48 protein-coding genes and 3 pseudogenes (1 of these 51 cut by a window edge) are annotated in these 56,614 nt (G+C 61.6%); 27 read left to right on the top strand and 24 right to left on the bottom strand.

The genetic code is table 11. The features are described 5' to 3' along the window. From ACEWE8_RS22350 to gcvP, 6 genes are all read left to right on the top strand, one after another. Positions 1 to 833: the 3' portion of a 2-octaprenyl-3-methyl-6-methoxy-1,4-benzoquinol hydroxylase gene (locus tag ACEWE8_RS22350; protein WP_174142001.1), read on the top strand. 385 nt of this gene lie to the left of the window's left edge; only the last 833 of its 1,218 coding nucleotides appear in the window; its start codon lies beyond the left edge, outside the window; it ends in the stop codon at positions 831 to 833. Between the two features lie 155 nt (positions 834 to 988). Then, a complete protein-coding gene (locus tag ACEWE8_RS22345) occupies positions 989 to 1,990 on the top strand; it encodes an extracellular solute-binding protein (protein ID WP_012316776.1) in 1,002 nt (333 codons plus the stop codon). A gap of 90 nt (positions 1,991 to 2,080) precedes the next feature. Next, positions 2,081 to 3,703: an iron ABC transporter permease gene (locus ACEWE8_RS22340; protein WP_046788201.1), complete on the top strand. Its 1,623-nt coding sequence runs from the start codon at positions 2,081 to 2,083 to the stop codon at positions 3,701 to 3,703. Between the two features lie 123 nt (positions 3,704 to 3,826). Continuing rightward, positions 3,827 to 4,909: a glycine cleavage system aminomethyltransferase GcvT gene (gene gcvT / locus ACEWE8_RS22335; RefSeq protein ID WP_046788202.1), complete on the top strand. Its 1,083-nt coding sequence runs from the start codon at positions 3,827 to 3,829 to the stop codon at positions 4,907 to 4,909. A gap of 47 nt (positions 4,910 to 4,956) precedes the next feature. After that, a complete protein-coding gene (gene gcvH, locus ACEWE8_RS22330; RefSeq protein WP_046788203.1) occupies positions 4,957 to 5,340 on the top strand; it encodes a glycine cleavage system protein GcvH in 384 nt (127 codons plus the stop codon). 131 nt (positions 5,341 to 5,471) lie between these two features. Next, entirely contained in the window at positions 5,472 to 8,345 is a 2,874-nt protein-coding gene (gene gcvP, locus ACEWE8_RS22325; protein WP_046788204.1) for an aminomethyl-transferring glycine dehydrogenase, read from the top strand. Positions 8,346 to 8,380: 35 nt separating this feature from the next. Here the strand turns inward: gcvP and ACEWE8_RS22320 are convergent, their stop codons facing one another. Beyond that, the gene (locus tag ACEWE8_RS22320; RefSeq protein ID WP_046788205.1) at positions 8,381 to 8,695 is read right to left on the bottom strand and encodes a DUF2388 domain-containing protein; all 315 of its coding nucleotides are present in this window, start codon (positions 8,693 to 8,695) and stop codon (positions 8,381 to 8,383) included. 89 nt (positions 8,696 to 8,784) lie between these two features. After that, positions 8,785 to 10,470: a GspE/PulE family protein gene (locus ACEWE8_RS22315; RefSeq protein WP_046788206.1), complete on the bottom strand. Its 1,686-nt coding sequence runs from the start codon at positions 10,468 to 10,470 to the stop codon at positions 8,785 to 8,787. Between the two features lie 340 nt (positions 10,471 to 10,810). Between ACEWE8_RS22315 and gabD the strand changes: the two genes are divergently transcribed. The 3 genes from gabD to ACEWE8_RS22300 all read left to right on the top strand — a co-directional run bounded on the left by gabD (position 10,811) and on the right by ACEWE8_RS22300 (position 15,109). Further along, positions 10,811 to 12,253, top strand: a complete 1,443-nt coding sequence (gene gabD, locus ACEWE8_RS22310) for an NADP-dependent succinate-semialdehyde dehydrogenase (RefSeq protein ID WP_046788207.1) — start codon at positions 10,811 to 10,813, stop codon at positions 12,251 to 12,253. A gap of 178 nt (positions 12,254 to 12,431) precedes the next feature. Then, complete coding sequence (gene gabT / locus ACEWE8_RS22305) at positions 12,432 to 13,709, top strand: 4-aminobutyrate--2-oxoglutarate transaminase (protein WP_012316754.1); 1,278 nt, start codon at positions 12,432 to 12,434, stop codon at positions 13,707 to 13,709. Between the two features lie 137 nt (positions 13,710 to 13,846). After that, positions 13,847 to 15,109 (top strand): response regulator, encoded by a 1,263-nt coding sequence (locus ACEWE8_RS22300; protein ID WP_046788208.1) that lies wholly within the window; start codon positions 13,847 to 13,849, stop codon positions 15,107 to 15,109. Positions 15,110 to 15,139: 30 nt separating this feature from the next. On the opposite strand, the gene ACEWE8_RS22295 is transcribed toward ACEWE8_RS22300, so the two are convergent. Continuing rightward, on the bottom strand, positions 15,140 to 16,126 hold the full coding sequence (locus tag ACEWE8_RS22295; protein ID WP_046788209.1) for a sensor domain-containing diguanylate cyclase: 987 nt from the start codon (positions 16,124 to 16,126) through the stop codon (positions 15,140 to 15,142). Between the two features lie 141 nt (positions 16,127 to 16,267). Next, positions 16,268 to 17,452, bottom strand: coding sequence for a delta-9 fatty acid desaturase DesA (gene desA / locus ACEWE8_RS22290; protein ID WP_046788210.1), 1,185 nt, complete (start codon positions 17,450 to 17,452; stop codon positions 16,268 to 16,270). A 147-nt stretch (positions 17,453 to 17,599) separates the two neighbouring features. Between desA and dibA the strand changes: the two genes are divergently transcribed. After that, positions 17,600 to 19,495 (top strand): phosphodiesterase DibA, encoded by a 1,896-nt coding sequence (dibA, locus tag ACEWE8_RS22285; protein WP_046788211.1) that lies wholly within the window; start codon positions 17,600 to 17,602, stop codon positions 19,493 to 19,495. Between the two features lie 62 nt (positions 19,496 to 19,557). Here the strand turns inward: dibA and tcyN are convergent, their stop codons facing one another. Genes tcyN through tcyJ form a run of 3 tightly spaced genes read right to left on the bottom strand, consistent with a single transcriptional unit; the run spans position 19,558 to position 21,778 of the window. Then, positions 19,558 to 20,316, bottom strand: coding sequence for an L-cystine ABC transporter ATP-binding protein TcyN (tcyN, locus tag ACEWE8_RS22280; protein WP_046788212.1), 759 nt, complete (start codon positions 20,314 to 20,316; stop codon positions 19,558 to 19,560). A gap of 2 nt (positions 20,317 to 20,318) precedes the next feature. Next, positions 20,319 to 20,987: a cystine ABC transporter permease gene (gene tcyL, locus ACEWE8_RS22275; protein WP_039603142.1), complete on the bottom strand. Its 669-nt coding sequence runs from the start codon at positions 20,985 to 20,987 to the stop codon at positions 20,319 to 20,321. Then, the gene (tcyJ, locus tag ACEWE8_RS22270; RefSeq protein WP_012316741.1) at positions 20,984 to 21,778 is read right to left on the bottom strand and encodes a cystine ABC transporter substrate-binding protein; all 795 of its coding nucleotides are present in this window, start codon (positions 21,776 to 21,778) and stop codon (positions 20,984 to 20,986) included. The genes tcyL and tcyJ overlap by 4 nt, the downstream gene beginning before the upstream one ends. A gap of 269 nt (positions 21,779 to 22,047) precedes the next feature. Between tcyJ and epsC the strand changes: the two genes are divergently transcribed. Both epsC and betT read left to right on the top strand, forming a co-directional pair. After that, complete coding sequence (gene epsC / locus ACEWE8_RS22265) at positions 22,048 to 22,980, top strand: serine O-acetyltransferase EpsC (protein ID WP_046788213.1); 933 nt, start codon at positions 22,048 to 22,050, stop codon at positions 22,978 to 22,980. A gap of 245 nt (positions 22,981 to 23,225) precedes the next feature. Then, positions 23,226 to 25,187, top strand: a complete 1,962-nt coding sequence (gene betT / locus ACEWE8_RS22260; RefSeq protein WP_217433396.1) for a choline BCCT transporter BetT — start codon at positions 23,226 to 23,228, stop codon at positions 25,185 to 25,187. A gap of 107 nt (positions 25,188 to 25,294) precedes the next feature. On the opposite strand, the gene tauD is transcribed toward betT, so the two are convergent. From tauD to tauA, 4 genes are read right to left on the bottom strand one after another with little or no spacing between them, the layout of a single operon-like run. Further along, positions 25,295 to 26,128, bottom strand: a complete 834-nt coding sequence (gene tauD, locus ACEWE8_RS22255; protein WP_367904077.1) for a taurine dioxygenase — start codon at positions 26,126 to 26,128, stop codon at positions 25,295 to 25,297. Positions 26,129 to 26,180: 52 nt separating this feature from the next. Continuing rightward, the gene (tauC, locus tag ACEWE8_RS22250; protein WP_046788215.1) at positions 26,181 to 27,020 is read right to left on the bottom strand and encodes a taurine ABC transporter permease TauC; all 840 of its coding nucleotides are present in this window, start codon (positions 27,018 to 27,020) and stop codon (positions 26,181 to 26,183) included. Next, entirely contained in the window at positions 27,017 to 27,805 is a 789-nt protein-coding gene (gene tauB, locus ACEWE8_RS22245; protein ID WP_012316736.1) for a taurine ABC transporter ATP-binding subunit, read from the bottom strand. The genes tauC and tauB overlap by 4 nt, the downstream gene beginning before the upstream one ends. 13 nt (positions 27,806 to 27,818) lie before the next feature. Beyond that, complete coding sequence (gene tauA / locus ACEWE8_RS22240) at positions 27,819 to 28,790, bottom strand: taurine ABC transporter substrate-binding protein (RefSeq protein ID WP_046788216.1); 972 nt, start codon at positions 28,788 to 28,790, stop codon at positions 27,819 to 27,821. Between the two features lie 500 nt (positions 28,791 to 29,290). On the opposite strand from tauA, the gene ACEWE8_RS22235 reads away from it, so the two are divergent. From ACEWE8_RS22235 to ACEWE8_RS22205, 7 genes are all read left to right on the top strand, one after another. Next, complete coding sequence (locus ACEWE8_RS22235; RefSeq protein WP_046788217.1) at positions 29,291 to 30,622, top strand: OprD family porin; 1,332 nt, start codon at positions 29,291 to 29,293, stop codon at positions 30,620 to 30,622. 165 nt (positions 30,623 to 30,787) lie between these two features. Then, positions 30,788 to 31,426: a peroxiredoxin gene (locus ACEWE8_RS22230; RefSeq protein WP_012316733.1), complete on the top strand. Its 639-nt coding sequence runs from the start codon at positions 30,788 to 30,790 to the stop codon at positions 31,424 to 31,426. A gap of 395 nt (positions 31,427 to 31,821) precedes the next feature. Continuing rightward, positions 31,822 to 32,787, top strand: a complete 966-nt coding sequence (locus ACEWE8_RS22225) for a sulfonate ABC transporter substrate-binding protein (RefSeq protein ID WP_046788218.1) — start codon at positions 31,822 to 31,824, stop codon at positions 32,785 to 32,787. 60 nt (positions 32,788 to 32,847) lie between these two features. Continuing rightward, the gene (gene ssuD / locus ACEWE8_RS22220) at positions 32,848 to 33,996 is read left to right on the top strand and encodes an FMNH2-dependent alkanesulfonate monooxygenase (protein WP_046788219.1); all 1,149 of its coding nucleotides are present in this window, start codon (positions 32,848 to 32,850) and stop codon (positions 33,994 to 33,996) included. Between the two features lie 10 nt (positions 33,997 to 34,006). Next, positions 34,007 to 34,804 (top strand): aliphatic sulfonate ABC transporter permease SsuC, encoded by a 798-nt coding sequence (gene ssuC, locus ACEWE8_RS22215; RefSeq protein WP_046788220.1) that lies wholly within the window; start codon positions 34,007 to 34,009, stop codon positions 34,802 to 34,804. Continuing rightward, positions 34,801 to 35,613 carry an aliphatic sulfonates ABC transporter ATP-binding protein gene (ssuB, locus tag ACEWE8_RS22210; RefSeq protein ID WP_046788221.1) on the top strand — a complete coding sequence of 271 codons (813 nt, stop codon included), beginning with the start codon at positions 34,801 to 34,803 and terminating at the stop codon, positions 35,611 to 35,613. Before ssuC ends, ssuB begins: the two co-directional genes overlap by 4 nt. 44 nt (positions 35,614 to 35,657) lie before the next feature. After that, on the top strand, positions 35,658 to 35,873 hold the full coding sequence (locus ACEWE8_RS22205) for a molybdopterin-binding protein (protein ID WP_008095172.1): 216 nt from the start codon (positions 35,658 to 35,660) through the stop codon (positions 35,871 to 35,873). 93 nt (positions 35,874 to 35,966) lie between these two features. On the opposite strand, the gene ACEWE8_RS22200 is transcribed toward ACEWE8_RS22205, so the two are convergent. From ACEWE8_RS22200 to ACEWE8_RS22185, 4 genes are all read right to left on the bottom strand, one after another. After that, positions 35,967 to 36,593 (bottom strand): TetR/AcrR family transcriptional regulator, encoded by a 627-nt coding sequence (locus ACEWE8_RS22200; protein WP_046788222.1) that lies wholly within the window; start codon positions 36,591 to 36,593, stop codon positions 35,967 to 35,969. Continuing rightward, complete coding sequence (gshA, locus tag ACEWE8_RS22195) at positions 36,593 to 38,170, bottom strand: glutamate--cysteine ligase (protein ID WP_189339984.1); 1,578 nt, start codon at positions 38,168 to 38,170, stop codon at positions 36,593 to 36,595. The genes ACEWE8_RS22200 and gshA overlap by 1 nt, the downstream gene beginning before the upstream one ends. Before the next feature lie 154 nt (positions 38,171 to 38,324). Further along, entirely contained in the window at positions 38,325 to 38,708 is a 384-nt protein-coding gene (locus ACEWE8_RS22190) for a PaaI family thioesterase (RefSeq protein WP_012316725.1), read from the bottom strand. Continuing rightward, entirely contained in the window at positions 38,708 to 41,032 is a 2,325-nt protein-coding gene (locus tag ACEWE8_RS22185) for a Tex family protein (RefSeq protein ID WP_012316724.1), read from the bottom strand. The genes ACEWE8_RS22190 and ACEWE8_RS22185 overlap by 1 nt, the downstream gene beginning before the upstream one ends. Before the next feature lie 227 nt (positions 41,033 to 41,259). Here ACEWE8_RS22185 and ompR point away from each other — a divergent pair, with 227 nt between their 5' ends. Further along, entirely contained in the window at positions 41,260 to 42,000 is a 741-nt protein-coding gene (gene ompR / locus ACEWE8_RS22180; protein ID WP_046788224.1) for a two-component system response regulator OmpR, read from the top strand. A 13-nt stretch (positions 42,001 to 42,013) separates the two neighbouring features. Further along, the gene (locus ACEWE8_RS22175) at positions 42,014 to 43,327 is read left to right on the top strand and encodes an ATP-binding protein (RefSeq protein WP_046788225.1); all 1,314 of its coding nucleotides are present in this window, start codon (positions 42,014 to 42,016) and stop codon (positions 43,325 to 43,327) included. A gap of 65 nt (positions 43,328 to 43,392) precedes the next feature. On the opposite strand, the gene rimK is transcribed toward ACEWE8_RS22175, so the two are convergent. Further along, positions 43,393 to 44,298 (bottom strand): 30S ribosomal protein S6--L-glutamate ligase, encoded by a 906-nt coding sequence (gene rimK, locus ACEWE8_RS22170; RefSeq protein ID WP_012316721.1) that lies wholly within the window; start codon positions 44,296 to 44,298, stop codon positions 43,393 to 43,395. Further along, positions 44,295 to 44,777, bottom strand: coding sequence for an ATP-dependent zinc protease (locus ACEWE8_RS22165; protein ID WP_039603122.1), 483 nt, complete (start codon positions 44,775 to 44,777; stop codon positions 44,295 to 44,297). Before ACEWE8_RS22165 ends, rimK begins: the two co-directional genes overlap by 4 nt. 109 nt (positions 44,778 to 44,886) lie before the next feature. Here ACEWE8_RS22165 and ACEWE8_RS22160 point away from each other — a divergent pair, with 109 nt between their 5' ends. Next, on the top strand, positions 44,887 to 45,288 hold the full coding sequence (locus ACEWE8_RS22160; protein WP_012316719.1) for an RNA-binding S4 domain-containing protein: 402 nt from the start codon (positions 44,887 to 44,889) through the stop codon (positions 45,286 to 45,288). Between the two features lie 26 nt (positions 45,289 to 45,314). On the opposite strand, the gene ACEWE8_RS22155 is transcribed toward ACEWE8_RS22160, so the two are convergent. Further along, complete coding sequence (locus ACEWE8_RS22155; protein ID WP_046788226.1) at positions 45,315 to 46,109, bottom strand: phosphatase PAP2 family protein; 795 nt, start codon at positions 46,107 to 46,109, stop codon at positions 45,315 to 45,317. Positions 46,110 to 46,228: 119 nt separating this feature from the next. On the opposite strand from ACEWE8_RS22155, the gene hslO reads away from it, so the two are divergent. After that, positions 46,229 to 47,128, top strand: coding sequence for an Hsp33 family molecular chaperone HslO (gene hslO / locus ACEWE8_RS22150; protein ID WP_046788227.1), 900 nt, complete (start codon positions 46,229 to 46,231; stop codon positions 47,126 to 47,128). Between the two features lie 179 nt (positions 47,129 to 47,307). Beyond that, positions 47,308 to 48,849: a phosphoenolpyruvate carboxykinase gene (locus tag ACEWE8_RS22145; protein WP_012316716.1), complete on the top strand. Its 1,542-nt coding sequence runs from the start codon at positions 47,308 to 47,310 to the stop codon at positions 48,847 to 48,849. Positions 48,850 to 48,900: 51 nt separating this feature from the next. On the opposite strand, the gene ACEWE8_RS22140 is transcribed toward ACEWE8_RS22145, so the two are convergent. Further along, a complete protein-coding gene (locus ACEWE8_RS22140; protein ID WP_012316715.1) occupies positions 48,901 to 49,173 on the bottom strand; it encodes a type II toxin-antitoxin system mRNA interferase toxin, RelE/StbE family in 273 nt (90 codons plus the stop codon). Beyond that, complete coding sequence (locus ACEWE8_RS22135) at positions 49,173 to 49,637, bottom strand: hypothetical protein (protein ID WP_223255173.1); 465 nt, start codon at positions 49,635 to 49,637, stop codon at positions 49,173 to 49,175. Before ACEWE8_RS22135 ends, ACEWE8_RS22140 begins: the two co-directional genes overlap by 1 nt. Before the next feature lie 101 nt (positions 49,638 to 49,738). Between ACEWE8_RS22135 and ACEWE8_RS22130 the strand changes: the two are divergent. Continuing rightward, positions 49,739 to 49,984, top strand: a pseudogene (locus tag ACEWE8_RS22130) (acyl-CoA thioesterase); the annotation flags it as partial. Positions 49,985 to 50,011: 27 nt separating this feature from the next. Here the strand turns inward: ACEWE8_RS22130 and ACEWE8_RS22125 are convergent. The 3 genes and pseudogenes from ACEWE8_RS22125 to ACEWE8_RS22115 all read right to left on the bottom strand — a co-directional run. Continuing rightward, positions 50,012 to 50,270 (bottom strand): annotated as a pseudogene (locus tag ACEWE8_RS22125) (Tn3 family transposase); the annotation flags it as partial. Between the two features lie 20 nt (positions 50,271 to 50,290). Next, positions 50,291 to 50,749 carry a methyl-accepting chemotaxis protein gene (locus tag ACEWE8_RS22120; protein ID WP_255260238.1) on the bottom strand — a complete coding sequence of 153 codons (459 nt, stop codon included), beginning with the start codon at positions 50,747 to 50,749 and terminating at the stop codon, positions 50,291 to 50,293. A gap of 87 nt (positions 50,750 to 50,836) precedes the next feature. Continuing rightward, positions 50,837 to 51,595: pseudogene (locus ACEWE8_RS22115) on the bottom strand (PAS domain-containing protein); the annotation flags it as partial. Between the two features lie 316 nt (positions 51,596 to 51,911). Between ACEWE8_RS22115 and ACEWE8_RS22110 the strand changes: the two are divergent. Both ACEWE8_RS22110 and ACEWE8_RS22105 read left to right on the top strand, forming a co-directional pair. Beyond that, complete coding sequence (locus ACEWE8_RS22110; RefSeq protein ID WP_003117272.1) at positions 51,912 to 52,472, top strand: recombinase family protein; 561 nt, start codon at positions 51,912 to 51,914, stop codon at positions 52,470 to 52,472. A 3-nt stretch (positions 52,473 to 52,475) separates the two neighbouring features. Further along, positions 52,476 to 55,442 (top strand): Tn3-like element ISPa40 family transposase, encoded by a 2,967-nt coding sequence (locus tag ACEWE8_RS22105; protein WP_016486919.1) that lies wholly within the window; start codon positions 52,476 to 52,478, stop codon positions 55,440 to 55,442. A gap of 619 nt (positions 55,443 to 56,061) precedes the next feature. Here the strand turns inward: ACEWE8_RS22105 and sdhC are convergent. Continuing rightward, the gene (gene sdhC / locus ACEWE8_RS22100; RefSeq protein WP_005005993.1) at positions 56,062 to 56,436 is read right to left on the bottom strand and encodes a succinate dehydrogenase, cytochrome b556 subunit; all 375 of its coding nucleotides are present in this window, start codon (positions 56,434 to 56,436) and stop codon (positions 56,062 to 56,064) included. Between the last annotated feature and the right edge of the window lie 178 nt (positions 56,437 to 56,614).

Genomic DNA, 56,614 nt, shown 5'->3' with positions numbered 1-56,614 from the left:
TGCTGCCCAACGCCCGCCTGGAGCAGATGCGCCGCTCTGGCGATGAGTGGCTGCTGACCCTGGCCGATGGCCGCCGCCTGCGGGCACCGCTGGTGGTGGCTGCCGACGGTGCCAATTCGGCGGTGCGGCGCCTGGCCGGCTGCCAGACCCGTGAGTGGGATTACCTGCACCACGCTATCGTCACCAGTGTACGCTGCAGTGCTGCACACCAGGCTACCGCCTGGCAGCGCTTCACCGACGAAGGGCCGCTGGCCTTCCTGCCCTTGTCGCGAGACGGCCAGCAGGGCTGGTGCTCGATCGTGTGGTCGACCACGCCGGAGCAGGCCGAGCAGCTCATGGCGCTGGATGATCAAGCTTTCCTCAAGGCCCTGGAGCGTGGATTCGAGGGGCGACTGGGCCAAGTGCTGCATGCCGACCCTCGGGTCTGCGTACCGTTGCGCCAGCGCCACGCCAAGCGGTACGTGGACGAGGGGCTGGCATTGATCGGCGATGCCGCGCACACCATTCATCCGTTGGCGGGGCAGGGCGTGAACCTGGGCTTTCTCGATGCAGCGGTGCTGGCTGAGGTGTTGGTGAACGCCTGCGAGCGGGGTGAACGGCTGGCGGATGTGAAAGTGCTCAGCCGCTATGAGCGCCGACGCATGCCGCACAACCTGGCATTGATGGCGGCGATGGAGGGCTTCGAGCGGCTGTTCCAGGCCAACCCGCTGCCGTTGCGCTGGTTGCGTAACAGCGGTCTGAAGCTGGTGCAGCAGATGCCGGAGGCCAAGGCGCTGTTCGTGCGCCAGGCGTTGGGGCTTTCCGGGGACTTGCCGGAATTGGCCAGACCTTGAGATTGTTGGGCCGCTTTGCGGCCCTTTCGCGACACGAGGCCGCTCCTGCAGGCGTTCGCGTGCTCTTGCAACATCTGGTAACGGCTGGGTAGGTGAGCCGGAAAATGGGATTCACTACCATTTGCGCCTCTCATACGATTCGAGGAGTGCATCCCATGTTGCCACGCAAGCCCCTACTGGCCGCCCTGGCCCTGACGCTGTTCGGTGGCACCGCCCAGGCGGCGGACGAAGTAGTGGTGTACTCCTCGCGCATCGACGAGCTGATCAAGCCGGTGTTCGACGCCTACACCGCCGAGACCGGCGTCAAGATCAAGTTCATCACCGACAAGGAAGCCCCGCTGATGCAGCGCATCAAGGCCGAGGGCGAGAACGGGGTGGCCGACCTGCTGCTGACCGTCGATGCCGGTAACCTGTGGCAGGCCGAGCAGATGGGCATCCTGCAGCCTATCAAGTCGGCCATCATCGACCAGAACATCCCTGCTCAATACCGCGCCTCGTCCCATGACTGGACTGGCCTGAGCCTGCGCGCGCGGACCATCATCTACTCCACCGAGCGGGTCAAACCCGCAGAGCTGAGCACCTACGAGGCACTGGCCGACAAGCAGTGGGAAGGGCGTCTGTGCCTGCGCACGGCAAAGAAGGTCTACAACCAGTCGCTGACCGCCACGCTGATCGAGAACCATGGCGAGGCCAAGACCGAACAGATCGTCAAAGGCTGGGTCAACAACCTGTCTACCGACGTGTTCTCCGATGACAACTCGGTAATCCAGGCCATCGAGGCCGGCCAGTGCGATGTGGGGGTGGTGAACACTTACTACTACGGCCGCCTGCACAAGCAGAACCCGAACTTGCCGGTGAAGATCTTCTGGCCTAACCAGGGCGACCGAGGCGTGCACGTCAACCTGTCCGGCATCGGCCTGACCAAGCACGCACCGCATCCGGAGGCGGCCAAGAAGCTGGTGGAGTGGATGACCGGTGAGCAGGCGCAGAAGCTGTTCGCCGACATCAACCAGGAGTTCCCGGCCAACCCGAAGGTCAAGCCATCGGACGAGGTCGCGGCATGGGGCAGCTTCAAGGCTGACAGCATCCCGGTCGAGGTGGCAGGCAAACGCCAGGCCGAGGCCATTCGCTTGATGGATCGGGCTGGCTGGAACTAAGCACCAGGCTTTATCCTGCAGGGGCCCACAAGGGCCCCTTCGCGTGGCAAGCCCGCTCAGCGGTTGCCATCTGCCACAGAGACAGTTGCCTTGCCCCACGCTCCCCAACGCCGCTGGTACCTCCCGGTCATCCTGACCGCCGCCCTCGTGCTCTTGCCCTTGAGCGTCCTGCTGCTGTCCTGGCAGTCGATCGACGTGCAGATCTGGTCGCACTTGCTCGACACCCAGATGAGCCGCCTGCTCGGCAACACATTCACCTTGGTGGCGGGTGTAGGCGTAGGCGTCACCGTGCTCGGCGTGAGCCTGGCCTGGCTCACCAGCCTTTGCGAGTTCCCCGGCAGGCGCTGGCTGGACTGGGCACTGATGCTGCCGTTTGCCATCCCCGCCTATGTCCTGGCGTTCGTCTTCGTCGGCCTGCTGGATTTCGCCGGCCCGGTGCAAAGCGCCTTGCGTGAAGTGTTCGGGCCCATGCGCCTGCCGCGGGTGCGCTCCACCGGCGGGGTGATTGTGGTGCTGGTGCTGGTGTTCTACCCCTATGTGTACCTGCTCGCGCGCACGGCATTCCTGGCCCAGGGCAAGGGGCTGATGGAAGCGGCGCGGGTGTTGGGCCTTTCGCCGCTGCAAGCTTTCTGGCGGGTTGCCCTGCCCATGGCGCGGCCGGCCATCGGCGCAGGCATAGCGCTGGCCCTGATGGAGACCTTGGCAGATTTCGGTGCGGTGGCTGTGTTCAATTTCGACACGTTCACCACCGCCATTTACAAGACCTGGTACGGCTTCTTCAGCCTGTCCAGCGCGGCTCAGCTGGCCAGCCTGCTATTGCTGGCGGTAATGCTGGTGCTTTATGGCGAGCGCCGCGCCCGTGGCGCCTCGCGCAGCTCAAACGAACGCCCGCGGGGTCAGGCCCTCTATCACCTGCGCGGTCTGAAAGCACTGCTGGCCAGTGGCTGGTGCCTGCTGGTATTCGCCTGTGCCTTCGTCATCCCGCTGCTGCAGTTGCTGGTATGGTTCTGGCAGCGTGGGCGGCATGACCTGGACGAGCGCTATGTTGGCCTGGTGCTGCACACCTTGTACCTGGGTGCCATGGCAGCCTTGATCACGGTGAGCGTCGCACTGCTGCTGGCATTTGCCCGGCGTCAGGCGCCGACCGGCGGCATCCGTGCCGGGGTCGGCCTGGCCAACCTGGGCTACGCCTTGCCCGGCTCGGTGCTGGCGGTGTCGATCATGCTGGCCTTCAGTTACCTGGACAACCACCTGGTGATCCCTCTGTCGAGCTGGCTGGGTGGGGCAGGCAAGCCATTGCTGCTGGGCAGCCTGGCGGCATTGCTGGTGGCCTATCTGGTACGTTTCATCGCCGTGGCCTATGGGCCACTGGAAGGCAGCCTGGAGCGCATCCGCCCGTCGTTGCCCGAGGTTTCACGGAGCCTGGGTGTCGGAGGGGCGAGATTGTTTTTCAAAGTGTATATGCCGCTGCTGGTCCCCGGTGCCCTCAGCGCCGCACTGCTGGTCTTCGTCGATGTGCTCAAGGAAATGCCCGCGACCTTGCTGATGCGGCCCTTCGGCTGGGATACCCTCGCCGTACGGGTGTTCGAGATGACCAGTGAAGGCGAGTGGGCGCGTGCCTCACTGCCCGCCTTGACCTTGGTGCTGGTTGGCCTGCTGCCGGTCATCGGCCTGATTCGTCGTTCAGCCAGGCGCCCCGGTCACAGTCACTGAGGGTGCCAGCCCGCGCCCTTGCGGCTACAATGCGCGGCATTCGCGCGACGGGTCCTACAAGAAGAGCTGACAACCAAACGTCATCGACCGCCGCCGCTTCGCCACGCCCGGAAGGAGAAACCCATGGGACAGCGCACGCTTTTGTACGACTTGCACCTGGCGCTAGGCGCCAAGACAGTCGATTTCGGTGGCTGGGACATGCCGCTGCACTACGGCTCGCAAGTTGAAGAGCACCATCAGGTGCGCAGTGACTGTGGGGTGTTCGATGTTTCCCACATGACCGTGATCGACATCGATGGCACCGATGCCACCGTCTGGCTGCAGCGCTTGCTGGCCAACGACGTTGCCCGCCTTGGGGGTGTCGGCAAGGCGCTGTACAGCCCGTTGCTCAACGAACAGGGCGCAATTATCGATGACCTGATCGTCTACCGCACGGAAAATGGCTACCGGCTGATCACCAATGCCGCTACCCGCGCCAATGTACTGGCGTGGCTGGAGGCCCACAGTACCGGCTTCTCGGTCGGTTTCAAGGTGCGCCCCGACCTGGCCATTCTCGCCATCCAGGGCCCCCAGGCCCGCGAGAAAGTCGCAGCCTTGCTCAGCGCTTCGCGCGCTGCGCTTATCCGTGAGCTGCGCCCGTTCGAAGGGCTTGGCGAGGGCGACTGGTTCATTGCCCGCACCGGTTACACCGGTGAGGACGGGTTGGAAATCATCCTGCCGGGCCATGAGGCCGTGGCCTTTTTCAACGACCTGGTCGGCGCTGGCATCGCCCCCAGTGGCCTTGGCGCCCGCGACACCTTGCGCCTGGAGGCCGGCATGAACCTGTACGGCCAGGATATCGACGAAGACCACACCCCGCTTACCTCCAACCTGGGCTGGAGCATTGCCTGGGAGCCGGCCGAGCGTGATTTCATCGGCCGCGCTGGCCTGCTGGCGGAAATCGAGCGCGGCGTGCAGGACAAGCTGGTCGGCCTGGTGCTGGAGGAACGCGGTGTTTTGCGCGCCCATCAGGTGGTTCGCGTTGCCGGCATTGGCGAAGGGGAGATCACCAGTGGTAGTTTCTCTCCTACGCTGAGCAAATCCATTGCCCTGGCGCGCGTGCCCATGGCCACCGGCGATCGTGCCGAGGTCGAAATTCGCGGCAAGTGGTACCCGGTGCGGGTGGTCAAACCGACCTTCGTGCGTCACGGCAAGATTCTGATCTGAACAATCAACGGCGGGCCGACCGCTGACCCAATCGAGGAATACAAGACATGAGCAATATCCCCGCCGATCTGCGTTTTGCCGAAAGCCACGAGTGGGCGCGCCTGGAAGCCGACGGTACTGTGACCGTGGGCATCAGCGACCACGCTCAAGAGGCCCTGGGTGATGTGGTGTTCGTGGAACTGGCAGAGGTTGGCAAAGTATTCGCTGCTGGCGATGCTGCTGGCGTGGTCGAGTCGGTCAAGGCCGCTTCGGATATCTATGCCCCGGTGGGTGGCGAAGTGATCGCGGTCAACGAAGACCTGGCCGACAGCCCGGAGCTGCTCAACGAAGAGCCTTACGGCGCCTGGATCTTCAAGCTCAAGCCAAGCGACAAGGCCGAACTGGACAAGCTGCTGGACGCTGCCGGTTACAAAGCCGCTATCGGCGAGTGAGCCTTCTGGCCTCATCGCCGGCTTGCCGGCGATGAGGCCGGTACTGGCGAAGCAAGTTTTCCCGCAGTATCGGCAATCCTTCCTAGACTTATAAGTCTCCACGAGGCCTGGTCTAGGAAGAGAGCGTCGTCATGTCCCAGTCGCCATCCCTGCATCAACTGCAAGAGCTCAACCCATTCCTGCGTCGCCACCTGGGGCCAGATGCCTCCGAGCAGCAGGCCATGCTCAACGCCCTGGGCTTGAGTAGCCGCAGCGAGCTGATCGAACAGACCGTCCCGCCGGATATCCGCTTCAACCGCGCCCTCGACCTGCCCCCCGCCCTGGATGAACAGGCTGCCTTGGCCAAGCTCGCCGGTTATGCCGAGCAGAACCAGGTGTGGACCAGCCTGATCGGCATGGGGTACCACGGCACCGTCACGCCAACCGTCATCCTGCGCAACGTGCTGGAGAACCCCGGCTGGTACACCGCCTATACGCCTTACCAGCCAGAAATCGCCCAAGGCCGGCTGGAAGCGCTGCTCAACTTTCAGCAAATGGTCATCGACCTGAGCGGCCTGGCCCTGGCCAATGCCTCACTGCTCGATGAAGCCACCGCCGCAGCCGAAGCCATGGCCTTGGCCAAACGCGTGGCGCGCAACAAGAGCAATGCCTTCTTTGCCGATGAACACTGTCACCCGCAGACACTGTCCGTGTTGCGAACCCGGGCTGAAGGTTTTGGTTTCGAACTGATCGTCGACGCTGTGGATAACCTTGCCCAGCACCAGGTATTCGGCGCTTTGCTGCAGTACCCGGATACTCATGGGGAAGTGCGTGACCTGCGCCCGCTGATTGACCAGTTGCACGGCCAGCATGCCTTGGCATGCGTGGCGGCAGACCTGTTGAGCCTGGTGCTACTCACGCCGCCGGGCGAGCTTGGCGCAGACGTGGTGCTTGGCTCGACCCAGCGCTTTGGCGTGCCGATGGGCTATGGCGGCCCGCATGCGGCCTATTTCGCCTGCCGCGAAGACTACAAGCGGGCGATGCCGGGGCGCATCATCGGTGTGTCGCGTGATGCCCGTGGCAATACCGCACTGCGAATGGCCCTGCAGACCCGCGAGCAACACATCCGCCGCGAAAAAGCCAACTCCAACATCTGCACCGCCCAGGTACTGCTGGCCAACATCGCCGGCTTCTATGCGGTGTACCACGGCCCTGAAGGCTTGCAGCGCATTGCACAGCGCGTGCACCGGCTGACCGTCGTGCTCGCCGCGGGCCTTGAGGCCAAGGGCATCAAACGCCTTAACCCGCATTTCTTCGACACACTTACCCTGGATGTCGGCGGTGCCCAGGCGGCCATCATCGAAAGTGCGCAAGCGGCGTGCATCAACTTGCGCATTCTGGGCCGCGGCCATCTGGGTGTGAGCCTGGACGAAACGTGCAGCGAAGAAACCGTGCTTCGGCTGTTCGACATTTTTCTTGGCGTGGATCATGGCCTTGAGGTCACCGCGCTTGACCAGCAGGTTCTGACAGGGGGTATTCCGGCCGCCCTGGAACGGCGCACGCCGTTCCTCTCCCACCCGGTGTTCAACCTGCATCACAGCGAAACGCAGATGCTGCGCTACCTCAAGCAGCTGGAAAACAAGGACCTGGCGCTGAACCAATCGATGATCCCGCTGGGTTCCTGCACCATGAAGCTCAACGCCACCAGCGAAATGATCCCCATTACCTGGCCCGGATTCGCTCTGCTTCATCCCTTTGCGCCCGATGCTCAGGTTGCGGGCTACACAGCGATGATCGACGAGCTGGAGCGCTGGCTGTGCGCTATTACCGGTTTTGATGCGATCTGCATGCAACCCAACTCGGGTGCCCAGGGCGAATACGCCGGGCTGATGGCAATCACCCGTTACCACCGCAGCCGTCATCAGCCCCAGCGCACGCTGTGCCTGATCCCTTCGTCGGCCCACGGCACCAACCCTGCTTCGGCGCAGATGGCTGGTATGGAAGTGGTGATCGTCGACTGCGATGACGACGGCAACGTTGACCTCGACGACCTCAAGGCCAAGGCCAAGGCTGCAGGCGAGCGGCTGTCCTGCCTGATGGTTACCTACCCGTCGACACATGGTGTGTATGAGGAGGGCATCCGGGAAATATGTGAGGTGGTGCACCAGCACGGCGGCCAGGTCTACATGGACGGCGCCAACCTCAACGCCCAGGTCGGTCTCACGCGGCCGGCTGACATTGGCGCCGATGTCTCGCACATGAACCTGCACAAGACCTTCTGCATCCCGCACGGTGGCGGCGGCCCTGGCATGGGGCCGATTGGCATCCGTGCACACCTCAAGCCGTTCGTCGCCAGTCATCCGGTGGTGCCGGTGCCGGGCCTGGACCCGAACAACAGCGCGGTCAGCGCCGCGCCTTGGGGCAGTGCGAGCATCCTGCCGATCAGCTGGATGTACATCGCCATGATGGGGCCGCAACTGGCCGATGCGAGCGAAGTGGCCATCCTGTCGGCCAACTACCTGGCCAGCCAGCTGGGTGGGGCTTTCCCGGTGCTGTACAGAGGCCGAAACCAGCGGGTGGCGCACGAGTGCATTCTTGATCTGCGGCCGCTCAAGGCAATTACCGGGATAACTGAAGAGGATGTGGCCAAGCGCCTGATGGACTATGGCTTCCATGCCCCGACCATGTCATTCCCGGTGCCCGGGACCTTGATGGTCGAACCGACAGAGAGCGAGTCGAAAGCCGAGCTGGACCGGTTCGTCGAGGCCATGCTGGCGATCCGTGCGGAGATCGGTGAGGTGCAGCAGGGTAACTGGCCAGCGGAAGACAACCCGCTCAAACATGCGCCACATACCCTGGCCGATGTGCTGGCGCCGTGGAGCCGGCCTTACAGCCTTGAGCAGGCTGTAGCCCCCAGCGCTCACGTGCGCCAGCACAAGTACTGGCCAGCGGTGAACCGGGTCGACAATGTGTATGGGGACAGGAACCTGTTCTGTGCGTGCGTACCGGTGGAGGCGTATCGCTGAGTTGAAGTTGGGGCTGCACAGCAGCCCCAGGGGGCTTACTCGGCTACCGCATTCCTGGCCAGGATGGCATTGGCCAGTTCCATGTCGCTGGCTTGCATGCCTGGGTTCTCAGCCCGCACCTGGCGCATTGCCGCCTCCAGGAACGGCCCACGAATAGCACCTTCACTGGCAACGAAGCTGCCGGCGTCATCCTGCGCCGCGACGACCAGCTTGTGGTCCCTGGAGGTCAGGTAAGTCGATGCCGTGGTCGCGCCGGAAGAAATCACGTTGCGCCAGAAGGTATCGGCCATGGCGGAACCAATGGGCAGCGAAAGCAGGGCAGCGGCTGCGATGGCGGTTGGGAGACGCATGATGAAACACCTCGAAGGGTGAGGGCTGATGGAGCCCGATTTGATTGAGCCTGAGGGGTGTAAGTTCCCAGAAAACAAGGGTTTTTTGCTTATGCGCAGACCCGCAGCACTTCCTCTTGGCAGGTCAGCCCACGGGCCACCTTTGCCTCCCCGCAGCGTTTCAGGTCCAGCAACCCTTCGCTCAATGCCTGTCGCTGCAAGCTGGCAAGGTCCGCCCCTGCGCCTATCCGGGCGCGCAGGCTTTCACTTGGGACCAGCAGCTCGAACACGCCCGTTCGGCCATGAAAGCCGGTGCCCCGGCACAGCAGGCAAGGCTGGCCGCTGGCCGATGATGCGCAGCCCTGACAGTCACGGCACAGCAAGCGCACCAGGCGCTGCGCCATCACCCCGCTCAGGGAGGCCTTGATCAGGTAATCGGGCACGCCCAGTTCCAGCAGGCGGGTGATGGCGCCACAGCTGTCGTTGGTGTGCAGGGTCGAGAGCACCAGGTGCCCGGTAAGGGCAGCTTGCACGGCTACCAGCGCCGTCTCGCGATCGCGGATCTCGCCGATCATGATGATGTCAGGGTCTTGGCGCAGCAGCGCGCGTACGCCGTTGGCGAAGCTGAGGTCCAGTGCCGGCTGCACCTGTAATTGATTGAAAGCCGGCTCCAGGCGTTCGATCGGGTCTTCGATGGTGCACAGGTTGACCTCGGGCGTGGCCAGCCACTTGAGGCTCGCGTACAGCGTGCTGGTCTTGCCTGAACCGGTAGGGCCGGTGACCAAAAGAATGCCATGACGGCGCTGCAGCAGGGCCTGCCACTGCTGCAGTTGTTCACCTTCCAGGCCCAGGCGGTCGAAGTCTTCCTGTAGCTGTTGTGGGTCGAACAAGCGCAGTACCAGCTTTTCGCCAAAGGGGGTGGGCAGCGTAGACAGGCGCAATTCCACTTCGCGGCCACCTGGCAGGCTGCTCTTCACACGGCCATCCTGCGGCCGGCGTTTTTCCGCGACATCCATGCGGCCCAAGTGCTTCAGGCGGCTGACGACGGCCAGGGTCACGCTGGCCGGAAAGGCGTAGACCGTATGCAGGAGGCCGTCTATGCGATAGCGCAACCGGCCCTGCTCGCGGCGTGGCTCAAGATGGATGTCACTGGCGCGCTGTTCGACAGCGTACTGCAGCAGCCAGTCGACGATGTGCACGATATGCGCGTCGTCTGCCGTGGCGTTGCCCTGGCGCTTGTCCTGCTCCAGTAATTGCTCGAGCTCACCGAGGCTTGCTGACTGCTGATGCTGGGCACCTTGCACCGAGTGGGCGAGGCGAAACAGCGACTGGCCCACCTGGCGCAACTGCAGGGGGCTGGCGAGCACGCGGCGGATCGGCTTGCCCAGGCTGCGGGCCAGATCGGTTTGCCAGTCACACTGGTAAGGCTGCGCGCTGGCCACGGTGATGCCCAGGCTGTCGCTGGCCAGGATGAGTATGCCGTGGCGATGGGCGAATGCTGGCGATATCAGCCCGTTGACCTGCGACAGGTCGAGTTGCAGTGGGTCGATGCGCTGGTAAGGCTGGCCGACTTTTCTGGCGAGCCATTGGCACAGGCAGTCCAGATGCAGCCGCTGGCCGGGGTGCTGGCGGTCTTCGAGGCCCAGGGCCGCTATGGTTTCGAGCGGATGGCGAAGTGGCTGTGAGGTGGCATGTTCGAGTACCTGCCTGGCGTCGTTGGCGCTCAGGCGCTGGTCGGCTTGCAGCGTGTCCAGCACGCGCTTGATGTCGAGGGATCGATCGTCGGGGTTGTGCATGGCGGCGTCCGTGCCAAGTGATGAGTTCCTCATGAAGGCTAGCCAGTGGGGCTGGTTCGAGCGTAAGCGAAAGGTTTCGGGATCTTGCCGGGCTGGTAGTAGTCTGTTTCACGGTGAGGGGTGTCGGTTGGTCCTCCCCTCACATTTGCCTGCGCGCAGTCGTCTACCCTGTAGGGGTTCCTGCCGGCAGCTTTCGGATAGGCTGTGCAACCATTCGTTCTTTTTTTCGAACAGCCTATTGTCCTATACCCCAGCAGCCGCTTAGCATTCGTTTGAGATTTCAAACGCTCGATGCCCTGCCTTGGGCGCTTTTCAACAATCAACAATTCGGGAAGCCGACATGCAGCTCAAAGACGCTCAGTTGTTCCGCCAGCAAGCCTTCATCAACGGTGAGTGGCTGGATGCGGACAGCGGCCAGACCATCAATGTGACCAACCCGGCCACAGGTGAAGTCATCGGTACCGTGCCGAAGATGGGCTCTGCGGAAACCCGCCGCGCCATCGAAGCTGCCGACAAGGCCCTGCCGGCCTGGCGTGCACTGACCGCCAAAGAGCGCTCGAACAAGCTGCGTCGCTGGTTCGAACTGATGATCGAGAACCAGGACGACCTGGCTCGCCTGATGACCACTGAACAAGGCAAGCCACTGGCCGAAGCCAAGGGCGAAATCGCCTACGCAGCCTCGTTCATCGAGTGGTTCGCCGAAGAAGCCAAGCGCGTTTACGGTGATACCATCCCGGGCCACCAGCCTGACAAGCGCCTGATCGTCATCAAGCAGCCGATCGGCGTTACCGCGGCCATCACCCCGTGGAACTTCCCGGCGGCGATGATCACCCGTAAAGCCGGCCCGGCCCTGGCCGCTGGCTGCACCATGGTGCTCAAGCCTGCTTCGCAAACCCCGTACTCTGCCCTGGCCCTGGTCGAGCTGGCTACCCGTGCCGGCATCCCGGCTGGCGTGCTGAGCGTGGTGACCGGCAGCGCTGGCGAAGTTGGCGGCGAGCTGACCGGCAACTCCCTGGTGCGCAAACTGTCCTTCACCGGCTCGACCGAAATCGGTCGCCAGTTGATGGAAGAATGTGCCAAGGACATCAAGAAGGTTTCCCTGGAGCTGGGTGGCAACGCCCCGTTCATCGTGTTCGACGATGCCGACCTGGACAAGGCGGTAGAAGGCGCGATCATCTCCAAGTACCGCAACAACGGCCAGACCTGCGTTTGCGCCAACCGTATCTATGTGCAGGACGGCGTCTACGATGCCTTCGCCGAGAAGCTCAAAGCTGCTGTGGCCAAACTGAAGATCGGTAACGGCCTGGAAGACGGCACCACCACTGGCCCGCTGATCGACGGCAAGGCCGTCGCCAAGGTTCAGGAACACATCGAGGACGCCGTCTCCAAAGGCGCCAAGGTGCTGTCCGGTGGCAAGCTGATCGAAGGCAACTTCTTCGAGCCGACCATCCTGGTCGACGTGCCGAAGACCGCTGCCGTCGCCAAGGAAGAGACCTTCGGCCCGCTGGCGCCGCTGTTCCGCTTCAAGGACGAGGCTGAAGTCATCGCCATGTCCAACGACACCGAGTTCGGCCTGGCCTCGTACTTCTATGCCCGCGACATGAGCCGTGTGTTCCGTGTTGCCGAGGCGCTGGAATACGGCATGGTGGGTATCAACACCGGCCTGATCTCCAACGAAGTCGCGCCGTTTGGCGGCATCAAGGCTTCGGGCCTGGGCCGTGAAGGTTCCAAGTACGGCATCGAGGACTACCTCGAAATCAAGTACCTGTGCATCAGCGTCTGATGCGCTGAAGGCTTTACCTCTGCCAGCGGGGCGCGAGAGCGACGTCTCGCTGGCTTTTTTGACATCGCAGCACCTGGTGGCCAGGGCGTTCACGGCAGTCGATCAACGAATACTGTTCGCGAACACTCCCAGCCACCCCCGAATAAAAGCGCCGCTGATCGGCGCAAATGAGGGCATTATGAGCAAGACCAACGAATCCTTGATGCAACGTCGTGTAGCCGCCGTCCCACGTGGCGTAGGCCAGATTCACCCGATCTTCGTCGAAAGCGCGAAGAACTCGACCGTGATCGACGTTGAAGGCCGCGAACTGATCGACTTCGCCGGCGGCATCGCAGTTCTGAACACCGGCCACTTGCACCCGAAAGTGGTTGCCGCTGTTCAAGAGCAGCTGACCAAAGTCAGCCACACCTGCTTCCAGGTACTGGCTTACGAGCCTTACGTAGAGCTGTGCGAGAAGATCAACAAGCTGGTCCCAGGTGACTTCGACAAGAAGACCCTGCTGGTTTCCACCGGCTCCGAAGCCGTTGAGAACGCCGTGAAAATCGCCCGTGCCGCCACTGGCCGTGCTGGCGTGATCGCCTTCACCGGCGGCTACCACGGCCGCACCATGATGACCCTGGGCCTGACCGGCAAGGTTGTGCCGTACTCCGCAGGCATGGGCCTGATGCCTGGCGGTATCTTCCGCGCCCTGTTCCCGAGCGAACTGCACGGTGTCAGCGTTGACGACGCCATCGCTTCGGTCGAGCGTATCTTCAAGAACGACGCCGAGCCGCGCGACATCGCCGCGATCATCCTCGAGCCGGTACAGGGCGAAGGTGGCTTCCTGCCAGCGCCTAAAGAGCTGATGAAGCGCCTGCGCGCCCTGTGCGACCAGCACGGCATTCTGCTGATCGCCGACGAAGTACAGACTGGCGCTGGCCGTACCGGCACCTTCTTCGCCATGGAACAGATGGGCGTCGCGCCGGACCTGACCACCTTCGCCAAATCCATTGCTGGCGGCTTCCCGCTGGCCGGTGTTTGCGGCAAGGCCGAGATCATGGACGCCATCGCTCCGGGCGGCCTGGGCGGTACTTACGCCGGTTCGCCGATCGCCTGTGCCGCGGCTCTGGCCGTCATCCAGGTGTTCGAAGAAGAGAAGCTGCTGGACCGCAGCAAGGCAGTAGGTGAGCACCTGACCGCTGGCCTGCGCAAGATCCAGGAAAAGCACCCGATCATTGGCGACGTCCGTGGTCTGGGCTCGATGATCGCTGTGGAAGTCTTCGAAAAAGGCACCCACACCCCGAACGCCGCTGCGGTCGCCCAAGTGGTTGCCAAAGCCCGTGACAAGGGTCTGATCCTGCTGTCTTGCGGTACCTACGGCAACGTTCTGCGTATCCTGGTTCCGCTGACCGCCGAAGATGAGCTGCTCGACAAGGGCCTGGCCATCATCGAAGAGTGCTTCGCTGAACTGGCCTGATGTGACACGCTTCATGAAAAAACCCGCTTAGGCGGGTTTTTTTTGTGCCTATTAAAGGCCCTTGGCGCTATGGTTGTGGCAGGACTTGCTTTGGAAGCTGCAACGGATTGCGTGTCAGGGATATTCAGGAGTTGGCCATGAACGCTGCAGACCCCACCCCACCTTGCGTACTGATTGCCGAGGGCGATCCCTGGGTGCGCGACATGCTGCGTGAGATGCTGCTCAGCGTGCGCTGTGATGCCCGGCTGCAGGTGTGCGCCGATGGCTCACAGGCGCTCACGGCATTGGCCAGCAAGCCTGATCTGATCATCGCCGCCCGTGAGCTGGCAGGTGTCGATGGCCTGGACCTGTTGCGCAAGGTGCGCGCCAAGGGGCCGGGGTTGCCGTTCATTCTCATGAGCAACCGCAGTGACAGTGCCAGCGTGCGGGAGGCGCTGCCGCTGCACCCCACGGCTTACCTGAGCAAGCCACTGAACATGGACAACCTGCGCAAGCGCCTGGAAGAGCTGCTGCTTGAAGTGGGTGAGCAGATCGCCTGCCCGGTGCCACCGTTGCAGCCAGGGGCGAGCCTGCCGGCCTTCCTTGAGCAGCGCCGCGCCACCGCCGATGGCGGGCCGCTGTTCGCCGACGTGCAGGTGGCGATCAAACGCGCGCTGAACCCGCAGGGGCTGGACCTCAAGGTGCTCGAAGAGGAAGTGCGCAACGACCCGCAGGTTACTGCCGTACTGATCGCTGCGGCCAACAGTGCTGCGCTGCACCGCGACGCACCGGTGCAGACCCTGCTGCAGGCGCTGAACAAGCTTGGCAGCACGCAGAGCATGAACCTGATTCTGGGCCTTGCCCTCAAGCGCAGCGCCCGCCTTAGCGACCCGCTGCTGGCGCAGCAGGCGGCGCATTTCTGGAACCTGTCGCTGCATACCGCCGAATACGCTCGTTCGCTGGCGCGCATGCTTGAGCTCGATGAAGAGCTTTGTTACTGCGCCGGGCTGTTGCACTGCCTGGGTGACCTTGCGGTGCTGCGCTGCCTGCAGGAGTGGCGGCTGGCAGGTGGTGAACTGCATGATGGCTTGGTGCAGGCGTCACTGCGCGACTTCGGTGCAGCATTCGGCTCGGCGCTGCGAACCCGCTGGCGCTTGCCGCTGGGCCTGCGTGAGCTGATCGCAGCAATCTATCAGTTGGGCGGTGGGGTGTATTCGCGGGAGATCCTGGCCATGAACCTGGCAGGGCAACTGGCAAGGCTGCCGGCGGGTCAGGGGTTGGAGAAGGTGGCCGACAACAAGACCGCGCGCTTGCTCAAGGTTGGGTTGGCGCAGTTGAGCCGGTTGCGCAAGGTGCAGAACCCTGAGGTAAAACCGCAAGATGAAGAGCCGCCTGTCCCCGAAGAAAAGGTGCCGACCTGAGTTTTGGGGCCGCCGTGCGCAGCCACTGGCTCAGCCCCGCACGATCTGATTCTTGCCCTGCCGTTTGGCCCGGTACATCGCTGCATCGGCCCGTGCGAAGAGGCTGTCCAGTGAGTCATCCTCATCCGTTAGCCCGGTCAGCCCCTGGCTTACCGTCACTCCATACACCTGCTCGCCATGGCTGAAACTCAGCCGCTGAATCTCGCGCTGCAGGCGCTCGGCAATCTGCTCGGCGACCTGCGCATTGCAGCCGGGGAACACTGCGGCAAACTCCTCGCCACCAATACGCCCAAAAAGGTCGCCGCGGCGCAGCACTGCCTTGCCACTGTCGGCAATGCGTTGCAATACCTGGTCGCCTTCCTGATGGCCGTAGCTGTCGTTGATCTGCTTGAAGTCATCGATGTCCAGTAGCAAGAACGCCAGTGGCGTGCCGTCTTCGCGTGCGCTGTCGAAGGCTTGGCCTGCACATTCGAAAAAGTGCCGGCGGTTGCTGCTCTGGGTCAGCACGTCCGTGGTGGCCAGGCGATGCAGCTCGCCCTCAAGCTGCTTCTTGTCGGTGATGTCTTCGGCAATGCCGACGATTATCACCCGGTCACCTTCCTGCTGCTGGTTGATGTAGCACTTGTCACTGAGCCAGCGTACCTGGCCGTTTGCATTGAGAATGCGGTACTCGCGGTCTTCAACCGCGCCTTTGATCAGCACCTGGGCCAGGCTGCGCTCGGCGTATTCCAGGTCATCGGGGTAGATGCTGTCGCGCCATTCGTTGAAGTCCGCCAACACCAGGCTCGTGGGGCGGCCGAAGATGCGTTCGTAGGCGGGGCTGACGTAGAGCACCTGGCGTGTTTCCCAGTCGAACGCCCAGAGCACCGCGTTGACGCTGTCGAGCAACGAGCTGTAGAGCTGTTCACGTTCGCTCAGGCGAGCCACTTCGCCTTGGGCATGCAGCAAGGCCAGCAGTATTTGGGCTGCCTCGGGAGCTGAATTGCCGGGCAGCGTTGAATGGATGTTCTTGGCCATGTGCACGGAGCGGCTCTCGACGGGTAAGCGTGCGGCCAAAGACCGGCCCGCCACGCGGGCGATGTGCCGGCTTTGAGTGGTTTTTCAGGGGGGAAGTTCCAGCGTGCACGCCCCGTTGCGGGGCGTGCCGATCAACGGTGCTCAGGCGCCGTTCGGGCGCAGGGAGTAGGTTTTCAACTGCGCTGCGAAGTCGTGCAGGGCGTGAATGCCACTGGCTTCCGCCTCGTGCACCCAGTCTTTCATGGCGGCCAGCATGTCGTGACCATTGGCGCTGGTACGGGCCCAGATCTGCTGCAAGGCCAAGCGTTTCTCATAGATGGTCTTGAGTGCCTGGCTCTGCTCAAGCAGGGACTCGATGCGCACATGGTGACGCTCTTCGAGCAGGCTGGGTTCCCGCGACAGCAGGCGTTTGGCCCGGCGGAAGCGATGGCGTACCGAGGCGTCGACCTTGGCCAGTTCCTGTTTGACCAACGGGCCGATCACCAGCTTGCGGTATTGGGCCATGATCTGGAAACGGTTGTTGAGGATGGCCATGGTGGTGTCCATGTCCAGGTTGGCCTTGCCTTCGACGCGATGCGCGATAGGCGCCACCCGCTGTACTTTGGCCAGGCGCAGCAGGCACAACAGGCGTATCCAGGCCCAGCCGGCATCGAACTCCCAGCGCTTGACCGACAGCTTGGCCGAATTGGGGTAGGTGTGGTGGTTGTTGTGCAGTTCTTCGCCACCGATGACGATGCCCCATGGCACCAGGTTGGTAGCAGCGTCGCGGCACTCGAAGTTGCGGTAGCCCACCGCATGGCCCAAGCCGTTGACCACACCCGCTGCCCAGAACGGAATCCACATCATCTGCACCGCCCAGATGGTAATGCCGATAGTGCCGAACAGCAGCAGGTCGAGCACCGCCATCAGGGCGATACCGCCATGTTTGTAGCGTGAGTAGAGATTGCGCTCGATCCAGTCATCCGGGCAGTTTTTGCCGTAGATGCGCAGGGTTTCGGGGTTGAGTGCTTCTTCCCGATAGAGTTCGGCGCCTTTGCGCAGCACCGTGCCCAGGCCTTTGTGTACCGGGCTGTGCGGGTCGTCCGGGGTTTCGCACTTGGCGTGGTGCTTGCGGTGCACTGCTGTCCACTCGCGGGTGTTCTGCGCCGTGGTCAGCCACAGCCAGAAGCGGAAGAAGTGCTTGAGCGCGCCATTGAGCTCCAGGGCACGGTGGGCGGAGTAGCGGTGCAGATAAATGGTGACGCTGATGATGGTCACGTGAGTCATCAGCAGGGTAACGCCAACCAGTTGCCAGGCCGACAAGTCGAGCAGACCGTAATACCACATAGGTGTCAAAACCCTCGAAGACACAGGGGAAGGCTCTGATTATCCCTTGGCAGGGAAATAAAACCAGTCACCCTTGCAGATAGGACGTCACGGCATGTTTCTGCCTCTATAATGCCCCATCATTTTTCATGGACTTTTGTTGCCGACATGTCTGTTTCCGTTCGCGACGCCTTGCGCATGGCCGCGCTGTATCTGGTGCTCTCGATCCTCTGGCTGGTGCTGTCAGAGGTGGTTTTGCGCAGCATGTCTGAAGACCCTCTGGCCTTGGCCGTGGGGCGGCAGATCAATGTTGTTTTATGGGTGCTGGCCAGCGCGGGGCTGATTTTCTTTACCCGTGCCCGTCTGCTCAATTTCATCGGTGTCGGCGCACGGCTTCGCAGCGAAGACCGCGCCCGCCTGCGTATGGCCGCAGCCGTGTTCGACAGTACCCTGGAGGGCGTTCTGGTCACTGACCGCCAGGGGCTGATCGTGCACGTCAACCGTGCCTTCATGCGGATCACGGGTTACCAGCAGGACGAAGTGCTCGGCCAGCGCCCGAGCAAGTTCAAGTCGGGCCGGCACGGCGTGCCGTTCTATCAGCAGATTTATGCCACCCTGGCAGAGAAGGGCGAGTGGAGCGGGGAGATATGGAACCGGCGCAAAAGCGGTGAAATCTACCCGCAATGGCAGACAATCCGCGCCATACACGATGATGGCGGTGAGATGACCCATTATGTCGCGGTTTTCAGCGACATCAGCGCGATCAAGCATACCGAGCAGGAACTGGCCTACCTGGCCCATCACGACCCCCTTACCGGCTTGCCCAACCGTCTGCTGTTCAACGACCGGGCCGAGCAGGCACTGGCTTCGGCACAGGCCAACAAGCGTGGATGTGCTTTGTTGCTGCTTGACCTTGACCACTTTCAGAGCATCAACGACGGCTTGGGCCACACCATCGGTGATCAGCTGCTCAAGCTGGTAGGCGAGCGTCTGGCCGAGGTGGTGGGCAATGGCGTGACCTTGGCGCGCCTGGGCGGTGACGAGTTTGGTGTGCTGGCAGAGAACTGCCAGCAGGTCGGCCAGGCCGGCAAACTGGCACAGGCGCTCATCGAACGCATGCGTGAACCGTTCGAGTTCGACGGGCATCGGCTGTTCATCAGCGTCAGTGTTGGCATCAGCCTGTTCCCCAGCGATGCGTTGAGCGCCGAACAGCTACTGCGCAACGCCGACTCGGCGCTGTTCAAGGCCAAGCACAATGGCCGCGCCTGTTACGCGCTGTACACCGAAGAGCTGACGGCACACGCCCAGCACCGGGTGGAAACGGCAGGCGAGCTGCGCCGTGCGCTGGCGCAAGACGAACTGCGGGTGTTCTACCAGCCGGTGTTCGACCTGTTCACCTCGAAGATGGTCGGGGTGGAGGCACTGGTGCGTTGGCAGCACCCGCAACGTGGCTTGGTGCCGCCAAGCGAATTCATCCCTATCGCCGAGCGTACCGGGCTGATTGCCGACATCGATGCCTGGGTGCTGCGCGAGGCGTGCCGGCAGATGGTCAGTTGGCAGGCTGACGGGCGCCTGCTCGAGTTCGTTGCGGTCAACATCTCCAGCCGGTTGTTCGGCCAGCGTGAGCTGTACCGGCAAGTGGCCGGGGTGTTGCACGAAACCGGTCTGGATCCGTCGCTGCTGGAGGTGGAGGTGACCGAGAGTGCAGTCATGGAAGACCCCGAAGTCGCGCTGGAGCAGTTGCACCGGCTGCGTGAGCTGGGCTTGAACCTGGCAATCGATGACTTTGGCACCGGCTACTCGTCGTTGCTGCGGCTAAAGCGCCTGCCGGTGCAGAAGCTGAAGATCGACCAGGGCTTCGTCGCCGGCTTGCCGGTGGATGACGACGACGTCGCGATCGTGCGGGTGATCATCGCCCTGGCCCGGAGCATGGGCATGCAGGTGCACGCTGAGGGCATCGAGCAGCCGGAGCAGGCCAGGTTCCTGCTGGAGCAGCAGTGCCAGCTGGGGCAGGGCTACTGGTTCGGGCGGCCCGTGCCGGCTGAGGGTTTGCGTTGGAACTGAGTAGGGCCGCTTCGCGCCCCATCGCCGGTTTGCCGGCGATGGGGCGGTGAAACGAATGCCGATTATTCGGAAGCCGCAGTCCCGAGAAACTTGCGCAAGAACTGCCGCGTCCGCTCTTCCTTGGGATTGGCAAACAGCGCCTTGGCCTCGCCCTGCTCGACGATCACCCCCTTGTCGAAGAAGATCACCCGGTTAGCCACATCACGCGCAAAGCTCATCTCATGGGTGACGATGATCATGGTGCGCTTTTCTTCCGCCAGGCCGCGGATGGTCGCCAGCACCTCGCCGACCAGCTCAGGGTCGAGCGCCGAGGTGGGTTCATCGAACAGAATCACCTCAGGTTCCATGGCCAGCGCCCGGGCGATGGCAACGCGCTGTTGCTGTCCGCCCGAAAGGCGTTTGGGGTAGGCGTCTTCCTTGCCCGCCAGCCCGACCTTGGCCAGCAGCTTGCGGCCCAGCTCGATGGCTTGGGCGCGGGGCGTCTTCTTGACGATCACCGGCCCTTCGATGACGTTTTCCAGCGCTGTGCGATGAGGGAACAGGTTGAAGCTCTGGAACACGAAGCCGGCCTGCTGGCGCAAGCGGCGAATGGCACTTTGCTGATTGCCAAGCGGGCGGTTGGCATCGATGCTGATGGCACCGATCTGAATGCGCCCGGCGTCTGGCGTTTCCAGCAGGTTGAGGCACCGCAGGAAGGTAGTTTTGCCCGAGCCGCTGGGGCCGATGATGGCCACCACTTCGCCCGGTTGCACGGTCAGGTCGATGCCGTTGAGCACGGTCTGGCCTTTGAACTGCTTGGTCAGGCCTTCTACTACGATCATCTTCAGTGCTCCTGGTCGTGCTGGTTGACCCGCGCTTCCATGCGGTTCTGGAAGTGCGCGAGGATGCTGCAGAGGACCCAGTAGACCACCGCAACGGCCAGGTACATGGTGAATACTTCGAAAGTGCGCGCAGTGATCAGCTGCGCCTGGCGGAACAGCTCGGGCACCTGGATGGTCGCCGCCAAGGCGGTGTCCTTGACCAGCGAGATGAAGCTGTTACCCAGCGGTGGCAATGCCGTGCGCAAGGCTTGCGGCAGGATCGCCCGGCGCATGGCCTGGGTGCGGGTCATGCCGATGCTGGCGGCTGCTTCCCACTGGCCACGGTCGATCGAGGAGATCGCCGCACGCAGGATTTCGCAGATGTACGCTGCCATGTTCAGCGACAGGCCAATCAGCGAGGCCGGGATCGGGTCGAGTTCGATGCCGATCTGCGGCATGCCGAAGTAGATCACGAACAGCTGCACCAGCAGCGGCGTGCCCCGGAAGAACGACACATAGATGCGTGCCAGCCAGTCCAGCGGCAGGATCTTCGACAGGCGCATCAGTGCCAGGGCAAAACCCAGTACCAGGCCGAAGAACATGCCGCCGACACTCAGCAGCACTGTATAACCCGCACCCTTGAGCAGGAAGGGCGCGGAATCGACAACGAGTTGCAGGCTTTCAGCGATCATTTGGTGACATCGGCACCGAAGTATTTCTCGGACAGCTTGGCCAGGGTGCCATCGGCCTTGAGCTTGTCGATGGCCTTGTCGATGGCCGCCAGCAGCTCCGGCTCACCCTTGCGCAGGGCCACGCCGCTTTCCAGGCGCGAGAAGGCGTCGCCGGCAAGCTCGGTGTCCTTGGCTTTTTGCGCGTATTCCAGGGCGGCCAGGCGGTCGATCAGGATGGCGTCGATACGGCCGTTGCGCAGGTCGGCGAACTTGCTTGGGTCATCTTCGTAGGTGCGCACTTCAGCGTTCGGAACGTCCTGCTTCACCCACTGTTCGTAATTGGTGCCCAGGCCCACGCCGACCTTCTTGCCGGCCAGGTCCTGCGCGGTCTTGATGTTCAACTGCTCGGCTTTCTTCTTCAGGATCAGCGCCTGGATGCCGGAGACGGTGTAGGGCTCGGAGAAGTCGTACTTCTTCTTGCGCTCCTCGGAGATGGTCACTTGGTTGACCACCACGTCCAGGCGCTTGGATTCCAGCGCTGCAAGGATGCCATCCCATTTGGTTGGCTGGATCTTGGCCTTGACGCCCAGCTCCTTGGCCAGCAGTTCTGAAAACTCGACCTCGAAGCCGGCGAGCTTGCCGTTTTCATCCTGGAAGCTGAACGGCGGGTAGGTGCCCTCGAGGCCGACGTTGATCACGCCTTTTTCCTGGATGGTTTTCAGTTGCTCGCCGGCGAATGCCTGGCTGAACAGACCGGTGCCCAGCAGGATGGCCAGGCTGGCATTGAGAAGCGGTTTGGCGAATTTCGACATGTCAGGCCCCGCGCTTGTTGTGGAAGTGGTGGGTGGCGACTATAGGGTTGGCTTCATAGGCCAGGAAATAATAAAAACTTATTTTGTTATTTCCTTTTTGATCTGTGCCGGGTTTTGGCTGCTTTGAGGGTAGGCGACGATGCCGGGTCCGTCATCGCGGCTTATGCCCGACTTAGCGCAGGATGGAATAAAGCGTTGTTTTTTCCAAGGGGCTGATTTGCCGTAAAGTGGATTGCAAACTATCTGATTGGCCCTGGCAGGAGATCACCGTGAGCGAACAACCCTCATCCGCGCATTGGCAGTTGCACAATATTGTCAGCGGCCTGCGCAGCGCCCGTGAGCAGTGGCGAAGCCGCAATGGCCGCAGCATTGGCGAGCAGGGCGGGCGCGAATTGCCTTCGCGCGAGGCCATTCGCCAGGTCCTCGAGCAGTTGTGCGGTGCGCTGTTCCCGATGCGTTTGGGCCCGGTCGACCTGCGCGAAGAGAGCGAGGACTTCTACGTTGGCCACACCCTCGACGCCGCGCTGACCGCGTTGCTGGCCCAGGCACGTCTGGAACTGCGCTATGCCGCGCGCCAGAGCAATGCCGACCTGGCCGCCGTCGATGCCCAGGCACTGCGCCTGATCCAGGATTTTGCCGCCGCCCTGCCAGGCCTGCGCGTGCTGCTCGACACCGATGTACTCGCCGCCTACCACGGTGACCCGGCCGCGCGCAGCGTCGATGAAGTGCTGCTGTGCTACCCGGGCATACTCGCCATCATCCATCACCGATTGGCCCACCATTTGTACCAGGCCGGTTTGCCGTTGTTGGCACGCATCTGTTCGGAGCTGGCGCATTCGGCCACGGGTATCGATATCCACCCGGGCGCGCAGATCGGCCCGAGCTTCTTCATCGACCACGGTACCGGTGTGGTGATCGGCGAGACTGCAATCATCGGTGAGCGTGTGCGCATCTACCAGGCGGTGACCCTTGGCGCCAAGCGCTTCCCGAGCGATGAGTCGGGTACGTTGCACAAAGGCCTGGCCCGCCACCCGATCGTCGAGGACGATGTTGTGATCTATGCAGGCGCGACCATCCTGGGAAGGATCACCATTGGTAAAGGTTCGACCATTGGCGGCAATGTGTGGCTGACCCGGAGTGTGCCGGCCGAAAGCAACATTACCCAGGCCAATCTACAGTTGGATTGCCAGGGCAAGAATTGACCTGAATGCTTCACTGCCTGTACCGGCCCTATCGCCGGTGCAGGAATGCGCCGATCAGCAGCCCGGGTCGCATCGAATCCCGATCCATGTTTAACTTGAACGCTTGTTCAACGAAAAAACGCTGGTCCGCTGCCGGTGTTCAACAGGAGGATTCCTTTGCTGAACCCGTTCATTCCGAACCTCACGTCAATCGACGAGGTGCATGCCCCATGAGTGCACCGACCCCTTCCAACAGCCAGATCCGCATGAACCCTCCGGTGTTCTATTTTGCGGCAAGCTTCATCCTCATCTTCGGCCTGGTGGTCATCGCCCAACCGCAAGCAGCGGGCGACTGGCTCTTGGCAGCGCAGAACTGGGCGGCCAACACGGTCGGCTGGTACTACATGCTGGCCATGACCCTGTACCTGGTCTTCGTGGTGGTCACCGCCTTGTCCGGCTACGGCAAGATCAAGCTTGGTGCCGACCACGACGAACCCGAGTTCAGCTACCTGTCGTGGGCCGGCATGTTGTTCGCCGCCGGTATCAGCATCACGCTGTTCTTCTTCTGCGTTTCCGAACCCCTGACCCACATGCTCCAGCCCCCCCAGGGTGAGGCGGGCACGGCGGAGGCCGGGCGCCAGGCGATGCAGATACTGTTCCTGCACTGGGGCCTGCATGGCTGGGGCGTGTTTGCCTTCGTCGGCATGGCGCTGGCTTATTTCGCCTATCGCCACAACCTGCCGCTGGCTTTGCGTTCGGCGCTGTACCCGCTGATCGGCAAGCGTATCAACGGGCCGATCGGTTACGCGGTAGACGGTTTCGGCATCATCGCCACGGTGTTCGGCCTGGGCGCCGACATGGGCTTCGGGGTGCTGCACCTCAATGCCGGCCTCGACTACCTGTTCGGTATCAGCCATAGCCAATGGGTGCAGATCGCGCTCATCGTCCTGATGATGGGCGCTGCGGTGGCCGTAGCGGTCGCGGGGGTGGAGAAGGGTGTGCGGGTGATGAGCGACATCAACCTGTTCCTGGCCTGTGCGCTGCTGCTGTTCGTGCTGTTCGCCGGGCCCACCCAGCACCTGTTCAATACCTTGATCCAGAACCTTGGCGATTACCTCGGCGCCCTGCCACGCAAGAGCTTCGACGTTTACGCCTACGGCGAAAACCGCGACTGGCTGGGCGGCTGGACGGTGTTCTACTGGGCCTGGTGGATTGCCTGGGCGCCTTTCGTGGGGCTGTTCATCGCCCGTATCTCGCGTGGCCGCACCATCCGTGAATTCGTCTTCGGTGTGCTGCTGATCCCGCTGGGCTTCACCCTGGCGTGGATGTCGATCTTCGGCAACAGCGCGCTGGACCAGGTGCTGAACCACGGCATGACCGCGCTCGGCCAGTCGGCCATCGATAACCCGTCGATGAGCCTGTACCTGCTGCTGGAGACCTACCCGTGGAGCAAGACCGTCATCGCGGTGACGGTGTTCATCAGCTTCGTGTTCTTCGTCACATCGGCGGACTCGGGCACGGTGGTGCTGTCGACCTTGTCCGCCAAGGATGGCGGTGCTGATGAAGACGGCCCGAACTGGTTGCGGATCTTCTGGGGCGCGATGACCGCGCTGATCACCAGCAGCCTGCTGTTCGCCGGCAGCATCGATTCGCTCAAGTCGGCGGTGGTGCTGACCTCGCTGCCGTTCTCGTTGATCCTGCTGTGCATGATGTGGGGGCTGCATAAGGCGTTCTACCTGGAGTCGCAGCGCCAGATCGCCCAGTTGCATTCGCTGGCACCGTTCGCGCAGTCCCGCCGTGGCCGTGGTGGCTGGCGCCAGCGCCTGAGCCAGGCGGTGCACTTCCCGTCACGCGATGAGGTTTACCGCTTCATGGACGACGTGGTGCGCCCGGCGATTGCCGATGTGCGCGAGGTGTTCGAGCAGAAAGGCCTGGTACTGGTGACCCAGGATGACCCTAGCCACGACAACGTCAGCCTGAAAGTGGGCCATGGTGAAGAGCAGCCGTTCATCTATCAGGTGCAGATGCGCGGGTATTTCACACCGTCGTTCGCGCTGGGTGGGTTGGGGACGCAGGATTTGAAGAACCGCCGTTATTACCGGGCGGAGGTGCACCTTAGCGAGGGCAGCCAGAACTACGACCTGGTGGGCTACAGCAAGGAGCAGATCATCAACGACATCCTCGACCAGTACGAGCGGCATATGCAGTTCTTGCATCTGGTCAGGTAGATCGCTGGGGCCGCTTTGCGGCCCTTTCGCGACACAAGGCCGCTCCTACAGGCCTGTAGGAGCGGCCTTGTGTCGCGAAAGGAGGCCAAAGGCCTCCCAATGTTCTTTCAGAACGGCGCATCCCCCAGGATGGTCGCCCGATGCATCACCCGCCGGTTCGGCCGGTAATCATCCACCGCAAAATGCTGAGTGACGCGGTTGTCCCAGAACGCCACGTCGTTCTCCTGCCAGCGCCAGCGGATGCTGAACTCCGGCCGCGTCGCATGGGCGAACAGCAGCTTGAGCAATGCTTCACTCTCCAGCTCGCTCAGCTCATTGATCCGCGTGGTGAAACCTTCATTGACGAACAACGCCTTGCGGCCGCTTACCGGGTGCGTACGAATAACCGGGTGTGACAGCGGCGGGTTGTTGCGCCGGGCCGCTTCCCAGCGCGCCAGGTCTTCAGGCGTAGTGCCAAAGCGCTCGAGCGGGAACGACTTGGTGAAATCGTGCGTTGCAGTCAGGCCATCGAGCATCTCGCGCAGCGGGGCCGACAGGGCTTGGAAGGCGGCAATGCCGCTGGCCCACAAGGTATCGCCGCCATAGGCCGGCAACTGCTTGGCACTGAGCACCGCACCCAGTGCCGGGGTCGGGAGGAAGGTCACGTCGGTGTGCCACACGGCATTATCGCGTACGTCGGTGACCGCAGTGTCGAGGATCAGCACCTGCGGGGTTTGCGGTACGTTGGGGTAGATCGGGTGGATGTGCAGGTCGCCGAAGCGCGCGGCAAAGCGCGCTTGCTGCTCGGGTGTGATCGGCTGGTCCCGGAAGAACAACACCTGGTGTTGGAGCAGTGCCTGCTCGATGGCGTCGCGCTGCTCGACGGTAATCTCGCGGCCGATGTCCACGCCGCTGATCTGGGCGCCGAGGGCCGGGCTGAGGGGGGTAACGGTCAGGCTCATGTCTTTTCTCACTCCAGGCGCCGGGTAGCCGGCGTGGTCAGTCCGCAATCGGTCAGTGGCTTTGCCCATGCCAGGGCACCAGCTTGCGCTGCAGGGCGCGCAGGCCCATCTCCAGGGCGAAGGCGATCAGGGCGATCAGCAGGATGCCCAGCACCACCACGTCGGTCACCAGAAACTGCGCCGCCGACTGCACCATGAAGCCCAGGCCGCTGGTGGCAGCGATCAGCTCGGCGGCTACGAGGGTCGACCAGCCCACACCCAGGCCGATACGGATGCCGGTGAGTATGTCGGGCAGGGCGCTGGGCAGGATTACGTGGCGGATCAGTTGCACCTTGGTCGCCCCCAGCGATTGCGCAGCGCGCAATCTGGCCGGGTCGACGGTGCGCACGCCGGTGGCCGTAGCGATGGCGATCGGGGCGAAGATTGCCAGGTAGATCAGCAGTACCTTGGACAACTCGCCGATACCGCACCAGATGACGATCAGTGGCAGGTAGGCCAGTGGCGGTATGGGGCGGTAGAACTCGATCAGTGGGTCGAGGATGCCGCGGGCCACACGGTTGTAGCCGATGGCGATACCGGCCGGGATGGCAGTCAGGGTCGCGGCAACCAGCGCCAGGCCGATGCGGCCCAGGCTCGCGCCCAGGTGTTGCCACAGGCTGGCGTCCATGTAGCCTTGGGTGAGCAAGCTCCAGGCTTTGGCCAGGATGTCGCCGGGCGCTGGCAGGAACAGTGGCTCGATCCAGCCGGCGGCGGTCACCAGCCACCAGACCAGCAGCAGGCTGGCCAGGGTTAGCGTGCTGATCCAGCGGGTGGAAAGTTGGCGGCGCGCTTTATCAACGGGCCGGGCTTGGCTGTCGCGCTTGCTGGCGACCGGCAGATCAAGGCTGCTCATGCGTGCTCCTGCAGGCTTTGGCGTTGAGAGAAAACCCGCGCCAGCACATGCTCGCGGGTTTCAATGAAGCGTGGGTCAGACTTGATGGCCCGGGCCGATTCGCCAGCGGCATAACGTTGGCCGAAGTCCAGCTGCAGGCGCTCGACCACGCGGCCTGGGTCTGGGGCCAACAGCACCAGTTCGGTTGCAAGGAATACGGCTTCTTCAATGTCGTGAGTGATCAGGAACACCGGTTTGGCGGTGCGCTGCCAGACCTGCAGCAGCAGTTCCTGCATCTGCTCGCGGGTGAACGCATCGAGGGCGCCGAACGGCTCGTCCATCAGCAGTACCCTTGGGTCGGCCGCCAGCGCGCGGGCCAGGCCCACACGCTGCTTCTGGCCACCGGACAGTTGCCAGATGCGCCGCTCGCCAAAGCCATCCAGATCGACCAGTGCCAGCATTTCCCGTGCCTTGGCCTCTCGCTCGCCGCGGGCTACACCGCCCAGCTCCAGGCCGAAGGCGACATTGCCCAGCACGTTCTGCCACGGCAGCAGGGCATCGTCCTGAAACACCACGCCGCGTTCGGCACCGGGGCCTTGCACCGGCACGCCGTCAAGGGTGATGCGCCCGCCGCTGGGGGCGACAAAGCCCGCGATCAGGTTGAGCAGCGATGTCTTGCCGCTGCCGGAGGGGCCCAGTGCTACCAGCAGCTGGCCTGGGCCCAGGCTGAGGTTGATGTCGGCCAGCACAGGGGTGCTGGCGCCGGGGTACTGTGCGCTGATGCGCTCCAGTTCTAGCAAGGCCATGACGGGCTCCGGATCAATTGGGCAAGAACTTGGCGCTGACGTAGGCCGAATAGTCCGGCAACACGGCGTCGACCTTGCCTTGCTGCTTGAGGAAGGTGGCGGTGTCGGTCAGCGCTTGAGTGGTCGGTGCACCCAGGGCGTTGGCCTGGTCGGCGGCCAGCGGGTAGACGTTGCCTTGCAACAGAGCAGGAATATCACTGGCCTTGGCACCGGACAGCTTCACCAGCTTGGCCACGTTGTCCTTGTTGGCAAGCCAGGCCGTCGGGTCTTTGCGGTAGTCGGCGTAGGCGTCGAGGGTGACCTTGGCGAAGGCTTTGACCACCTCGGGGTGCTTGTCGGCGAATTCCTTGCGCACGATCCAGGCATCGAAGGTCGGTGCGCCTTTTTCGGCCAGCTCCCCGGAGGTGATCAGCACCTTGCCGTTTTCCTTGGCCACGCCCAGGGCCGGGTCCCAGACGTAAGTGGCGTCGATGTCGCCGCGCTTCCAGGCAGCGATGATCGCCGGTGGGGCGAGGTTGAGGATCTGCACCTTGGACGGGTCGATGTTCCAGCTCTTCAGCGCGGCCAGCAGGCTGTAGTGGCCGGTGGAAACAAAGGGCACGGCGACTTTCTTGCCGATCAGGTCTTGTGGGGTCTTGATGCTGTCGCGGGCCACCAGCGCTTCGCCGGCGCCGATCTGGGTGGCGATCAGGAAGGTTTCCACCGGCAGCTTGCGGGTGGCGGCAGCGGCCAGCGGGCTTGAGCCCAGGTAGCCGATCTGCACGTCGCCGCTGGCCACTGCAGTGATCACATCAGCGCCGTTATCGAACTTGCGCCAGTCGATGCTGGCCTTGCTGGCTTTTTCGTAGTCGCCATCGACCTGGGCCACCTTGGCCGGGTCGACGGTGGTCTGGTAGGCGACGGTCAGGTCGGCGGCCTGGGCGAACCAGCTGGTTCCGGCGAGGGTCAGGGCGGCGAGCAAGCGCAGTGGCGTGTGCGGGATCATGGTCGAACCTCTTGTCAGGCAATCGGTGTGCTGAATGGCAAGAAGGCTAGATGATCTAATAAATAGAAAATAAATAACTTTTTGGAATTAGCATAGGAGCCATTCGCTTTAAGCTGAAGGGCTTGATCAGGCTTCTGGGTGAAGACCAAGTGAAATGGTCGGTCTTTTTCCGCTTAACAGGGCGATTGGAAATAAGGATATGAGCAAACGTTTGCAAATAACCTAAAGCTATTACAAGCGGCTGCCGATACAGCTTTTGGCAGTAAAGGTTTCAACCATATGCCTTAAAAATCTTACAAATTCATAAAACGGTCATTTTGGATTTATAGGATTGTCATTATCCTGTAGCGCAGGTGGCGTCTTAGACCAAAGTCGTGAAATGTTCAGTAACGATTGACTTGCTGGTCACTCTTTGGGACTAAATCGCCAGTCCACGGTGAGCAGGGCATCAGATCCCGCCGCCAGAGATACACAAAAATTAGAACGTAGAGGAGCAAAACATGTACAAGTCCAGCCTGGCTCTGGCCGTGGCACTGGGGGTTCTCGCCCAACAAGCAGGCGCTGCCGGTTTCGTTGAAGACAGCAAATTGTCTTTGAGCTCGCGCACCATGTATTTCAATGGCGATAACCGTGATGGCGGTTCAGACAACCGCGAGTCGGGTCAAGGCTTCAAGCTCGACTACCTGTCCGGTTTCACCGAGGGCACCGTTGGTTTTGGCGTAGACGTTCAAGCGCTGTGGGGCATCCACCTGGATGGCGGCAAAGGTCATCACCCTGACAACAGCTCCTTCTTCCCAAGCGACAGCGACGGTTCGGCTGTAGACCAGTGGGCGCGTATCGGCGGAAACGCCAAGGCTCGCTTCTCCAAGACCGAAGTTCACTACGGTAGCGCCCTGGCGCCGAACCTGCCGATCCTGGTCTCCAACGATGGCCGTCTGCTGCCGCAAACCTTCGAGGGTGGCACCATCCAGTCGAAGGAAATCGACAACCTGACCATCAATGCCGGTCAGCTGACCCACGCCATGGGTCGTGCTTCGAGCAACCGTACTGGCCTGTCGGTCAACGGTGCGACTGCAGACAGCAACAAATTCATCTACGGCGGCCTGGACTACAAGCTCACGCCTGACCTGACCCTGCAGTACTACTACTCGAACCTGAAAGACTTCTACAAACAGCACTTCCTCGGTGCGACTCACGTCTTCAAGATTGCCGACGACCAGTCGTTCAAGACCGATCTGCGCTACTTCGACAGCAGCAGCGACGGCAAGAACGGCAGCTCGGGCGCGTACAACTTCAACAACAACGGTGGTTACGAGAAGAATGACGGCAAGGTCGACAACAAGACCTGGTCGGCCATGTTCACGTACACTCTGGGTGGCCACTCGCTGATGCTGGGTCATCAGCAAGTCAGCGACGATGGCGGCTTTGTCTGGCTGAACCAGGGCTCGGTCCGTGATGGTAATGGCCGTCCGGAAGGTGCTGGTGGCGCCAGCTTCTACCTGTTCACCGACAGCATGATCAACCAGTTCGCCAAGGCCGGTGAAAACACCACCTTCGGTCAGTACTCGTATGACTTCGCGCGTCTGGGTGTGCCAGGCCTGAAAGCTTCGGTTTCTTACCTGAAAGGTGAAGACGGCAAGAACGCCGTTGGCGGCGGTACCTTCAGCGAATGGGAACGTGACGCTCGCGTTGACTACGTTATCCAGGAAGGCACCTTCAAGGGCCTGGGCGCCAGCCTGCGTCACGGCGTATACCGTGGCACTGGCACCAGCTCGCTGGCTGACCAGGATCAGACCCGTCTGATCTTCAACTACACTTACAATTTCCTGTAAGCCGTAGCTGAACAAGAAGCCTCGCCTAGTGCGAGGTTTTTTTGTGCCTGCAACTCGAAGTGCGATTAAGTTATAAACAAATCATTATTTATTCTTTTTGTTTTTATTGGAATGCAGGCACATTGAATCTCACAAGGCCAGCCCATAGCCCAGGAGCCGCACCCCATGAGCCTCAAACTCGGCGACATCGCCCCCGACTTCGAACAAGATTCCAGCGAAGGTACGATCCGCTTCCACGAGTGGCTCGGTAACAGCTGGGGTGTACTGTTCTCTCACCCGGCCGACTTCACCCCGGTGTGCACCACCGAGCTGGGCCTGACCGCCAAACTCAAGGACGACTTCGCCAAACGTGGGGTCAAGGCCATCGCCCTGTCCGTAGACCCGGTCGACTCGCACCACAAGTGGATCGAGGACATCAACGAGACCCAGAACACCGTGGTCAACTTCCCGATCATCGCCGACGCCGACCGCAAGGTTTCCGACCTGTACGACCTGATCCACCCGAACGCCAGCGACACCCTGACCGTGCGCTCGCTGTTCGTCATCGACCCGAACAAGAAGGTGCGCCTGACCATTACCTATCCAGCCAGTACCGGGCGCAACTTCAACGAAATACTGCGGGTGATCGACTCGCTGCAGCTCACCGACAACCACAAGGTGGCCACGCCAGGTAACTGGCAGGATGGCGACGAAGTGGTAATCGTGCCTTCGTTGAAGGATGAGGACGAGATCAAGCAGCGCTTCCCGAAAGGCTACCGCGCTGTAAAACCCTATCTGCGGCTGACCCCGCAACCCAATCGCTGAAGCATTCTCGTTGCATTGCTCTTAGCCATAGCAGGGATATTCGGGCCGTTTCGACGGCCCTTTTTTATGCCTGCACAAACCGCTTCAGGCGTGGGGCTGCTGCGCAGCCCATCGCGACACAAGGCGCGGCTCCTCGTAGGAGCGGCCTTGTGTCGCGAAAGGGCCGCAAAGCGGCCCCAATATCAAAGAATCACCAAAGTACTTTATGGAATAAACAAATGAAAAAATATGATTTCTAGGAATATACCAAGGCTGCTAATGTCAGCCCTCAGGTGCAACACTTCCAGCGCTGGAGCATCTGAACCGGCACAACGGCTTTATCGCGTCATCCACCTTACTCGCCCGTCAACGAGGCAAGCAGGTGCAACCCGAACCTACTCGCACAGGAGAGCGCCATGCGCACAGTCTTCTTGCGCCATGGTCTGGTCGCCCTGTTTGCGGCGGCTGTGTCCTTCGGCGCCATTACCCAAGCCCAGGCTGAAAGCCTGCGTATCGGCTATCAGAAATACGGCACCCTGGTGCTGCTCAAAGCCAAGGGAACGCTGGAAAAGCGACTGGCCGATCAGGGCATCCAGGTGCAATGGACCGAATTCCCCGGGGGCCCGCAGCTGCTCGAAGGCTTGAATGTCGGCTCCATCGACTTTGGCGTAACTGGTGAAACGCCGCCGGTATTCGCTCAGGCCGCGGGTGCCGATCTGCTCTATGTGGCCTACGAACCGCCTGCGCCGCACAGTGAAGCGATCCTTGTACCGAAGGGCTCGCCGATCCAGTCGGTGAAGGAACTCAAAGGCAAGAAAGTTGCGCTCAACAAAGGTTCGAACGTTCACTACCTGCTGGTCCGCGCCCTGGAAGAGGCCGGCCTCAAGTACAGCGATATACAGCCCGTCTACCTGCCGCCGGCCGATGCCCGCGCCGCGTTCGAGCGTGGCAGCGTCGATGCCTGGGTGATCTGGGACCCGTACCAGGCCGCCGCCGAACAGCAGCTGCAGGCACGCACCCTGCGTGACGGCAAAGACCTGGTCGACAACCACCAGTTCTACCTGGCCACCCGCAACTACGCGACCCAGCATCCGGCTGTGATCAACGCCCTCATCGAAGAAGTACGCGCCGTGGGCAAATGGTCACAGGCCAACCCGCAGGAGGTGACCGACCAGGTCGCTGCGCTGCTCGGGCTGCCCGCCGACATCACCCTGACTTCGGTCAAGCGCCAAGGCTACGGTGCCGCGCCGCTGACCCCCGAGGTGGTGGCCGCACAACAGAAAATCGCCGACACCTTCCAGGCGCTGAAGCTGATTCCCAAGCCGCTGAGCATCAAGGACGTGATCTGGACACCCCCGGCCAAGGTCGCCAGCGCGCCTTGATTGATTCGCCTGTGCCGGGGCGCCGCTGTGGCCCTCGCCATCTTTAAGGAGACAACTCCAATGAGTCTCAACATTTTCTGGTTCCTCCCCACCCACGGTGACGGCAAGTACCTGGGCACATCCGAGGGTGCCCGTGCGGTCGATCACGGTTACCTGCAACAGATTGCCCAGGCCGCCGACCGTCTCGGCTTTGGTGGTGTGCTGATCCCTACCGGGCGTTCCTGCGAGGATTCCTGGTTGGTGGCAGCATCGCTGATCCCGGTGACCCAGCATCTGAAATTCCTGGTTGCCCTGCGTCCAGGCATCATTTCGCCGACGGTCGCGGCGCGCCAGGCGGCAACCCTGGACCGCCTGTCCAACGGCCGGGCGCTGTTCAACCTGGTCACCGGTGGCGACCCCGACGAGCTGGCCGGTGATGGCCTGCACCTGAACCACCAGGAGCGCTACGAAGCCTCGGTCGAGTTCACGCGTATCTGGCGCAAGGTGCTGGAGGGCGAGAACGTCGACTACCAAGGCAAGCACATCCAGGTGAAGGGCGCCAAGCTGCTCTATCCGCCCATTCAGCAACCACGCCCGCCTCTGTATTTCGGTGGCTCGTCCGAAGCCGCGCAGGACCTTGCCGCCGAGCAGGTCGAGCTGTACCTGACCTGGGGCGAGCCGCCAGCCGCTGTTGCCGAGAAAATCGCTCAGGTGCGGGAGAAGGCTGCCGCGCAGGGCCGCGAAGTACGCTTTGGTATCCGTCTGCATGTGATCGTGCGGGAAACCAACGACGAAGCCTGGGCCGCGGCAGACCGCCTGATTTCGCACCTGGACGACGACACCATCGCCCGTGCCCAGGCTTCGCTGGCGCGCTTCGACTCGGTGGGTCAGCAGCGCATGGCCGCATTGCATGGCGGCAACCGTGACAACCTCGAAGTCAGCCCCAACCTGTGGGCCGGTGTCGGCCTGGTACGCGGTGGCGCCGGTACCGCGTTGGTCGGTGATGGCCCGACTGTCGCGGCACGGGTCAAGGAGTACGCCGAACTGGGGATAGATACCTTCATCCTCTCAGGTTATCCACACCTGGAAGAGTCCTACCGCGTTGCCGAGCTGCTGTTCCCGCACCTGGACGTGCAGCGCCCGGAGCAACCGCAGACAGGTGGCTACGTGAGCCCGTTCGGCGAGATGGTGGCCAACGACATCCTGCCCAAGTCCGTGTCGCAGAGCTGAGGGCGCAGCCATGAGTCGTGCAACGTCCTCCACCCTGACCCAGCGCCTGGCGCCGTGGGCGCTGCCGGTACTGCTGTTGGCTGTCTGGCAGCTGGCGGTCAGTGCTGGCTGGTTGTCGACGCGCATCCTGCCTGCACCCAGCGCCGTAGTCAGCGCCGGTGTCGAGCTGGTACGCAGCGGTGAAATCTGGACCCACCTGGCCATCAGCGGCTGGCGTGCCGGCCTGGGCTTTGTGATCGGTGGCAGCATTGGGCTGGTGCTGGGCTTCATCACCGGTCTGTCGAACTGGGGCGAACGCCTGCTCGACAGCTCGGTGCAGATGATCCGCAACGTGCCGCATCTGGCGCTGATCCCGCTGGTGATCCTGTGGTTCGGTATCGACGAGTCGGCAAAGATCTTCCTGGTCGCGCTGGGCACGCTGTTCCCGATCTACCTGAACACCTACCACGGTATCCGCAACGTCGACCCGGCGCTGGTGGAAATGGCCCGCAGCTATGGCCTGTCCGGCTTCGGCCTGTTCCGCCAGGTGATCCTGCCGGGCGCGTTGCCCTCGATCCTGGTCGGTGTGCGCTTTGCCCTCGGCTTCATGTGGCTGACCCTTATCGTTGCCGAAACCATTTCGGCCAACGCCGGTATCGGTTACCTGGCAATGAATGCCCGTGAATTCCTGCAGACCGACGTGGTGATCCTGTCCATCGTCCTGTATGCCGTGCTCGGCAAGCTCGCCGACCTCGCCGCCCGCGGCCTGGAACGTGTCTGGTTGCGCTGGCACCCGGCCTACCAAGTCGCCAGGAAGGAGGGCGCATGACCATTCTCAAGGAACAACCGCCGCGCTTGTTGCGGGGTATCCCGCTGGCCGCCAATAGCTTGCGCAAGACCTTTGGCCAACGTGAAGTGCTGCGCGGTATCGACCTGCACATTCCGGCCGGCCAGTTCGTTGCCATCGTTGGGCGCAGCGGCTGTGGCAAGAGCACCTTGCTGCGCCTGCTGGCCGGGCTCGACCAGCCCGGCGCCGGTGAGCTTCTGGCTGGTGCCGCACCGCTGGCCGAGGCCCGCGAAGAAACCCGCCTGATGTTCCAGGACGCTCGCCTGCTGCCTTGGAAAAAGGTGATCGACAACGTCTGCCTGGGCCTGTCCGGCCACTGGCGCCCCCGTGCGCTGGAAGCACTGGAGGCGGTTGGCCTGGCTGACCGCGCCAATGAGTGGCCGGCAGCGCTCTCGGGTGGCCAGAAGCAGCGCGTGGCGTTGGCCCGGGCGCTGATTCATCAGCCACGCCTGCTGCTGCTGGACGAGCCGCTGGGTGCGCTGGATGCCCTGACCCGTATCGAGATGCAGCAACTGATCGAACGCCTGTGGCGTCAGCACGGCTTCACCGTGCTGCTGGTCACCCATGACGTCAACGAAGCCGTTGCCGTGGCCGACCGGGTGATCCTTATCGAGGACGGCGCAGTCGGCCTGGACCTCAACGTCGATCTGGCTCGGCCAAGGGTGCGTGGTTCGCACCGTCTGGCCGCGCTGGAAAGCGAAGTGCTCAACCGTGTTCTGTCGGCCCCGGGCACTGCGCCCGAGCCGGACCCTCTAGCCCCTCTGCCCACGCAACTGCGTTGGGCGCACTGAATGACTCACTTACCAGACTGAAGCCATAGAGAAGGAAGCACATCATGACTATCAAAGCCATCAACGTCCGCAACCAGTTCAAAGGCACCGTGAAAGAAATCCTCGAGGGCCCGGTATTGTCGGAAATCGATGTGCAGACCGCTTCCGGCATCGTCACCTCGGTGATCACCACCCGCTCTGTGAAGGAGCTGGAACTGCAGGTGGGCAGTGAAGTGATCGCTTTTGTGAAATCGACTGAAGTGTCCATCGCCAAGCTGTGATGTGGGCATTTGGGGCTGCTTTGCAGCCCTTTCGCGACACAAGGCCGCTCCTACAGGAAATGGCGTTACCCTGTAAGAGCGGCCCCAGCAAGATCAGCGTTTGGCAAGAAACGGCGGCAGGTACAAGCCCAGGTACGCCTCGAACACCCGCTTGCCTTCCTCGGCCATGCGCGGGGTGATCGCCTCGTGCAACTGTACCGAGCGCGCATACACCCGGTCGCTCAACTCCATGGCCAGTGCAAACACATCCACGTCCGCAGGCATTACCGGCAACCGGAAATGCTGGTCGAACAGCTTGTGCATCAACTCACCCAGCTCCATGTCGTGCTGCCGGTCCGCCTGCACCACTTCGCTCAGGCCATGCTGGGCCAGGATCAACTGACGCGCTGCAGCATCCTCGTTGTAGATGTCGAGCATGCGCTGTTCGATCAACCGTGAAAGCTCATGCCAGGTGCCGAGCGCACTGCTGTCTATCGGTGCGCTCAACGCCTCGCGAAATGCCCGGTGCACATCGGCCGTCAGCGCTTCGAGCAGTGCCGGCACGCTGGCAAAGAAGTGATACACCGACGAGGGTGGAATCTGCGCCCGTTCGGCCACGCTGTAGATCGACAATGCTGCCACCCCTTGCTCGGCCAACAGCTCGCGCGCCGCCGCCAGGATCGCCTCGATCCTGGCCTGGCTGCTGGCGCGCGGCTTGCGCGGGGTGGTGCTGCGGGTCATCAGTTGCTGATCGCCAGGATGCTGGCCTGGTAGGCGCCGACGAACTGGTCGAAGTCACCGACTTCCTGCTGCTCGAGGCGTGACTGCTCGGCCAGCGAATTGCGGGCGAGGGTCTCGTAGGCTTGCTGGCGCTCTGTGGGCAGCGGTTGCTCACGGAACGTTTGCGCGTGCAGGCGGCTCTGGCGCAGCGAGAACTGGATGAAGCTTTCCTCATGCTCGCTCATGCGCGCGAGCACCTGGGCCGATGGCGTCAGCGAAGCGTCGTCGACTTTGGCCTGCTGTGCGGCCAGGGCTTTGGCATGTTCGTCGCCGCCTTGAGCGTGATCGAGCAGCTCAGCCAGCTGGCCGATGCGCCCAAGCAAGTCGCTGGCCCAGGCTTTCAGCTCGATCGGTTGGCCCTCACGGCGCAGCTCAAGGCCTGGGCGACGGCCTTCCTTGACCACACTCAGGAAGTTGTCGGTGCACTGGCCGCATTCGCCATTGTCCAGCAGCGGGCTGTCTTCCAGGGCACAGAACAACAGAAACGCATCGAGGAAGCGCGCCTCGGTCAGGTCGATGCCTACCGGCAGGAACGGGTTGATGTCCAGGCAGCGCACTTCGACATACTGCACGCCGCGTGAGGTCAGGGCCTGGATCGGCCGCTCGCCGGTGTAGGTGACACGCTTGGGGCGGATGTTCGAGTAGTACTCGTTCTCGATCTGCAGGATGTTGGTGTTCAACTGCACCCATTCGCCGTCCACATGCGTACCGATTTCCACATAGGGCGGGTAGGGCGTGCCCACCGCCTTGCGCAGGCTGTCGGTATAGCTGGCCAGGTTGTTGTAGCAGGGTGTGAGGCCGGCCTGGGCGTTGCTCTGGTAGCCCAGGTCGCTCATGCGCAAGCTGGTGGCGTAGGGCAGGTACAGGGTTTCGGCGTCCAGCTCTTCGAGCTGGTGCGGGCGGCCACGCAGGAAGCCTTTGTCCAGGGCTGGCGAGGCACCGAACAGGTACATCAGCAGCCAGCTGTAACGGCGGAAGTTGCGGATCAGCGCAATGTACGCCGCCGACTGGTAGTCGCGGTCGTTCAGGTCGTTGCCTTCGGCGGCGCGCAGCAGCGGCCACAGCGCTTCAGGCAACGAGAAGTTGTAGTGGATGCCGGCGATGCACTGCATGGTGCGGCCGTAGCGCAGGGCCAGGCCCTTGCGGTAGACGTGCTTGAGCTTGCCGATGTTCGAGGTCCCGTACTCGGCGATCGGGATGTCCTCCTCGGCCGGCAGCGTGCACGGCATCGACGGGCTCCACAGCAATTCGTCGCCAAGCTTGCTGTAGACGAAGCGGTGGGTTTGCTCGAGGCTTTCCAGCACCTGGGCCGGGTCGGGCAGGGCCGGGGTGATGAACTCCAGCAGCGACTCGGAATAATCGGTGGTGATCTGCTCGTTGGTCAGCGCCGAACCCAGGTTTTCCGGATGCGGGGTCTGAGCCAGGCGACCTTCGTCGGTGACGCGCAGGCATTCGCGCTCAATACCGTGCAGGCACTGCTTGAGCAGGGGGAGATTGGCGCCGAGCAGGCTCAGGCGGCGGTTGAGGAGGTCGCTCAAGATGGTTTCCTTCACGCATCAGTCGCCCCAATATGGGGGTAGAGTTGACGGTCTACAAGGGTAGGAGGAAAGGAACTGGCGTCGTCGCCTGGTTTACGCGGTTACGGCAGTGCCAGCGCACTGCCGCAAAATACCGCAGATACCGTTTGGTGAGCTAGAGAACCGCGAAGGTTCCCTGCGCTTTGGCGACCAGTTTGTCGCCTTGGACTACGTCGGCGTCGACCACCAGGGTACGGCGCCCGGCGTGCAGCACCCGCGCCGTGCACAGGACCTCGCCGTCACCGACCGCACGCATGTAGTTGATCTTGCATTCGATGGTCACGCTCTGCTGGTCGAAACCATGGCTGGCCGAGCAGGCCAGGCCCATGGCGATGTCCACCAGGCTGAAGATGGCCCCGCCGTGCAGCTTCTGGCCGCGGTTGCGCAGGTGCGGCTCAAGCGCCAGTGCCACCTCTGCAACGCCCGTGTCCAGGCGTTGCAGGCGGCAGCCCAGTAGCTGGCTGTAGGCGCTTTCAACGAGCTCTTTGGGGATCTCCATCACTTCTTTTTCAACTGCTTGGCGTTGGCAAAGAGCGCAGCCATGGCGTTGTTCGCCGGCGCGGCGCTAGCGGTTTCGCGCTGGCGTGGTGCCTGCTGCTGGCGGTTGCCGCCATTGCCACGGTTGCCACCACGGTTGCCTTCGACTTTTTCGCCCGGGGTATCGCTCATGCGCATGGACAGGCCGACACGCTTGCGCGGGATGTCCACTTCCATGACCTTGACCTTGACCACGTCGCCGGCCTTGACCGCTTCGCGCGGGTCCTTGACGAACTTCTCGGACAGCGCCGAGATGTGTACCAGGCCGTCCTGGTGCACGCCGATGTCGACGAACGCGCCGAAGTTGGTGACGTTGGTGACCACGCCTTCGAGAATCATGCCGGGCTCCAGGTCTTTGAGGTCTTCGACGCCGTCCTGGAAGGTGGCGGTCTTGAACTCGGGGCGCGGGTCACGGCCAGGTTTGTCCAGTTCCTGGAGGATGTCGGTGACGGTGGGCAGGCCGAAGGTTTCGTCGGTGAACTGCTTGGGGTCCAGGCGCTTGAGGAAGCCGCTGTCGCCGATGAGCGAGCGGATGTCACGGCCGGTGTCGGCGGCGATGCGTTTCACCAGCGGGTAGGCCTCGGGGTGCACGGCGGAGGCATCCAGCGGGTTGTCGCCGTTCATTACGCGCAGGAAGCCTGCGGCCTGCTCGAAGGTTTTCTCACCCAGACGGCTGACCTTCTTGAGTGCGGCACGGGTGGCGAACGGGCCATTGGCGTCGCGGTGCGCGACGATGTTCTGCGCCAGGGTGGCGTTGAGGCCGGAGATGCGGGTCAGTAGCGCGACCGAAGCGGTGTTGACGTCCACGCCCACGGCGTTCACACAGTCCTCGACCACCGCGTCCAGGCCGCGGGCCAGCTTCACCTGGGACACATCGTGCTGGTACTGGCCGACACCGATGGATTTGGGGTCGATCTTCACCAGTTCGGCCAGCGGGTCCTGCAGGCGGCGGGCAATCGACACGGCGCCACGGATCGACACGTCCAGGTCAGGGAATTCACGGGCAGCCAGCTCCGATGCCGAGTACACCGACGCACCGGCTTCGGAGACCATGATCTTGGTGATCTTCAGCGCCGGGTATTTTTTAACCAGCTCGGCGATCAGCTTGTCGCTCTCGCGGCTGGCGGTGCCGTTGCCAATGGCGATCAGCTCCACCGAGTGTTTGGCGCACAGTGCGGCCAGTACCGAGATCGTGCGGTCCCAGTCGTTGCGCGGTGCGTGCGGATAGACCGTGGCGGTGTCCAGCAGCTTGCCGGTGGCATCGACCACCGCGACCTTGCAGCCGGTACGCAGGCCCGGGTCGAAGCCCAGGGTAGCGCGCGGGCCGGCCGGGGCGGCCAGCAGCAGGTCGTGCAGGTTGTGGGCGAAGACGTTGATCGCCTCGCTTTCGGCGTTGTCGCGCAACTCACCGAACAGGTCGGTTTCCAGGTGGGTGTACAGCTTGACCTTCCAGGTCCAGCGCACCACCTCGCCCAGCCACTTGTCAGCCGGGCGGTTGCGGTTTTCCACGCCGAAGTGGCTGCCGATCATCATTTCGCACGGGTGCAGGGTGCCCGGCAGCTCTTCGCCAACCTTCAGCGACGCGCTCAGCACACCTTCGTTGCGGCCGCGGAAAATGGCCAGTGCGCGGTGCGACGGGCAAGTGCGCAGCAGTTCGTCATGGGCGAAATAATCGCGGAACTTGGCGCCTTCCTCTTCCTTGCCAGCCACCACGCGGGCGCTGAGCACCGCTTCCTGCTTGAGGAAGTTGCGCAGCTTGTCGAGCAGGGCAGCGTCTTCGGCGAAACGCTCCATGAGGATGTACTTGGCGCCCTCGAGGGCGGCCTTGACGTCGGCGACACCTTTGTCGGCATCGACGAAGCGCGCGGCTTCGCTTTCCGGCGCCAGTTGCGGGTCGTTGAACAGGCCGTCGGCCAGCTCGCCCAGGCCGGCTTCCAGGGCGATCTGGCCCTTGGTGCGGCGCTTTTGCTTGTACGGCAGGTAAAGGTCTTCGAGGCGGGTCTTGGTGTCGGCCAGCTTGATCTCGCGGGCCAGCTCAGGGGTCAGCTTGCCCTGTTCCTCGATGCTGGACAGGATGCTCGCACGGCGCTCGTCCAGCTCGCGCAGGTAGCGCAGGCGCTCTTCCAGGTGGCGCAACTGGGTGTCGTCCAGGCTACCGGTCACTTCCTTGCGGTAACGGGCGATGAAGGGCACGGTAGAGCCTTCGTCCAACAGGCCCACGGCCGCCTCGACCTGCTGAGGGCGTACGCCCAGTTCCTCGGCGATACGGCTGTTGATGCTGTCCATGTAAACCACCTGACAATTGTGAATACGGGGGCTGCGAGGCGCTTGTTCCGCCCGGCGGCACTGGAGAAAGCCGCGCATTATACCCATCGCAGACGGCTTGCGGTGATGGCGCCAGGCCAGTTGCGGAGGCCGGGAAGTGGCGCCGGGGGAAAAATCTGCTAACAATGCTCACGGCACGCGTGGCAATGGCTACGCCATAATGCGCGGCGATCTCAGAGGAGTTATTCATGACCGGCACCGCAAACAACGCTGAAGGTGACAAGATTCTCATCGTCGACGACGATCCGGGGCTCAGCAGCCTGCTGGAACGTTTCTTCACCAGCAAGGGCTACCGTGCCCGCGCGGTGCCCAACACCGAACAGATGGACCGCCTGCTGCAGCGCGAGGTATTCAACCTGGTGGTGCTCGACCTGATGCTGCCTGGCGAGGATGGCTTGTCCGCGTGCAAGCGCCTGCGCCAGTCGAACAACCAGATCCCGATCATCATGCTCACCGCCAAGGGTGACGAACTCAGCCGCATCAAGGGGCTTGAGCTGGGCGCTGACGATTACCTGGGCAAGCCGTTCAACCCGGACGAGCTGATGGCGCGGGTCAAGGCCGTGCTGCGCCGTCAGGCACCGACGGTACCGGGCGCCCCGGGCAGCGAGGACGAGTCGGTCACTTTCGGCGATTACGAGCTGTCGCTGGCCACCCGTGAACTCAAGCGTGGCGAAGAAGTGCACATGCTCACCACCGGTGAATTCGCCGTGCTCAAGGCCCTGGTCATGCACGCCCGTGAGCCGTTGACCCGCGACAAGCTGATGAACCTGGCCCGTGGCCGTGAGTGGGATGCCCTGGAGCGCTCGATCGACGTACAGATTTCGCGCCTGCGCCGCATGATCGAACCGGACCCTTCCAAACCGCGGTATATCCAGACTGTGTGGGGCGTAGGTTACGTCTTCGTACCGGACGGAAACGCTGGCAAATGAAGCCTGGCCTTCGATGAAAACTCCGGTCTGGTTCCCGCAAAGCTTCTTCGCCCGCACCCTGTGGCTGGTGCTGATCGTTGTCCTGTTCTCCAAGGCGCTGACCCTGGTCTACCTGCTGATGAACGAGGATGTGCTGGTCGATCGGCAGTACAGCCATGGTGTGGCGCTGACGCTGCGCGCCTATTGGGCGGCCGATGAAGAAAACCGCGACAAGATTGCCGAAGCCGCAGGCCTGATCCGAGTGACCGGCTCCGGCGTGCCGGAGGGCGAGCAGCACTGGCCCTACAGCGAAATCTATCAACGGCAGATGCAGGCCGAGCTGGGCGAAGACACCGAAGTGCGCTTGCGCATCCACGCACCGCCTGCGTTGTGGGTCAACGCGCCGAGCCTCGGCCCGGGCTGGCTGAAAGTGCCGCTTTATCCGCACCCGTTGCGTGGCCAGAAGATCTGGAACGTACTTGGCTGGTTCCTGGCCATTGGCCTGTTGTCCACCGCTTCGGCGTGGATCTTCGTGCGCCAGCTCAACCAGCCGCTCAAGCGCCTGGTGTTCGCTGCCCGTCAGTTGGGCCAGGGCCGCAGTGTACGTCTGCCGATCAGTGATACGCCGAGCGAAATGACCGAGGTGTATCGCGCGTTCAACCAGATGGCCGAGGATGTCGAGCAGGCCGGGCGTGAGCGCGAGCTGATGCTGGCGGGTGTGTCCCACGATTTGCGCACGCCACTGACGCGCCTGCGTCTGTCGCTGTCCTTGCTGAACAGCGACAACGAACTGAGCGACGACATGGTCCGCGACATCGAGGACATGGACGCGATTCTTGACCAGTTCCTGGCCTTCATTCGCGATGGCCGCGACGAGCCGCTGGAGGAGGTCGACCTGGCCGACCTGGTGCGCGAAGTGGTGGCGCCCTACAACCAGCCGCAAGAGCGTGTGCGCTTGTGCCTGGAGCCTATTCCGCCATTCCCGCTGCGCAGGGTTTCCCTCAAGCGCATGCTGGGCAACCTGATCGGTAACGCGCTGCATCACGCGGGCAAGGGGGTCGAGGTGGCCGCCTATGTGTCGGGCGACGAGAGCGCGCCTTATGTGGTGCTGAGCGTGCTGGACCGGGGGGCAGGGATCGATGAGTCGGAGCTGGAGACCATCTTCAACCCGTTCATTCGTGGGGACCGGGCGCGGGGTGGCAAGGGCACCGGGTTGGGGCTGGCGATCGTCAAGCGGATCGCCGCCCAGCATGGCGGCAATGTCGAGTTGCGCAACCGGTCCGGGGGCGGGATCGAGGCGCGGGTAAGGTTGCCGTTGGGGCTTTTGCTACCGCGTAATGCGGTTTGAGCCTTCGCTGTCAGTGATGGCCCTATCGCCGGCAAGCGATGGGGCTGCACGGCAGCCCCAAAACCTCAGCCTTTGCCCTTGGTCCGGGTCTGATTCGGCCCGCCATTTTTCTCCAGATGCTCGATGATCATCCCAGCCACGTTCTTGCCGGTTGTCACCTCGATACCTTCCAGGCCCGGTGAGGAGTTCACCTCCATCACCAGCGGCCCGTGGTTGGAGCGCAGAATATCCACCCCCGCCACGCTCAGGCCCATCACCTTGGCCGCACGAATGGCGGTTATCCGCTCTTCAGGCGTGATCTTGATCAGGCTGGCCACACCGCCGCGATGCAGGTTGGAGCGAAACTCGCCTGGCTTGGCCTGGCGCTTCATCGAAGCAATCACCTTGTCGCCCACCACGAAGCAGCGGATATCGGCACCGCCGGCCTCCTTGATGTATTCCTGAACCATGATGTTCTGTTTCAGGCCCATGAACGCTTCGATCACCGACTCGGCCGCTTGGGTTGTCTCGCACAACACCACGCCGATCCCTTGCGTGCCTTCCAGCACCTTGATGACCAGCGGGGCGCCATTGACCATCTGGATCAGGTCGGGGATGTCGTCCGGCGAGTGGGCGAACCCGGTAATGGGCAGGCCGATGCCGCGCCGGGACAACAACTGCAACGAACGCAGCTTGTCACGCGAGCGGGCGATGGCCACCGACTCGTTGAGCGGGTAAACGCCCATCATCTCGAACTGGCGCAGCACCGCGCAGCCGTAGAACGTCACTGACGCGCCGATGCGCGGGATCACTGCATCGAAACCCTCCAGCGGCTTGCCGCGGTAATGGATCTGCGGCTTGTGGCTGGCGATGTTCATGTAGGCCCGCAGGGTATCGATCACCACCATTTCGTGGCCACGCTGAGTGCCGGCTTCGACCAGCCGGCGGGTGGAATACAGACGCGGATTGCGCGACAGCACAGCGATCTTCATGCAGCACCTGTGACAGGAGATAGGGTGGCCGGGTAGGCCGGTTTGTCTTGCACGTACTTGAGCCCGGGGTTGACCACCAGCTGGCCGTGAATGAGTGCCTTGGAGCCGAGCAGCAGGCGATAGCGCATGTTCTTGCGGCAGGCCAGGGTGAACTCTACCTCCCAGACGCCATCGCCCAACGCCAACGAGGTGCGGATCACGTAACGGGTCTGGGCATGGCCGTTGGAGCTCTTGATGGTCTTCATGGTGACCAGCGGGGCTTCGCAGCGGCGGTGGCGCAATTGCACGATCGAACCCAGGTGGGCCGTAAAGCGCACCCATGGCTGGCCGTCGCGCTCGAAGGGCTCCACCTCGGTGGCATGCAGGCTGGAGGTGCTGGCACCGGTATCGATCTTGGCGCGCAGGCCCGCCACACCGAGGTCGGGCAAGGCGACCCACTCGCGCAGGCCGATTACAGTCAGATGGTCAAATGTCTTCACGAAGCACACCCTGCGAATGAGGTGGTGAACTGTAAGCACGGCGGGGACTTTTTGCATCCGTCAGTTACGGTAGTACAGTTCGATGAAAGACAGAATTCGAGGCAACGGGATGGCACACAAAGCGGAAGAAGACGACAAGGTACGCCTGGACAAATGGTTGTGGGCGGCGCGGTTCTACAAGACCCGGGCGCTGGCCAAGGCCGCCATCGAAAGTGGCAAGGTGCATTGCCGGGGCGAGCGCTGCAAGCCCGGCAAGGAGCCGCGAGTGGGTGACGAGTTCGTGCTGCGTACCGGTTTCGACGAGCGTACCGTGGTGGTCAAGGCGCTGTCGGTGGTACGCCGGGGCGCGCCTGAAGCGCAGGCCCTGTATGCAGAAACCGAGGAGAGTGTGCGCCGCCGCGAGCAGGCAGCCGAGCTGCGCAAGGCCGGGGCGATGGGCGTGACCACCGACGGCCGGCCGAACAAGAAGCAGCGGCGGCAGATTCACCAGCTGCACGGCAATTTTGATTGAATGGGCTGGGCAGCCGCCCCAGCCGTCTAGCGGACCACCGCCAGGCGCCCGATCAGCGGTAGCCTGGCAGCGAGGGCAAACAAAGGCGCCGTCCACCGCACCAGCAACGCGCTACCTTTGGCCGCCAGCGGCGTATGGCAGCTCCAGCCCAACGCCAGCACCGCCATCAGCAAGCCACCGATGTAGTCATCCTGCCCCCAGTGCGCGCCTGCAACCAGGCGCGGCAGCATGAACAGCAACGCCAGGCCCCAGATCACGAGGTGCTGGACCAGGCGCCGGCTGAACAGGCTCATGAACAAGGCCCAGATCAGCAATACCGAGGCGTGGTCGCCCGGGAAGCTGTTGCTGGAACGGTCCTTCAGCTCCCATGCCTTCTCAAGGTTCGGGTAGTAGTCGCTCAGGTGCACAGCGTTGGTGAATAGCATTGATGGGCTGTCATGCTGCCAGCCCATTGCATCCACCCACTTGGAAAACAGCGCGCGAATCACCACTAAGAGGATCAGCGTAACCAGAAAGCCGAAGAAGGCTTCACGCACCTGGCTGGCTTTGAATACCCAGTCACCGCGAATCAGCACGGCCAGAAGGACCAGGCCCACGACGATGTCGAAGGGGCGCAGGCTGCCGACGGTCCAGATATAGCGCCAGGTGGTGTTGTCGGCCAACGGTGCATTGAGGCTGTGGAACAGCCATTCGTCGAAAGTCAGGCACAGGATCTGGCCAAACGGCCACAACCAGAAACACAGTAGAGCGATGGGCAGCAAAGTGCAGGCTGCCAAGGGGCCCCAAGACCACCTTGCTTTTAACAGTGGTCGATTGTCCATAAAATACCTCTATTGCAATCAGGAATCGGAGCGCCTTGTGAGCGCTCTGTCACGGGATCTCGCAAGTGTTCGACATTCCGTGTAACCATTTTGTCATCATTTCTAGATAGCCAAAACCTATGAGCGATTTGCCGGATACCGATTTCACCCAACGTTTCATCTTCGACGACCGCGATATTCGCGGCGAGTGGGTGGCACTCGATGACAGCTACGCCGCGGTGTTGGCTCGTCATGCATACCCACAGCCCGTTGCCACTCTGCTCGGTGAGCTGATGGCCGCTACCTCGCTGTTGGTGGGCGCGCTGAAGTTCGACGGCCTGCTGATCCTGCAGGCGCGTTCTGCTGGCCCCATCCCCCTGCTGATGGTGGAGTGCTCGGGCGAGCGCGACATCCGCGGCATGGCGCGTTACGAAGCGGACCAGATAGCAGCCGACGCGACCCTGGCGCAGCTGATGCCCGACGGCCATCTGACCCTGACCATCGACCCGGTCAAAGGCCAGCGCTACCAGGGTACCGTCGAGCTCGACGGCAAAAACCTGTCCGAATGCTTCACCAACTACTTCGTGCAGTCGCAGCAGCTCAACACGCGCTTCTGGCTCAACGCCGAAGGCGGCAAGGCTCGCGGCCTGTTGCTGCAGCAGTTGCCGGTGGATCGCCAGCGTGATGAAGAAGAACGCGAGGACAGCTGGCAGCACGTGATTGCCCTGGCCAACACCCTCAAGCCGCAGGAGTGGGCCGAGGCCAACGAAACCTTGCTGCACCGCCTCTATCATGAAGACGCCGTACGCCTGTTCGATATCCAGCCGCTGCGCTTCAAATGCAGCTGCTCGCGCGAACGTTCCGGCAATGCGCTGGTCAGTCTTGGCGAGCATGATGCCAAGCAGCTGGTCGAGGAGTGCGGGGGCAAGGTCGAGATCGATTGCCAGTTCTGCAACGAGCGTTATTTCTTCGATGCCAGCGATGTGGCACAACTGTTTGCCGGTGGTGGCACTGACACGGCGTCAGAAACTCGCCACTGAAACGTTTAATTTCAGGGGAATCTCCTGTCGAATTGCGCAAAAGGGCAGTTACGACAGGAGGGGCCTACTTTTTTTGGGCGTTTCTGGCATAATCCGGCCACTTTTTTCGCTGTAGTAGTTTTTTACAGACAACTACAAAACGTTTGGAGCACTCGGCCTCGGGCCGGATGGGGTATCTCATGACGCAAGCCAACAACACCGTGTACACCGACCTGAGCGTCGATGAGCTGGTAAAAGAAGCGCTGCAACGCGGTGAAGGCGTGCTAGCCGATACCGGCGCACTGGTCGTCGAGACCGGGCACCGTACTGGCCGTTCGCCGGCTGACCGTTTCATCGTCGAAGAACCTTCCACCCAGGACGCCATCGCCTGGGGCCCGATCAATCGCAAGTTCCCGGCCGACAAGTTCGATGCCCTGTGGGACCGCGTCGAGGCGTTCAACAACGCCCAGGATCACTTCGTTTCCTACGTTCACGTAGGGGCTGCCGCCGAGCACTACCTGCCGGTGAAGATGACCACCCAGACCGCCTGGCAGAACCTGTTCGGCCGTTGCCTGTTCATCAACCCTGAGCAGTTCAACCCGGCTGGCCGCGACCAGTGGCAGGTCCTCAACGTTGCCAACTTCGAGTGCGTGCCTGAGCGTGACGGCACCAACTCCGACGGTTGCGTCATCATCAACTTCGCCGCCAAGAAAGTGCTGATCGCGGGCATGCGTTATGCCGGCGAAATGAAGAAAGCCATGTTCTCGGTGCAGAACTTCCTGCTGCCGGCTGCCGACGTGCTGCCAATGCACTGTGCTGCCAACATCGGTGAAGAAGGCGACGTCACCCTGTTCTTCGGCCTGTCCGGCACCGGCAAGACCACCCTGTCGGCTGACGAAAGCCGTTACCTGATCGGTGACGACGAGCACGGTTGGGGCGAAGGCGTTGTCTTCAACATGGAAGGCGGCTGCTATGCCAAGTGCATCGACCTGTCCGAGAAGAACGAGCCGGTCATCTGGAAAGCCATCAAGCATGGCGCCGTGCTGGAAAACGTCGTCCTGGACGGCAACAAGCACGCCGACTATGCCGATGTCAGCCTGACCCAGAACAGCCGCGCCGCCTACCCGCTGGAGCACGTCGCCAAGCGCGCCGAAGCCAACCTGGGTGGCGAGCCTAACGCAGTCATCTTCCTGACCTGCGACCTGACCGGTGTTCTGCCTCCGGTTTCGATCCTGAACAACGAGCAGGCGGCCTACCACTTCCTGTCCGGCTACACCGCGCTGGTCGGTTCCACCGAAATGGGTTCGGGTGGCGGCATCAAGTCGACCTTCTCCACCTGCTTCGGCGCACCGTTCTTCCCGCGCCCGGCTGGCGAATACGCCGAGCTGCTGATCAAGCGTATCAACGCCTTCGGCTCCAAGGTCTACCTGGTCAACACTGGCTGGACCGGTGGTGGCTATGGCGTCGGCAAGCGCTTCAGCATCCCGACCACCCGTGGCGTGATTGCTGCCATCCAGAGCGGCGCTCTGGTCGGTACCGAGACCGAGCACCTGGACATCATCAACCTGGACGTGCCGAAGGCCGTTCCGGGCGTCGAGACCGAGCTGCTCAACCCGCGCAACACCTGGGCTGACAAAGCTGCCTACGACGAAGCTGCAAAAGGCCTGGCCAAGCTGTTCACTGAAAACTTCAAGAAGTTCGAAGTGTCCGACGCCATCAAGGCTGCTGGCCCACAGCTGTAAGCTGTCGCCGGTTGCAACGAGAAAGCCGCCCCCAAGGGCGGCTTTTGTGTTTCAGGGCCATTGCTGCCTTGCATGCAGGATGCGGATGATTTCCACGGCTTCCCTTGTAATCCGATAGACCATCACGTAGTTGGGGTGGATGATGATTTCCCGGGTCCCCGGATAGCGCCCGGGTTTGTACATGGAAGGAGTCTGCGCAGCGAGCCTGGCTTTTTCGGCAAATTTTTCGTCTAGTGAAATGGCGGCAGCGGGATTGTCCTGGGCTATATGGTCCATAATGCGAAAGCGATCATTGCGGGCCATTTCACGCCAAGCCAGGCGCATCAGCGGACTCTGGCTTTGAGTTCGCTGCGGCGAGCCGCGAACAGCAGCTCTGCTTCTTCATCCTCCATCGCGGGCGACGAATCGTTCAGGCTTGCTTCGACTTGCTCTGCGAACCACGCCTCGTAAGCGGCTGCTTCATGAGCCCGCTTCAACGCTTGAGCGCGATCAGGACGTTGGTAAGTGCTCATCAGGCCAGGATCAAAGGCTGAGGTGTCCACCTCGAAATGGTCGATGCCCATCTCACGCAGGTAGATGACCAAGGTTTCAAACTTTTTGAAAAGCCTTACGTTGCCGCTACGTTGGGCAATCAGCAGGTGCTCTTGCTGATTGATATCGACCTGGATGGCCCAGCCACCCGGTTGGCCGACGATGTGCGTAGCGTTGATTCGGCCCGATTCCACCAGTCGGCTCAAGTTGGCATGATCTAATTGATGAGTTGGCATCGGTGTCTTTCTCAGTTTCATCAGATACACCATGGTATGCAATCTATAGTTGATTGCGACTATAGTCCTTCCTGTCTTGGTGTGGGAAGCTTCCTCACGGTGTAACCAATTGTGGATATCTCATGACCGAATCCCCTCAGCGCAGCGCGTTCTCCCACTTCCACCCCATCCTCACCCGCCCCCAGGACAACGACCATAACGGCCACATTGCCGGTGCCACGGTGCATGGTTTCTTCGAAACCGCCATCCAGGCCTTTCTGGTCGAGCAAGCTGAATTCGACCTGCGTGAAGGTGAGCTGGCGGCGTTCGTGGTCAGTTCGGCGGCAGACTTTTTCGCGCTGCCGGGCTTTCCGGACGTGCTAGGGGTGCCCGCAGAATTCGGAAAAAATCGTACGCTAAGGTTTTCCGGGCAATCGTAGCGGCCTGAACTTCCCGACCTCCAGCCTGCGGCTCTGCCGCCAGACGTAATCGCCAGTCAGGTTGATGTGCTCCCAGCCCAGCGGCAACAGGTATTGCAGCAGCTCGCCGCCCACCGACTTGCCTCGACCAGCCCCAAGTGATGCGCTCCAGATACATCGTGTTCCATAGCACGATGGCCGTCACCAAGTTTGGGCTTCTGGCTCTGTAGCGCTGCGGCTCGAAGTTCCGATCCTGATTTTTCCTAAAACTGGACACTAGCTATTGTCTTTGAACAACGTCGATACGGTACGGGCAACATGGTCTGCACCGTCACTGATTTCACGCATAATAGTTGTTACAGTTGCGATCTGATCGTTGTTTTCTTCGGCGCTTCTAGCGATGCTGTTCATATCTATATTCAGTTGCTGAGTAAGCTTTCCGTTAGCAGTTACCACATTCTGGATTTCCACGGTGGCACTGCTAGTTCGAGCTGCCAACTGACGAACCTCGTCGGCTACTACAGCAAAGCCTCGGCCCATTTCACCCGCTCGGGCAGCTTCAATTGCGGCGTTAAGTGCTAGTAAGTTAGTTTGTTCTGCCACGCCTTGGATGGTGGTAACAATTTTCTCGATATCTTTAGCCTGAGCATTTAGCTGTGTAATCAAAATAACCGCACCGTTTATTAAATTAAGTGTGCTCTGAGATAATTCAATTGAACTAGCAAGGGACTCCATGCCCCGCACGGAAATTTGAGATGTCTCCTCGGCGGTGGTGAAGGAAAGCTCTGCGGCTTGACGGATTTCATCAGCCTTATGCTTCTGCGAGCTGACGTCGGTGGCAAATTTTAACACTTTCACAACCTGGCCGGCTTCATCAACGACGGGGTTGTAGGTGGCCTCAAGATAGATGGTCTCTCCCGATGCGGTCTTGCGCTCAAATTGCCCGCTGAAAAAAGTTCCTCCCTTTAAACTCTGCCAAAAATTTGTATTTTCTTGATAAAAATTATCGAAACAGAACATTCGGTGGTGTCGACCCTTGATATCGCTGAGGCGATAACCCATAGCACGGAGGAAATTCTCATTTGCATGCAGAATGTCACCGTTAGGTGTGAACTCGATCTCCGCCATCGAGCGGGAGATGGCTGCATGGACGGCTCTTAGTGAGAGTAACTCGTTTTCTCTCTGAGTGACATCTGAGCCAATCTTAATGATTTCAATAACTTTTCCATCTTGATTTTGAACTGGAATATAAGTAGCCTCAATCAATATTAAGTTACCGTCTTTGCGCAGCCGCCTAAATAAACCTGATAGAGGATGGCCGTCAGCCAATTTCTGCCAGAAGCGCGAATAATCAGCTGTGCTAGCATAATTCTTTTCGCAGAAAATTCTGTGGTGCTGCCCTGCTATTTCTTCGAGTTTGTAACCAAGCATCTCTAGAAAGATATTGCTCGCATAGATTACGCTCCCGTCTGGCCTGAATCTGATTTCCGCGACATTTCGATTTATTGAATCAAGCTGCCACTGTAGTTCTGAGAGCTTATTTTCTGTGTCCAGCAGTTGTTTGTTTTTATTGAAAAACATAATCATTACCTTTGTGCAAATAAAATAATACTTGGGGCCTAATTTATACTGTATCGGTTAGCGCAACCGCTTCTTGAGAGCATAGCTCTTTATAGTTGGTAAATTAGCGATTTGCAGCCATGTGTCATATTGAGCTATACCCTAACTGGATGTCAGGAATGGCCACGCTGCGCCGTCAGAATAGAGTCTGCTTTCACATTCTTTGACACATGCTTGCCAAGGTCTTAGATTCCAACCTGACAAATTCAAGGCTTAGGGCGCAATGGAACCAAAAACCAACGTAAGCCCTACCGCCCATCCAGCCTATGGAGGCATCTTGCAGGGACAACGCATCGGTTACGTTCGGGTCAGCAGTTACGACCAGAACCCGGAACGCCAACTTGAGCAGGTCGAGATCGGCAAGCTGTTCACCGACAAGGCCTCGGGCAAGGACACCCAGCGCCCGCAGCTGGAAGCCATGCTCGGATTCGTCCGCGAAGGCGATACCGTGGTGGTGCACAGCATGGATCGCCTGGCGCGCAACCTCGACGATCTGCGCCGTCTGGTGCAAAGGCTGACCAAGCGCGGCGTGCGCATCGAGTTCTTGAAGGAGGGGTTGGTGTTCACCGGCGAGGACTCGCCCATGGCCAACCTCATGTTGTCGGTCATGGGGGCCTTTGCCGAGTTCGAGCGCGCCCTGATCCGCGAGCGGCAGCGCGAGGGCATCGCCCTGGCCAAGCAGCGCGGTGCTTACCGGGGCCGCAAGAAAGCTCTCTCCGACGATCAAGCCATCACGTTGCGGCAGCGGGCCGCTGCCGGCGAGCCGAAGGCTCAGCTCGCACGCGAGTTCGGCATCAGCCGTGAAACCCTCTACCAGTACCTTCGCACGGACGACTGAACCATGCCGCGTCGCTCGATTCTCTCGGCTACGGAGCGCGACACCCTGCTTGCGCTGCCAGAAAGCCAGGATGACCTGATCCGCTACTACACCTTCAACGACTCCGACCTGTCCCTGATCCGTCAACGGCGGGGCGATGGCAACCGCCTCGGCTTCGCCGTGCAGCTCTGCCTGCTGCGCTACCCTGGTTATGCGCTGGGCAACGACACGGCGCTACCCGAGCCCGTGATCCAGTGGGTGGCCAAGCAAGTCCAAGCCGACCCCGCGAGTTGGGCGAAGTACGGTGAGCGCGACGTGACCCGCCGCGAGCACGCTCTGGAACTGCGCACCTACCTGCAACTGGCCCCGTTCGGTCTGTCGGACTTCCGCGCCCTGGTGCGCGAGTTGACCGAGCTGGCCCAGCAGACCGACAAGGGCTTGCTGCTGGCCGGGCAGGCGCTGGAGAGCTTGCGGCAGAAGCGGCGCATCCTGCCGACGCTGAGCGTTATTGACCGGGCGTGTTCGGAGGCCATTGCACGCGCCAATCGGCGGGTCTATCGCGCCCTGGTCGAGCCGTTGAACCCATCGCATCACGCCAAGCTCGACGAACTGCTCACCATTAAGGCCGGCAGCAACAGCACTTGGTTGACCTGGTTGCGGCAATCACCGCTGAAGCCGAACTCGCGGCACATGATCGAGCACATCGAGCGGCTGAAGATTTTCCAACTGGTGGGCCTTCCCGACAGCCTCGGCCGGCACATCCACCAGAACCGATTGCTGAAGCTCGCCCGCGAGGGCGGGCAGATGACGCCACAAGACCTCGGCAAGTTCGAACCGGAGAGGCGCTATGCCACGCTGGTCGCCGTGGTACTGGAAAGCACCGCGACCGTGATCGATGAACTGGTTGATCTGCACGACCGCATCCTGGTCAAGCTGTTCAGTGGCGCGAAACACAAGCATCAGCAGCAGTTCCAGAAGCAGGGCAAAGCGATCAATGACAAGGTGCGCCTGTACTCGAAGATCGGCCAGGCCCTGCTGGACGCTAAAGAGTCCGGTGACGATCCGTTCGCCGCCATCGAGGCGGTCATTCCCTGGGACGAGTTCACCCAGAGTGTCACTGAGGCCGAGCTGCTGGCCCGGCCGGAAGCCTTCGACCACCTGCACCTGGTCAGCGAGAACTTCGCTACGCTACGCCGCTACACCCCAGCCTTTCTGGAGGTGCTTCAGCTCCGAGCCGCGACGGCAGCGCAAGCCGTGCTGGATGCCGTTCAGACCCTACGCGAGATGAATGCCGATAATCTGCGCAAGGTGCCCTCCGACGCACCGACCGCCTTCATCAAGCCGCGCTGGAAACCGCTGGTGATCACCCCGGAAGGCATCGACCGGCGCTTCTACGAAATCTGCGCCTTGTCCGAGTTGAAGAACGCGCTGCGCTCCGGCGACATCTGGGTCAAAGGCTCGCGGCAGTTCCGCGACTTCGATGACTACCTACTGCCTCCCGAGAAATTCGCCGCACTCAAGCGGGAACAGGCGCTGCCACTCGCGATCAACCCGAACAGCGACCAGTACCTGGAAGAGCGTTTGCAGCTGCTGGACGAGCAGCTGGCCACTGTCACCCGACTGGCAAAGGACAACGAACTACCCGATGCCATCCTCACCGAGTCCGGGCTAAAAATCACCCCGCTGGATTCCGCGGTGCCCAACACCGCGCAGGCGCTGATCGACCAGACCAGCCAGCTACTGCCGCGCATCAAGATCACCGAGCTGCTGATGGATGTGGATGAATGGACGGGCTTCACCCGCCACTTCACGCACCTGAAGGATGGCGCACAGGCGAAAGACCGGACGCTACTGCTAACGGCGATCCTGGGCGATGCCATCAACCTCGGCCTGACCAAAATGGCCGAGTCGAGTCCGGGCATGACCTACGCCAAGCTGTCCTGGTTGCAAGCCTGGCACATCCGTGACGAAACCTACTCGACGGCCCTGGCCGAGCTGGTCAACAGCCAGTTCCGGCATGCCTTCGCCGCCAACTGGGGTGACGGCACCACCTCATCCTCCGATGGCCAGCGTTTCCGTGCCGGCGGTAAAGGCGAGAGCACCGGCCACGTCAACCCGAAGTACGGTAGCGAGCCAGGACGGCTGTTCTACACCCACATCTCTGACCAGTACGCGCCGTTCAGCACCCGCGTGGTGAATGTAGGCGTGCGTGATTCCACCTACGTGCTCGACGGTCTGCTGTACCACGAGTCCGATCTGCGGATCGAGGAGCACTACACCGACACGGCTGGTTTCACCGATCACGTCTTCGCCCTGATGCACCTGCTGGGCTTCCGCTTCGCGCCGCGCATCCGCGACCTCGGTGAAACCAAGTTGTATGTGCCCAATAGCGTCCAAGACTACCCGACGCTGCGTCCAATGCTCGGCGGAACCCTGAACATCAAGCACGTCTGCGCTCACTGGGACGAGATTCTGCGGCTGGCCGCGTCGATCAAGCAGGGCACCGTCACCGCATCGCTGATGCTGCGCAAGCTTGGCAGCTACCCGCGCCAGAACGGCCTGGCCGTGGCTCTGCGCGAGCTGGGTCGGATCGAGCGCACGCTGTTCATCCTCGATTGGCTGCAAAGCGTGGAACTGCGTCGCCGCGTGCATGCCGGATTGAACAAGGGCGAGGCGCGTAACTCCCTGGCCAGGGCGGTGTTCTTCAACCGCCTCGGCGAGATCAGGGATCGGAGTTTCGAGCAGCAGCGCTACCGGGCCAGCGGCCTCAACCTGGTGACGGCCGCCATCGTGTTGTGGAACACCGTGTACTTGGAGCGCGCGACCCAGGCCCGAGAAGAGGCAGGCAAGCCAGTTAATCCTGAGTTACTGCAATACCTTTCGCCATTGGGCTGGGAGCACATCAACCTGACCGGCGATTACGTTTGGCGGCAAAGCCGCAAGCTGGAAGACGGGAAATTCAGGCCGCTGCGGCAGCTCGGAAAACCTTAGCGTACGATTTTTTCCGAGTTCTGCGGGCTCCCCAAGAACAGCTACGCGATCTACCTTAAGACAAAAAATGCCACTCGGGCGCATCCCGCCCCTACTTCAGGGACTTTCACTTGCTTCTCGCTCTGTCACTCACAGCATCGGCACGCCCATGACGCATGGTATCCAGGCCTCATAATTTTCCCATATAACCTTCTTGTCTTTTGCGCACCCAGAAAGACTCGAGGCTTTAACTGGACAGATGAGCCCTCGAGGGTAGTGTTCACCTGATTGGCTTTCTCATATCTGATGTTGATTCGCACAGTGTGCCAACCAGGTGATAGTTTCAAAAAACCTGCGCTTCAGAGCGAATTAGACGATCTTCGATAAGAGCGATCCGCCTCAAAATCCAAAACATCTAACATTGTCCTAGAGCCATATTTGTACCTAGTACTATGGCGCTCCCATTAACACATTTGATGATGCACAGAAAACTTAGCTCATGATAGCTTTCAGCTAACAGCTATTCGGAAGCCCGAAAGGATTCAACCGTTTAAGCGTGAACCGTCGATTATAAATACTTTCGTAAGTTAGCTTTAAAGGACGCTTTTAGTCCTTGTAAATACGCATTACGACTCCACAGCTACCAAATCCATACGGCGCCAGCAACCATTAAAACACCCGACACTACTAAAACAATAGTAGAGGCGCGATTGCTGCCTTTCAAAGTATGACCAACACCCACATCCATAACTAGGTGTCGAATTCCGGCTACGAGATGATAAATAAATGAAGAGTATACCAACCAGAAACTAACTTTGCCGAAAGGTGAAGAAAAAATCTCCTTGACTTCATTAAAACCCTTTTCTGACTCCAACGATTTGCTCAGCATATACAGTATCAGTCCCAGAAAAATAAAGAGCATAATTCCTGAAATCCGGTGCAGAATCGATGTAAGCGCCGTGAGAGGAAGCTGAATGGTTCGAATATCAAGATTAACCGGCCGCTTTTTATTCATTTTGACTCCAGTCAACAATTCTAGTGGGGGATTTCAGTTTTCGATCTCATTCATCATAGCAGCTGTAACTAAGGCTGGCGGCGACAATAATGGAGATATTCGGGGCTTACGTTGCATTTTGAGGTCGCAAGTGCATGTGCGTAAATTGAAGCAAATTGCAAGGTTATGCCCAATAGGT

This window comes from Pseudomonas sp. TR47 (genome assembly GCF_044143025.1).
GTDB classification, from domain to species: domain Bacteria; phylum Pseudomonadota; class Gammaproteobacteria; order Pseudomonadales; family Pseudomonadaceae; genus Aquipseudomonas; species Aquipseudomonas putida_E.
Note: the sequence above shows the minus strand (reverse complement) of the source record. Positions and strands in the feature narration are given on the sequence as shown.

Excerpts from the sequence above, each read along its gene's own strand:
- ACEWE8_RS22345 (WP_012316776.1), top strand. The coding sequence starts at position 989 with ATGTTGCCACGCAAGCCCCTACTGGCCGCCCTGGCCCTGACGCTGTTC.
- gcvT (WP_046788202.1), top strand. The coding sequence starts at position 3,827 with ATGGGACAGCGCACGCTTTTGTACGACTTGCACCTGGCGCTAGGCGCC.
- gcvH (WP_046788203.1), top strand. The coding sequence starts at position 4,957 with ATGAGCAATATCCCCGCCGATCTGCGTTTTGCCGAAAGCCACGAGTGG.
- gcvP (WP_046788204.1), top strand. The coding sequence starts at position 5,472 with ATGTCCCAGTCGCCATCCCTGCATCAACTGCAAGAGCTCAACCCATTC.
- ACEWE8_RS22320 (WP_046788205.1), bottom strand. The coding sequence starts at position 8,695 with ATGCGTCTCCCAACCGCCATCGCAGCCGCTGCCCTGCTTTCGCTGCCC.
- ACEWE8_RS22315 (WP_046788206.1), bottom strand. The coding sequence starts at position 10,470 with ATGCACAACCCCGACGATCGATCCCTCGACATCAAGCGCGTGCTGGAC.
- gabD (WP_046788207.1), top strand. The coding sequence starts at position 10,811 with ATGCAGCTCAAAGACGCTCAGTTGTTCCGCCAGCAAGCCTTCATCAAC.
- gabT (WP_012316754.1), top strand. The coding sequence starts at position 12,432 with ATGAGCAAGACCAACGAATCCTTGATGCAACGTCGTGTAGCCGCCGTC.
- ACEWE8_RS22300 (WP_046788208.1), top strand. The coding sequence starts at position 13,847 with ATGAACGCTGCAGACCCCACCCCACCTTGCGTACTGATTGCCGAGGGC.
- ACEWE8_RS22295 (WP_046788209.1), bottom strand. The coding sequence starts at position 16,126 with ATGGCCAAGAACATCCATTCAACGCTGCCCGGCAATTCAGCTCCCGAG.
- desA (WP_046788210.1), bottom strand. The coding sequence starts at position 17,452 with ATGTGGTATTACGGTCTGCTCGACTTGTCGGCCTGGCAACTGGTTGGC.
- dibA (WP_046788211.1), top strand. The coding sequence starts at position 17,600 with ATGTCTGTTTCCGTTCGCGACGCCTTGCGCATGGCCGCGCTGTATCTG.
- tcyN (WP_046788212.1), bottom strand. The coding sequence starts at position 20,316 with ATGATCGTAGTAGAAGGCCTGACCAAGCAGTTCAAAGGCCAGACCGTG.
- tcyL (WP_039603142.1), bottom strand. The coding sequence starts at position 20,987 with ATGATCGCTGAAAGCCTGCAACTCGTTGTCGATTCCGCGCCCTTCCTG.
- tcyJ (WP_012316741.1), bottom strand. The coding sequence starts at position 21,778 with ATGTCGAAATTCGCCAAACCGCTTCTCAATGCCAGCCTGGCCATCCTG.
- betT (WP_217433396.1), top strand. The coding sequence starts at position 23,226 with ATGAACCCTCCGGTGTTCTATTTTGCGGCAAGCTTCATCCTCATCTTC.
- tauD (WP_367904077.1), bottom strand. The coding sequence starts at position 26,128 with ATGAGCCTGACCGTTACCCCCCTCAGCCCGGCCCTCGGCGCCCAGATC.
- tauC (WP_046788215.1), bottom strand. The coding sequence starts at position 27,020 with ATGAGCAGCCTTGATCTGCCGGTCGCCAGCAAGCGCGACAGCCAAGCC.
- tauB (WP_012316736.1), bottom strand. The coding sequence starts at position 27,805 with ATGGCCTTGCTAGAACTGGAGCGCATCAGCGCACAGTACCCCGGCGCC.
- tauA (WP_046788216.1), bottom strand. The coding sequence starts at position 28,790 with ATGATCCCGCACACGCCACTGCGCTTGCTCGCCGCCCTGACCCTCGCC.
- ACEWE8_RS22235 (WP_046788217.1), top strand. The coding sequence starts at position 29,291 with ATGTACAAGTCCAGCCTGGCTCTGGCCGTGGCACTGGGGGTTCTCGCC.
- ACEWE8_RS22230 (WP_012316733.1), top strand. The coding sequence starts at position 30,788 with ATGAGCCTCAAACTCGGCGACATCGCCCCCGACTTCGAACAAGATTCC.
- ACEWE8_RS22225 (WP_046788218.1), top strand. The coding sequence starts at position 31,822 with ATGCGCACAGTCTTCTTGCGCCATGGTCTGGTCGCCCTGTTTGCGGCG.
- ssuD (WP_046788219.1), top strand. The coding sequence starts at position 32,848 with ATGAGTCTCAACATTTTCTGGTTCCTCCCCACCCACGGTGACGGCAAG.
- ssuC (WP_046788220.1), top strand. The coding sequence starts at position 34,007 with ATGAGTCGTGCAACGTCCTCCACCCTGACCCAGCGCCTGGCGCCGTGG.
- ssuB (WP_046788221.1), top strand. The coding sequence starts at position 34,801 with ATGACCATTCTCAAGGAACAACCGCCGCGCTTGTTGCGGGGTATCCCG.
- ACEWE8_RS22205 (WP_008095172.1), top strand. The coding sequence starts at position 35,658 with ATGACTATCAAAGCCATCAACGTCCGCAACCAGTTCAAAGGCACCGTG.
- ACEWE8_RS22200 (WP_046788222.1), bottom strand. The coding sequence starts at position 36,593 with ATGACCCGCAGCACCACCCCGCGCAAGCCGCGCGCCAGCAGCCAGGCC.
- ACEWE8_RS22190 (WP_012316725.1), bottom strand. The coding sequence starts at position 38,708 with ATGGAGATCCCCAAAGAGCTCGTTGAAAGCGCCTACAGCCAGCTACTG.
- ACEWE8_RS22185 (WP_012316724.1), bottom strand. The coding sequence starts at position 41,032 with ATGGACAGCATCAACAGCCGTATCGCCGAGGAACTGGGCGTACGCCCT.
- ompR (WP_046788224.1), top strand. The coding sequence starts at position 41,260 with ATGACCGGCACCGCAAACAACGCTGAAGGTGACAAGATTCTCATCGTC.
- ACEWE8_RS22175 (WP_046788225.1), top strand. The coding sequence starts at position 42,014 with ATGAAAACTCCGGTCTGGTTCCCGCAAAGCTTCTTCGCCCGCACCCTG.
- rimK (WP_012316721.1), bottom strand. The coding sequence starts at position 44,298 with ATGAAGATCGCTGTGCTGTCGCGCAATCCGCGTCTGTATTCCACCCGC.
- ACEWE8_RS22160 (WP_012316719.1), top strand. The coding sequence starts at position 44,887 with ATGGCACACAAAGCGGAAGAAGACGACAAGGTACGCCTGGACAAATGG.
- ACEWE8_RS22155 (WP_046788226.1), bottom strand. The coding sequence starts at position 46,109 with ATGGACAATCGACCACTGTTAAAAGCAAGGTGGTCTTGGGGCCCCTTG.
- hslO (WP_046788227.1), top strand. The coding sequence starts at position 46,229 with ATGAGCGATTTGCCGGATACCGATTTCACCCAACGTTTCATCTTCGAC.
- ACEWE8_RS22145 (WP_012316716.1), top strand. The coding sequence starts at position 47,308 with ATGACGCAAGCCAACAACACCGTGTACACCGACCTGAGCGTCGATGAG.
- ACEWE8_RS22140 (WP_012316715.1), bottom strand. The coding sequence starts at position 49,173 with ATGCGCCTGGCTTGGCGTGAAATGGCCCGCAATGATCGCTTTCGCATT.
- ACEWE8_RS22135 (WP_223255173.1), bottom strand. The coding sequence starts at position 49,637 with ATGAAACTGAGAAAGACACCGATGCCAACTCATCAATTAGATCATGCC.
- ACEWE8_RS22120 (WP_255260238.1), bottom strand. The coding sequence starts at position 50,749 with ATGGAGTCCCTTGCTAGTTCAATTGAATTATCTCAGAGCACACTTAAT.
- ACEWE8_RS22105 (WP_016486919.1), top strand. The coding sequence starts at position 52,476 with ATGCCGCGTCGCTCGATTCTCTCGGCTACGGAGCGCGACACCCTGCTT.
- sdhC (WP_005005993.1), bottom strand. The coding sequence starts at position 56,436 with ATGAATAAAAAGCGGCCGGTTAATCTTGATATTCGAACCATTCAGCTT.